The following is a 56,356-nucleotide window of genomic DNA, read 5'->3' as shown; positions in this document are numbered from 1 at the left end:
TCAACGGTTTGTCACGGCTCATTTGCAGGCAATGAGTGTCGACCGAGTAAGCCTTTTGATAGTTGTCAGAGAACCACGCCAGCATCGCCACATGCTTTTGTTGTTCTGGCGCCATCATGTAAGGCGTGCCGTGCAGGAACAGGTTGTACTCGCCCAGGGATTCCCCGTGATCCGACAGGTACAGCATGGCGGTATCGACTTTGTCCTGATTAGTGCGCAAGACATCGATCAGGCTCGACAACACATGGTCGGTGTAGACCAACGTGTTGTCGTAGCCATTGACGATACTTTCGCGACTGCAATTGTTCAGGGCGTTACTTTCACAGACCGGCGTGAAGTGTTCGTATTCTTTTGGATAACGCTTGAAGTACTCCGGGCCGTGACTGCCCATCTGGTGCAGAACCAGCACGGTGTCTTTGTCCAGGTGATCGATAAAGCTCTGCAAACCTTGCAAGAGGATTTCGTCGCGGCATTCGCTGTTGGCGCACAGTGCCGGGTCTTTCAAGTTGCTGACATCCTGCACGGTGACGCGATCGCAAGTGCCTTTGCAGCCGGACTGGTTGTCGCGCCAGATCACTTCAATACCCGCACGTTTGAGTACATCCAGCAGACCTTCTTCGTTCTTCGCCTTGCTGGCGTCGTAATCCTTGCGACCCATGTTGGAGAACATGCACGGCACTGACACAGCGGTTTCAGTGCCGCAGGAGTGCACATCGGTAAAGGCGATCAGCCCGGCTTCCTTGTCGAGTTGCGGCGTGGTATCGCGGTCGTAACCGAGGATCCCGAAGTTCTCGGCACGGGCACTTTCGCCCACCACCAATACCGTCAGGGATTTACGCGGCTGAAGTTTCACATCGGCATTGCGCTGTGCGTCTTCACCGATCTTGATGAAGGGTTGCTGGGCCGAGACCACCTGCTCACGCAGGTAACCGACCGAGGCGCCGATGTAATTGCTCGGCACCAACATCAAACGGATTTCATGGTGATTGCGAAACAATGAAGACAGGCCCTGATAGTTGGCCAACGCCACACCACCAATCACCGCTGCCGACGCCACACTCACGATAACTTTACTGAACAACTCGCGATGCCAGCGGCGATAATTGACTGGCACTTTCCAGAGTAACAACGACGGCACAACACCCAGAACCAAAATATAAGCAAACAACTTTAACGACAGCAGATCGCGGACTTCCGTCGCATTGGTTTCGGCAAAGTTACGGAACATGCCCGCATCAATCATCACGCCATATTGGCTCATAAAATAAGCCACGCCAGCGCTGATCATGAAGATCAGCATCAAGACCGGTTTAAGCAGCGGACGGAACGCCAAAAATGTCAGCACCATGTTGAAGGCTGCAAAGATCATCGCCCCGAAAGCCACGCGCATGGCGATGCCGTTGCCATCGGCCGCGGTGATGTCGAACAGGTGCTGCCAGAGCACGACATTGAAGCCGGTCAAAAGAAAGGCACTGGCAATCAACGTCACCCATTCCGGGCGCACGGCTTTTAACTTCAACATAGAGAAGGGCAATTCCTGAGAGAACAACCTTGGGCAATTATGAAAATGTCGTTTGTGAAAAATTCATTAACTAAGGCATGACAAACTTTAGGCAGGCAACCATCAATTTTTTGTGAAAAAGACGCCAACGATTAGTTGGTTTGCGGGAATGCCGTGAAACTTGCGAAGTATTTGAGAACGGTTCAGCTTTTATTCAGACTTTGACCTCTGACTACAACCTGTGAGAGTGAGCTTGCTCGCGAAGCCGTCAGGTCAGTCAATATTTGCGCTGGCTGATACGCCGCATTCGCGAGCAAGCTCGCTCCCACAGAGATTGAGTGATATCGAGTTTTTAAATACTGCTCGGGATTTTCTGGTTTGCCCGCCCCAAGTAGATCCGCGCCTAATCTCCAGCCCCTCGCCCAAAGGTCTGAAGATGAGAAACTCCCGTGCCACCGCCCGCCCTGCCGTCTGGCTGATGCTTGCCATCGTTCTGGTCGCACTCAACCTGCGCCCTTCGATGGCGGCAGTCGGGCCGCTGCTGTCGGCGATTCGCGACGATATCCCCTTGAGTTTCAGTCTCGCGTCACTGCTGACGATGCTGCCGGTGATGGCCATGGGACTGGCGATGTTTTTCGGCATCGGCATCAGTCGGCGACTGGGTGAACAGCGCACGGTCATGCTATCGCTGCTGGTGATTGGATTGGCGACGTTATCGCGGCTGTTCATCGACGCTGCCGCCGAGTTGATTGTCAGCGCAGTGCTGGCCGGGATCGGCATAGCGCTGATTCAGGCGTTGATGCCTGCGCTGATCAAATCACGCTTCCCCAACCACACGGCGCTCTGCATGGGGCTGTATGTCACGTCGATCATGGGCGGCGCAGCGCTTGCCGCCTCGTTCGCACCGATGGTGATGGTGCGCACCGGGAGTTGGCGCAGCGGTCTGGCCATCTGGGCGGTGCTCGCGTTGCCTGCGCTGGTGTTCTGGTGGTCGCAGCGCCGCAGTCTGTCAGCGACTGCTGCAACAGCGCGAAGGAAAGATTCGTTCTTCAACAATTCCCGCGCCTGGTTACTCGCGATCTTCTTCGGTCTGGGCACGGCGTCCTACACCTGTGTGCTCGCTTGGCTCGCGCCGTACTACGTGGAAAAAGGCTGGAGCGAACAAGATGCCGGGCTGGTGTTAGGTTTTCTGACAGCCATGGAAGTGATTTCCGGCCTGGTGGTGCCCGCCATCGCCAATCGCAGCCGCGACCGGCGCTCCGTACTGACGGTGCTAATTGGCCTGATCATCGCTGGTTTCTGCGGGCTGATTCTGAGCCCGCAGCACCTCAGCCTGCTCTGGCCGTGCTTGTTGGGTCTGGGCATCGGCGGGCTGTTTCCGATGAGCCTGATCGTTTCGCTGGACCACCTCGACAACCCGCAGCACGCTGGCGGCCTGACCGCGTTCGTACAAGGTATCGGCTATCTGATCGCCGGCCTGTCGCCGCTTCTGGCCGGGTTGATCCGAGACCGCCTGGGCAGCTTCGAATGGGCGTGGTGGTCATTGACGGCGGTGATGGTGATCATGGTGCTGATGGTCTGGCGCTTCGATCCCGGGCATTACGCACGACACTTCGGCTCACCTGACTAGAGGCCTCTGGCCATGTTTTAGCGCTTTATCAGGCGACGTCGTGTTGCTAAAACTTTCTGTCCCACAACTGTCCGTGAAATGCCCTACAGGGCTTTCTCCTGGCACCATCGTTCCGTTAGGATCGTTCGCACACGTTTGCGCGGATTCAGCGCAAGGAGCACAGCGAGACAGAACGGATGCTGAACAGTAACTTGCTTCGAAAGCTCGATATGCAGGACCTCATGGTGTTTATCGCCGTGTATGAACAAAGCAGCGTCACCGATGTTTCAGAAACGCTGTTTGTCAGCCAGTCGACCGTCAGTTACTGCCTGAAAAAACTGCGCACCAGTTTTGAAGACGAGTTGTTCATCAATACGCGCACCGGCATGCGTCCCACCTACAAGGCCAGCAGCATGTATGGCCATGTGCAGAAAATCCTCGAGAGCATCAACTTGTGCCACGCCGGCGCGCCGGCCTTCGATCCGACGCAACAAGCTGTCACGTTCAATATCTGTGCGCCGGAATACTTCGAGCAATTGATCTTGCCGCGTCTGTTGAAGCGTTTCGACTTCGACGATTTGCCGGTGATGGTCAACATGCACAAGTTTGAAACCGACGTACCGGCCGATGAGTTGCGCGATGGCAGCCTTGATCTGGTGATCAGCTTCGGGCCCAACTTCCATCGTAGCCACACCGATCTCAAGTCACGCATGCTGCTTGAGGACGATCTGGTCTGTGTGTTCGACAAGCGCGCCACGCCGCTGGAGCCGCGTCTGAGCCTGCAGGCGTTCACCGAACGCCGACATGTGTTCCCGACACCATGGACATCCAGCACCAATATGGTCGATGGCTGGCTGGCACGACAGGCGCGGAAGCGCCAGATCGTCGCGCGCTCGAACAGCTACAGCGCGGCGTTGAAAATGATCACCGGCACCGACTTCATCCTCACCCTGCCCCGGCGCATCCAGCGCTTACTGACCAACGAAGCGGTGTTTAATCACTGTGAGGCGCCGAACGGCTTGCCGGGGTTCACCCTCGACATGCAATGGAGCCAGAACGCCGATCAGGACAGCGCCAACGTCTGGCTGCGCGAGCAAGTGATCAAGGTCTGCAGCGAACTGCAAGACGCCTGAGTCCTACACGCTGATAGCGGCCTTGCTGTAGGACTCGCGATCAATGTCGACCAGTTCGACACACAACTGCACTTCGACGCCGGCCGGCCATTCGCAGACATCCTGCAACACCGCCAGCAAGCTTTGCGACAGCTGCTTCTTGATCTCCGGCGAACGCCCGCTGAGCAGCGCCAGCTTCACGTAAATGAAGGCGCGCTCGCTCATGGCGGTGCCGACCTTGAAGGTCTCGACCTTGACCGCGCGGCTTTTGATATCGAACTCCGCTGCAAACTGACCGGATCCCACCAACGTATTGTTGAGCCGGATCAACGCGACATCGGCGTTCAACTGCGGCAGGTTGGCGGTGTATTCCATGTGCAGGTGTGGCATCGGGAGGCTCCAGTCAGTCAGTGGGAAGTTCGTACATATACCACAAGCAGCTCAGCGCATTTTTCCCTGTAGGAGCTGTCGAGTGAAACGAGGCTGCGATCTTTTGATCCTGAGATTCAAAGATCAAAAGATCGCAGCGTGCCGCAGCTCCTACAGATGCGGTGTTGATCAGGACGGGATCACCGGCCGCTCACTCATGAAAGCTTCCAGCCTTGAACGCAACCAACGCTCGGCCGGATCGCTATCGACATGGCTGAGCCAGACCATCGACAGGTCCAGCGTCGGCGTCTTGAACGGAAACGGTTCCTTGAACAGCAACCCGGAAGTCGCCATGGCCGCCGCAGTGTAGTCCGGCAGGCTGGCGATCAGGTCGGTGCCGGCCAGCAATGCGGGCAAGGCACTGTATTGCGGCACCGACAGCACCACTTGGCGGGTGCGCCCCAACTCCGCCAGCCACTCGTCCGCGAAACCGCTGACATTCGCCGTATGCGAAACCAGTACGTGTGGCCGTGCGCAATATTCATCGAGGGTCAGCGGCGTATCGGACGCATCCGCGCGCAGGATGCTCGGCTGAATGTGCCGCAGCAGTTTACGTTTGGCATTGGCCGGCAGGCCACGGGTCTGACTGATGCCGACAGTAATATCACCAGCGGCGAGCAGATCGGGAATCCGCCAGTAATCGACATGCTGCACCACAAACACTACGTTCGGCGCTTCCTGGCGCAAGGCGCGTAACAGCGGCGGCAGCAAGCCGAACTCGACGTCATCGGACAGACCGATGCGAAAGGTCATGGTGCTGACGGCGGGATCGAAATCGCGGGTCAAGCTCAGCGCCACGGACAAGGAGTCCAGGGCCGGCTTGAGATGGCGGAAGATATCTTCAGCACGGGCGGTCGGCTCCATGCGATGGCCGACGCGGATGAACAGCGGATCGTTGAGCATGGTGCGCAAGCGGTTGAGCGCCGAGCTGATGGTCGGCTGGCCGAGAAACAGCTTCTCCGCCGCCCGGGTCACGTTGCGTTCGAGCATCAACGTCTCGAACACCACCATCAGGTTGATGTCAGCCTTGCGTAGTTCATTGCGATTCATCCATTGCTCCCCGATCCCCTGACTGCCCGCAGTGTAGAAAGCCCTTGGGGGCGGCGTCCATCGCCATGACGCATCAATTCACCGACAGACGCTTGAGCCCCACACCCATGACCCGCGCATCATCGTTGACGCCCAATTGCTCGGGGCTGATCGCGTCGGGCAATTGCAGTTCGAGGGTCAGCCGATCATCGTCGACCAAGTGCCGGCGGATCGACGCGCTGATCGGGATTTCCAGTTGATTGCCGTGCAATTGCGTCAGACGAGTGACCAGTACCTGCTCACCGTTCAGGCTGACCACGACGCGTTGCGCGGGATGTTGGGGCGGCACAAACGCCATGACCTCGAGCACGATCGAACGCGCCTGAGGCGTCACACGCAAGTCAATCTGCGCCCGCCGCCCCTGCGACCACGTCCCCCAGTTTTCCGGGATGGACCAGCCACTGACCAGTTGCCGCTGCGTGTAATTGAACGTCAGCGTCTGCCCGGGACGCATCAGCACAAGCGGTGACATCTGTCTCCCTTCATCGTGCATGGGCAAGCATTGTGCACAACGCTTCCAGCCCGGCGCCAACACCACAAGGCCATCGACCCGGGTCAGCAGATCGGTTTCACTGTTGACGTTTCTGGCGGCCTCCGCCAATACACTATCGTCGATTACGTACAGTGAATCGGCGTAGTACTGCCCTGACCCGAGCATGTCCTGCGCGTTCTGCCGGGCCCGGTTTGTCGCTTTGGTGCTCATGCGCCCCAGATAAACAGCGTCGGTTTTCAAACCATGGGTCGCAGCAAAATCGGCAATCACTTGCCAACGCGGGGATTGATTCTCGGGCATCAGGCTACGGATGTTGGGATAATGTGCCGCCGCACTCGCCCAGAACGGGTCAACCATCGGACTTGCCCAGACTGATGAAGGTGTGAGCATTTTGCTTTGACGCAAGCCCATCCAGCCATTGCGCGTGTCGACGATCTGAACCGCTAGCGCCACCAGCAGGAACGTGACGACAAGCCGTGGCCGAAAACCGCGCACCAACAAAAAAATCACCAGCAGAATCAGCGCATACAGCACCGGCCAGAACATCCGGCCCGATGCGCGAAAAATACTCGCCAGATTGAGCGCAAAGTCCGGCAACGGATAACTGAAGGTCTGCGCCCCGACACCGATCTGGTTCGACAGTGCAAACAGCCATAACCCGGCCAATGCCAGCATCAACCAGGCTCGCCCACGCAACTCATCCTTCAATGGCTGCCGATCCCTCAACCAAGCGAATATTGCCAGCGGCACCAGCAACAGCACACCCAATCCCGGGTAGTTGAACCCCTCATAATCACCGCCAGCTTTTGGCAGGTCGGGCAAAATCAACGACCATCCCGCGGGATCAAGGGGTGACAACAGGTTCATCCGGTACACACCAAAGCCGCCCGACTTCACTCCATCCGTAATGGCGAAGTAACCAACCTGCCAGCAACACATGCTGACCAATGCAAAAAGCATCACCCCCTCAATCAGCGCCTGACGCCAAGTCAGTTTCTGGCTGGATGTTTTACCCAGCAGATCCGCCACCCAGATCAACGCAACCATTGCCAGCAGGTAAGCGTGCACCGTGGCCGTCAACGCCAACAACGCCCCCCACGCCAGCTTGCGTCGATACAAATTCGGCAGCACAGCCAGATACAACGCCGCCAGAATCAGAAAATGTCCGGCAAGGGAAAGGTGCGCGCCCATGCGCAGAAACATCGGTGGAGAAAACACCAGCAACCCGCAACCCAATAAGCGGATCAGCGGATTGCGGGTCATCAATCCGATCAGTTTCCAGGCGAACCAGGCTTGCAGAATGAAACACGCCAGCAACCAGAAACCAAAGTACTGAAAAGTCTGGGGCAGCCATGCATTGAACGGTTTGAACACCAGCGCCAGCAGCGGATTGGAGTCGGAAAAAATGATTGAGCTGCCTAGCTCCAGACCGTAAGACGGATTGAGACCGAGCGGAAATGTCCAAGGTGAATGTCGGAAAAACTCCCAACCCAGGTAATGCGTGGCCGGATCGCCCTGCTCCAGCCAAGCGATATTCTGCGGATCCAGCGCTTGTGGGCCAATCACGTAGAAGAACGCCAGCACACCCAGGAGCAGAGGCAGCAGAGACATCGCTGGAAGGTGCCGTGAATCCTTCATCGATACGTCCAGAAATTATGCAAAACAAAGGTGAAGGCCGGGATAGTCAGTGCCACCGCAACAATCCCCAACAGATAATTCAACCCGGCCAGCTGCGCCACCCAGGCGACAAACATTGCCAATAGAAAGCCGCACGCCGACACCAGCAGAAAACGCATCAAGGTTCTGCCACGCAACCGTGCCGAGAAACTCCAGGTGGTATTGATCAGATAGGACACCACTGTCGCCACGGCGAACGCCACGCCGTTGGCAACAGGCGGCTGCGGGCTGACGAAGTTGATGAACAGCACCGCGACCAGCGCATGCAAAGCCGTGACAAACAACCCCGTCACGGCAAAGCGCAAACCGCGCTGGATCAGCGCTGATTTTTCTGTTGAGGTCACGGTTTTTGCGCCAGCACGAACACACTCAAACCAGCCAGTCGGTTCATGCCCATCAACGGCAGTTCCAGGCTGCACAGGGTTTTCAGTGTGCGGTTCACCAGTGGGTGATGACGTTTGAGTTGCGAGCGCGGTGTATGCGCTTGCGAGCCCTGTGGCAACAACCGTAACGCCGCTGCGATCGGGAACACCGCACCAAAATAATAAGCGCCGCGTTGCACCGTCAGACCGGCATCGCGGGCCAGTGTTTCGAATTGCGTCAGGGTGTAGCGGCGCTTGTGCTCAAGGAAGTCATCGTGACCGCTCCAGAGAAACTGAAACGCCGGCACCGTCATCAGAAAGCGGCTGCTGGACGGCACCTTGTCGACGTACATCCTGAGCAGACCGAGGTCGTCATCAACATGCTCCAGCACATCCATCAGCAGCACCAGATCGGCGTCGAGAGCCTCTATGTCGCGGCGGTAATGCACCGGTTTGCCAGCGGTCATCGCGCTGGAGTCGGCTGGGTAACTGATATCGACGCACCATGCTTCCTGCGCGGCTGTATACGTCAGCAGGTGGTGCGAGAAAAATCCGGAACCGGCGCCCACGTCGAGAATTCGCCTGATCGGTGCATCTCCTAGCAAACGCTTGGTGGCCGCCGCTTTTGAGCAGTAATACCAATGATCGTTGATGCTGTCGCCGAGGATGTCGGTTTCCTTGAGATCCATGTTCAGTCCTTCGGGTCGTAAACGCGACGCACCAGAAAAACCGGTCGGCGTTTCGCTTCAATATAGGTACGGCCCAGGTATTCACCGAGTACTCCGATGCCGATCAATTGCAAACCTCCGAGAAACGTCACGGCGACCATCAATGAGGCATAGCCGGGTAGATCGATTCCAGAGATCAACGTGCGTACGACAATGAAAATCGCAAAGGCAAAAGACACCAGCGAGACCAACGCGCCCACATACGTCCACACACGCAGCGGTTCCGTGCTGAAACTGGTGATGCCTTCCAAAGCGAAGTTCCACAGCCGCCAGCCGTTGAATTTGCTCTGCCCGGCCACACGCTCGGGGCGCTCGTAATCGACGTAAGTGGTGCGGAAGCCGACCCAGGCAAACAGGCCTTTCATGAAACGCCGAGACTCGGGCAAGGTCAGCAACGCATCGACCACGCAGCGATCCATCAGGCGGAAGTCGCCGACATTTTCCGGCAGAGGCTGTTCGGCAATTCTGTTGTGCAGGCGATAGAACCAATGGGCCGACTTCTGTTTGGCCCAGGTGTCGCTGCGGCGGCTGACGCGGTGGCCGAGCACGACTTCATAGCCTTCGCGCCAACGCTCGATCATCTGCAGGATGACTTCCGGCGGATCCTGCAGATCCGCATCGATCGGCACGACGATCTGCCCGGTCGCCATCTGCAAACCGGCGGACAGCGCCGCTTCCTTACCGAAATTACGGCTCAGATCGACGATGCGCATACGCGCATCCTGCTGCTGATGCTCAAGCAGAAGCTCCAACGTTGCATCGGTGCTGCCGTCGTTGACGAATACCAGCTCAAGATCGATCAGCGTTTGCTTCTGAAAGACTTCATTGATGCGCAGCAGAAACGTTTTGAGGCTGTCTTCTTCGTTAAAAACGGGAACCACCAGCGATAACGTCACCTGCCCGGCCTGTTGCGATCCGTGCTCAGTCAAAGGAGTGCTCTTTTTATAGTGTTTGTTCGGTCATCGAACTATTTCCGATGCCATGAGCCGTCCCGTATTAAGCAGTAGCGTCGCCCGTGTTGCAAGCGTCAGCCGGCGTCATATTGGCCAATCCAGACGCCTATTGCTGCGCTCTAGCTCGCGGTTCTCGGAAACAATTGCCAACGATTGGATACAAATGACCGATAGCCAAAAAAGCCTCCTGCGCTAGGCTTGCTTCGAGGCGCCACACAGGCTGTCGCACATAAAAATCGCATGGAGCGAACTGAATGTATTTCGAGATTTACAGGCAATCCAGAGGCACCCCGAGCACAGGCAAAGGGCAATGGCGCTGGAGGCTGAGGGCAGGCAATCACGAGACCATCGCCAGTGGCGAGTCGTACGTGAACAAGGCGGATTGCTTGCATGTGATCGAGTTGATCAAGGCTGTGCAGGGGGAGACGCCGGTTAAGGAGATTTGACCGATAGAGTGAATGTCTCGACGAACGGGGTGATGTAACTCTGAGTAAATGCAAAAGCCCCACAAGTTTGTGCCTGTGGGGCTTTTCTATACTCGGTGTGAACGGACATCAACTACGGTATCCAAGGAGTTATCGCACTGAATACCAAAAAATGACGACGACGCTCACACGTTTCCGCCTGAAAGCAAAAAAGCCCCGTAGCTTCTCAGCTACGGGGCTTTTTCTATGTAATGGCGGAGAGATAGGGATTCGAACCCTAGGTACCGGTGAAGGTACAACGGATTTCGAATCCGTCCCATTCGGCCACTCTGGCATCTCTCCAACGGCGCGCATCATAACAACACTTTTACCGAAAGCAAACCCTCTTTCGAAAATTTGTTCGTGCTATCAGATGCTTGCGTCGATTAAAGCGGTACGCCCAGACGATTGGCGACTTCTTCGTAGGCTTCGATGACGTCACCGAGGCCTTGGCGGAAGCGGTCTTTGTCCATCTTCTTCTTGGTGTCCTTGTCCCACAGACGGCAGCCGTCCGGGCTGAACTCGTCGCCCAGGACGATGGAACCGTCGCTGAACACGCCGAATTCAAGTTTGAAGTCGACCAGCAGCAGGCCAGCGTCGTCGAACAGTTTGGTCAGGACTTCGTTGACCTTGAGAGACAGTTCTTTCATGCGAACCAGTTGCTCGGCGGTGCCCCAACCGAATGCCACGACATGGGATTCGTTGATGAACGGGTCGCCTTTGGCGTCGTCCTTGAGGAACAGTTCGAAGGTGTAAGGGTTGAGCTTCAAGCCTTCTTCGACACCCAGACGCTTGACCAAGCTACCAGCAGCGTAGTTACGCACGACGCACTCGACCGGGATCATGTCGAGTTTCTTGACCAGCACTTCGTTGTCGGCCAGCAGTTTGTCGAATTGGGTCGGAATGCCGGCCGCTTCGAGTTTCTGCATGATGAAGGCGTTGAACTTGTTGTTGACCATGCCTTTGCGGTCAAGCTGCTCGATGCGCTTGCCGTCGAACGCCGAAGTGTCGTTGCGAAACAGCAGGATCAAGCGGTCAGCGTCGTCGGTCTTGTAAACCGATTTGGCTTTGCCGCGGTAGAGTTCTTCACGTTTTTCCATGATGGGCTCCGCTTGCTAAGTAGGTGGGCTAGGCGATGTGGCGCCAGTCGAGCCCTGAATCTTGATCGGCCAGTTGCAGCCAGTCCGGGTCGCACCCGAGGGTGTCGACAAAACATTGCCGGGCCAGCTGCGGCATGTTGTTCTTGCTGCTCAGATGAGCCAGAACCAGGTGTTGCAAACCTTGCCAGCCCAACTCGGACACCAGGAATGCCGCCTGATGGTTGTTCAAATGTCCCAGCTCGCCGCCCACCCGCTGCTTCAGAAAGTACGGGTAATGACCACGCGCCAGCATGTCACGACAATGATTGGACTCGATCATCAACGCATCGAGATCCCGATAACCGTCCAGCACCCGCTCGCAGTAGGAACCCAGGTCGGTCAGCAGGCCGAAACGCCGCTGTTCGTGATCACTGAAGACATACTGGGTCGGTTCCTGCGCATCGTGGGCCACGGCAATGACCCCGATGTTCAGTGCGCCGATCTGCAGTTGCTCGCCGCCGGCCAGAAAGCCTGCGGGTTCAATCGGTTTGCGCATCCCGCGCAGTGTGCCGCGACTGAGGTAGACCGGTAGATTGTAGCGCCGAGACAGCAAACCCACGCCATGCACGTGGTCGGCATGTTCGTGGGTTACGAGTATCGCGCTCAATTGCGCCGGGTTCACACCCAGGCGCAACAGGCGTTTTTCGGTTTCCCGCAGGGAAAAACCACAATCCACCAGCACATACGTATCAGCACTGGCGATCAGCGTGCCGTTCCCTTGGCTACCGCTGCCGAGAACGGCAAAACGCATGGTTGATCAGCCCAGGTTGTCCTGAATCACGCTCAACACTTTGCGTGCCACTTCAGCCGGCGCGACGGTGTTGATGTTTTTCTCGACGGTCACCTGAATGTTCTCGCCAACCTTGCTCAGGCGAACCTGATAACGCTCGGCACGGGCTTCAACTTCTTCCTTGCTCGGCGCACTGCCGAACAGGCTGCTGAAGAAACCAGGCTTGTCGTCTTTCTTCTCGGCTTTTTCGGCCAGGTTGATGTAGTACAGGCCCAAGCTGCGGTTGATGTCTTCAACACGCCATTCGCCTTGTTCCAGTGCACGGCCAACGCTCGACCAAGCGCGGTCAAGATCGGTACCGACGTTCAACACCGGGTTGCCGCTGCCGTCTTCGCTGAGGCTGACACGGCTCGGCGTATCGAAATCACGCGAGGCCAGCATCGACACCGAACCGCCCTTCTCGGAGATCCGGCTCATGCTCGCGAGCATGTCGTCGACCAGTGCTGCGTCCAGGCCAGTGTTGACCGAACGGTTGGTGAATTCGACGTCGGCAGTGCTGCCGGCAGGACGTTCGGCGCTGACCACGTAGATTTCGCTGGTGTTGCGCTGCACGCCCGGCTCGATCCGCACACGCACGCGGGCTTCGCTGTCGCTGGCGATACCGGCTGCGCTCAGGCGCTTGGCCATGGACGCGGACAGTTCGTCGGAATGCTGCCAGGTGGTGGTGAATTCGCCGGTTTGCGGGCGCTGTTCATCCAGACGGAAACCGTTGTCCTGGAAGAACTGCACGGCCACTGGCCAGACTTCGGCCGGTGGATGCTGGGCAACTACCCAACGCGAATCACCGCTCTTCTGCAGCGAGTAATCGCTGGCATCGGCAACCGCCGACAACGGTTGAGGACGCGGAACAATGTATTCGCCCGTAGCGGTGTCATCAGCAACGTTACGCGGGATCGGCAACAGCGGATCCAGACGCTTGGACGTGCTGACCTCCGGTGGCAGTTGCATCGGTGCAGTCTGTTGCGCTTGCAGGTAATCACTACCACGGTCGCGGAAATAACCTTCCGGCCCCCAGACCCATCCGCAGCCACTGGTGCTGGAGATAATCAAGGCAAGTGCGGAAAGTCCGGCCATTCGCTTCATGCGTTGTACTTCCTCAATTAAACCAGGACGCTGCATTGGCGCAGGGCCGAACGCAGCGTTTCATGACAAGGTGTGCTCAGCCAGGTCAGTGGCAGGCGGATGCCTTCGTGCATCAGGCCCATTTCAACCAAAGCCCACTTCACTGGAATCGGGTTGGCTTCGATGAACAGGTCTTTGTGCAGCGGCATCAGTTTTTCGTTGATGGCCCGTGCGGTGTCAGCGTCGCCCTTGAGCGCGGCCTCGCACAGATCGGCCATTTCGCGCGGCGCGACGTTGGCGGTCACGGAGATGTTGCCTTTGCCACCCAGCAGGATCAGCTCGACAGCGGTCGGATCATCGCCGGACAGCACGACGAAGTCCTTGCTGACGCCGTCGATGATCGCTTTGGCGCGTTTCAGATCGCCGGTGGCTTCCTTGATCCCGATGATGTTCGGCACGGTGGACAGGCGAATCACGGTTTCGGCCTGCATGTCGCACGACGTGCGGCCCGGAACGTTGTACAGAATCTGCGGAATGTCGACCGCTTCAGCGATGTGCTTGAAGTGCTGGTACAGACCTTCCTGAGTCGGCTTGTTGTAGTACGGAACCACCAGCAGGCAGGCATCGGCGCCGGCTTCTTTGGCATTGCGGGTCAGCTCGACGGCTTCTCGGGTCGAGTTGGCGCCAGTGCCGGCGATGACCGGAATGCGCCCGGCAACCTGTTTGACCACGGCTTTGATGACGGCGATGTGTTCTTCTACATCAAGGGTTGCCGACTCGCCGGTAGTACCGACCGCGACAATGGCATGGGTGCCGTTCTTGAGATGGAAGTCCACGATTTTGCTGAGGCTGTCCCAGTCAAGACGCCCTTGTGCATCCATGGGAGTGACCAGTGCCACCATACTGCCCGCAATCATGAAACCGCTCCTGCCGGAAAAAGAGAGCGGTAATGGTACTGGCGCCAAGATGCTTGCACAAGCGAAGTACTGCGCCGCCGCCATTCCCCTTGGCCGCGCTTTTCGCTACCCTTCAGACTTTGATCGGTACCGATCAGCTTGTACGCCGGGTTCCAGCCTCCCTTTTCGGCCTCCCAGACCCCGTTCCTGCGTCGCATCGACGCGCTCCCGCTATAGTGGAGCGAGCCGCGAGCGCTTGCCGGGTCTCTTTGTACGGACAGCCAGAACAGGCACTCCCGGCGGCCAACGTCCGTAACCTACCGACCGCTCATCGCTTTAGGAATGCTGCATGTCCACCCCCACAGTTCGCGAACAATTCCTTGTCATCAGTGCCCTCGGCGCCAACCCCATGGAGCTGACTAACGTCCTGTGCCGCGCCAGCCATGAAAACCGCTGCGCCGTAGTCACTTCCCGCCTGACCCGCCACGGCGAGTGCAGCGCGCTGATCCTCGAGGTCTCCGGCAGTTGGGACGCCCTCGCCCGCCTGGAAGGCAGCCTGCCAAGCCTCTCCAAGAAGCACGCGTTCACTGTCAACGTAGTGCGCAGCGCGCCGCTGGAGAATCGTCCACAGGCCCTGCCTTATGTGGCTTATGTCAGCTCGGCGTATCGCCCGGACATCATCAATGAGCTGTGCCAGTTCTTCATGGACCACAACGTCGAGCTGGAAAACCTGACCTGCGACACCTATCAGGCACCACAGACCGGCGGCACCATGCTCAACGCCACGTTCACCGTGACCCTGCCGGCCGGCACCCAGATCAGTTGGCTGCGCGACCAGTTCCTCGACTTCTCCGACGCGATGAACCTGGACGCACTGATCGAGCCTTGGCGCCCACAGAACCCAATGTAAGGAAGCTTTCATGGCCGTTGTCATCGACCAACCAGTTGCCGATTTCTCAGCCCCTGCCACCAGCGGACAGACCGTCAGCCTGTCTGCCCTGAAGGGCAAACAAGTGGTGATCTACTTCTATCCGAAGGACAGCACCCCGGGCTGCACGACTCAGGGTCAGGGCTTCCGTGATCAACATGAAGCGTTCAAGGCTGCCAACACGGAAGTCTTCGGCATTTCACGCGACAGCCTGAAGTCCCATGAGAACTTCAAGGGCAAGCAAGCCTTTCCGTTCGAGTTGATCAGCGACAAGGACGAAGCCGTCTGCCAGCTGTTCGACGTGATCAAGTTGAAGAAGCTGTACGGCAAGGAATACCTGGGCGTTGATCGCAGCACTTTCCTGATCGATAAGAACGGTGTGCTGCGTCAGGAATGGCGTGGTGTGAAGGTGCCAGGGCATGTGGATGCGGTTTTGGCTGCGGCTCAGGATCTGAATAAAGCTTGATGTTTCTCTGGTGTCTTCTCTGACGCCATCGCTGGCAAGCCAGCTCCCACAAGGTTTGTGTGCACCGAAAACCCTGTGGGAGCTGGCTTGCCAGCGATGAGGCCCTCTGCCTCACCGAGAGCATCCGGATATAATCGCTATAGCAAAGGCGCCACCGCCGGCTCTTGGCGCGGCCAAGCATCCAGCACAGCCTTGAACAGCGTCGCCAGCGGGATCGCGAAGAACACCCCCCAAAATCCCCACAACCCGCCGAACAACAGCACCGCACAGATGATTGCCACCGGGTGCAGGTTGACTGCCTCCGAGAACAGCAGCGGCACCAGCACGTTGCCATCCAGTGTCTGGATGATCCCGTAGACCGCCATCAGATAGATGAACTGATCACTCCAGCCCCACTGGAACAGTGCAATCAGCAGCACCGGTACGGTCACCACCACAGCCCCGACATACGGCACCACCACCGACACGCCGACCAACAATGCGAGCAACGCCGCGTAGTTGAGCCCGAGCGCAACAAACGCGATGTAGGTCACGCCACCACAAATCACGATTTCGATGACTTTGCCACGAATGTAATTGGCGATCTGCCGGTTCATTTCCTGCGCGACACGGGTGATTAGCGCACGTTCACGCGGCAGGTAACCCCGCACCCACCGGCCGATCATCGCCCGATCCTTGAGGAAGAAGAACACCAGAATCGGCACCAACACCAGATAGATCATGATGTTGACCAGCAGCGGCAGACTCGACAGCGAAAACGTCAGTGCCCACTGGCCGAACTTGCCAATCTCGCCGCGCGCCGCCTCGATGGCTTGCAGCACTTGCTCGTCAGAGACCAGATGCGGATAACGCTCCGGCAGCAATAACAGCAGCGATTGCCACTTGGCGAGCATGCCCGGCAGTTCGTTGAACAGCGTGATCAACTGGTGCCAGAGCAACGGCAGCACCACAACGATAAACAGCAGCAACACGCCCATGAACAGCGCAAACACCAACCCAACCGCCGCTCCACCCGGCACCCGCAGGCGTTCGAGGGTGACGACTAATCCTTGCATCAGGTAGGCCAGCACCATCCCTGCCAGCACCGGCGCAAGCATGCCGCCGAGCGTTAAAACGGCGGTAAAGGCAAGAATTAGCAGCACTGCCAGCACCACCGCTTCTTCATCGGAGAAGTAGCGCTGAATCCAGTCGCGTAACACTTTGAACATCAATAATCCTTAGGTTTTGTACGCTGCAGTTCTCAGGCTTTTTTCAACCAGTAACGGTAAACGCCCGCCTCGTCTTCTTCGAGCAGCAGCGTATGACCGGCCAATTTGGCAAAGGTGCGGAAGTCGCGTTGAGAGCCGGCATCCGTGGCGATCACCTTGAGTACCGCGCCGCTTTGGAGTTTGTTCAGCTCCATTTTTGCCTTGAGCAATGGCAACGGACAATTCAGGCCACTGGCGTCCAGTTCAACGTCATGGGCTACAGCGTCAGTCATTGCGTCACTCCGGTTCGGGTCATCGAGCTGCCTAGAATATCTGGTCGCAAGCCCGGTGTCCGGCTACAGTAAGGTCTTTGTCTTCTAAGGCTTTGTGCATGACTTTTCTGCGCCCTACCCTGCTGACGCTCGCTTGCCTGCTCGCCTCACCGGGCTTTGCCGACGATCTGCCGTCACTTGGCGACGCCAGTTCTGCCATTGTCTCGCCGCAACAGGAATATCAGCTCGGTCGTGCCTGGTTGGCCATGTTGCGCAGCCAGGTCTCACAACTCAATGATCCGCAGCTCAAGGACTACGTCGAGTCCAGCGTTTATAAGCTGGTCGAAACCAGCCAGGTCACTGACCGGCGCCTTGAGTTCATCCTGATCAACAGCCCGCAGCTCAACGCCTTCGCGGCACCGGGCGGGGTGGTTGGGGTCAACGGCGGTCTGTTCCTCAACGCACAAACTGAGGGCGAATACGCTTCGGTACTGGCACACGAATTGGCTCACTTGTCGCAACGCCACTTTGCTCGTGGCGTAGAGGCTTCGCAGCGCATGCAGGTGCCGATGATGGCCGCGTTGCTGGCCGGGATCGTCATTGCTGCGGCCGGTGGCGGTGATGCCGGGATCGCGACCATTGCCGGGACTCAGGCTGCGGCCATTCAGTCACAACGAACCTTCTCCCGCCAAAACGAACAGGAAGCCGACCGCATCGGCATCCTCAATCTGGAAAAGGCCGGATACGATCCGCGCTCGATGCCGACGATGTTCGAACGCCTGATGCGTCAGTATCGTTTCGACGCCAAGCCGCCGGAATTTCTGTTGACTCACCCGGTGACCGAATCGCGTATTGCCGACACCCGCAACCGCGCCGAACAAGCCAAACCGGGCGGTATCGAAGACTCCAAGCGCTATCAACTGATTCGCGCACGTGTGCAACTGATCTACGAAGAAACCCCAGGCCTGGGCGCCAAGCGCTTCCGTGCACAACTGGATGAAAACCCGAAGAATGACGTGGCGCGTTACGGGCTGGCGATTGCGCAAATCAAGGGCGGACAGTTGAACGAGGCGCGCGAGAACCTCAAGCAATTGCTGGCGACCTCACCGAACGAAATCATCTATAACCTCGCCCAGGTCGATCTCGACATCACCAATAATCGCCTGCCTGATGCGCAGTCGCGGGTAGACCGGATGCTCGCACAGTATCCCGGCAACTATCCGCTGAATCAGGTGCGCGTCGATCTGTTGCTCAAACAGAATCGCGCCGCCGATGCCGAGAAGGCGCTGGAAGGTTTGCTCAAATCACGCCCGGATGATCCGGACGTCTGGTATCAGGTCGCCGAGACGCGTGGCTTGTCGGGGAACATTATCGGTCTGCATCAGGCGCGTGCCGAATACTTCGCGCTGGTTGGCGATTATCGTCAGGCGATTCAGCAGCTCGATTTTGCCAAGCGCAAGGCTGGCAGCAACTTCCCGCTGTCCTCGCGGATCGATGCCCGTCAGCGTGAACTGATGGAGCAGGAACGCATGATCAAGGACATGATGGGCTAAGTTTTTATTGGCGCTGGAAAAGCTTCAGGCATAAAAAACCGCCTCATTCGAGGCGGTTTCTTTTTACCCTACCGCTGGATTATTCAGCCAGTTTGAAGGTGATGAAGCTGGCACGGCCTTGACGCAGAACGCGCATCGACACCGAACGGTTCTTCGGCAGCGCCTTGGCGATTTCACCGAACTCCTTGGTGGAACCGATGGCCTGGTTGTTCAGGTGTGTGATCACATCACCTGGCTGCAGACCGATCAGTGCTGCCGGACCGTCCTGCACTTCCTTGATCACCACACCACCTTTGAGGTCGTAGGTTTTCTTCTGCTCGGCGGTCAGCTCGCTCACCGAAACACCGAGGCGATTACTGGTGCTCTCCGCGCCGGACTTCGGCAGTGCATCCAACTCTTTGTCTTCGTCCGGGATCGCGCCAACCGTCAGTTCGACGTTCTTGCGCTTGCCTTCACGAATCACTTCCAGATTGGCTTTGGCGCCAGCCTTGAGTGCACCGACCAGATGCGGCAGGTCAGCAGACATAACGATCGGCTGGCCATTCATGCTCAGGATCACGTCGCCGACTTGTAGACCGCCCTTGGCAGCAGGACCGTCATCCTGAATCTGCGCCACCAGCGCACCGGCTGGTTTGTCCAGACCAAACGACTCGGCCAGATCCTTGTTCACTTCCTGGATCACCACGCCCAGCCAGCCACGGCTGACTTTGCCGCCGCTCTTCAGTTGATTGGATACGTCCATCGCCACGTCGATCGGAATCGCGAACGACACGCCCATGAAGCCACCGGAACGGGTGTATATCTGCGAGTTGATGCCGACCACTTCACCGTTCAGGTTGAACAGCGGACCACCGGAGTTGCCCGGATTGATCGGCACGTCGGTCTGGATGAACGGCACGTAGTTTTCGTTCGGCAGGCTACGACCGACGGCACTGACGATGCCTTGAGTCACCGTGTGATCAAAGCCAAATGGCGAACCGATCGCGACGACCCACTGGCCGGCTTTCAGGTCCTGGGATTTGCCGAGCTTGAGCACCGGCAGATCCTTGCCTTCGATTTTCAACAGCGCAACGTCGGAACGCGGATCAGTGCCGATCAGCTTGGCTTTCATTTCACTGCGATCTGCCAGGCGAACGAGGATTTCGTCGGCATCGGCAATCACATGGTTATTGGTGAGGATGTAACCGTCCGGGGAAATGATGAAGCCCGAACCCAGCGATTGCGCTTCACGCTGACGATCGCCGCGTGGGGAGCGCTGTTGAGGCGGCATGCCGCGCTCGAAGAACTCGCGCAGCATCGGCGGCAAACCTTCGAGATCAGGCATCTGCTGATTCACTTTGCGATCCGGCAGCTTCTGCGTGGTACTGATGTTCACGACCGCAGGTGAGGCTTGCTCGACCAGTTGGGTGAAATCAGGCAGATCGGCTGCTTGCGCAGCAGGAATCGCCTGACCGAGCAGCAGCACAGTGGCGAAGATGGAGAGATAAGACTTCAAGCTAGGTATCGACATACAGCTCCCGTTACGACGAGCAGGGTTAAGCGATATGGAGCAAGGAACACCGGAAACCACCGACCGGCATTTTTGTTCCGGGAACAACAAACAAGGCCAGAGCCGTGAGGCTCTGACCTATAAAAAATTTTCGGGGGATTTGCAAATGAAAATGCTCAGCAAACATTTCATCTACGTCTCTAATAAGAGGTGGAAATGACTGAAATCAGCTCACTGCTTGCTGGTTGCAGCGCCATCGTTGTTGCGCATGGACAAGGCAATTCGCTCGGCGGTACCGATCGGAATTTCGCCGACTACGGTCACCATCATTTCACCTTGCGGCGTGGTCAGACGACGTGAAACAGCGACGGTCGGACCCAGCTGCGTCCGTGTATCGGTAACGGTTGCCCCGTTCAGCGGCTCCAGGAAAACCGAGAAACGTGCCAAACCATCGTCGTACATCAGGCTGTTGACCTGAGTCTTGGTTTCCGGGTCTTTGTGCGAAGTGCTGCTGGTCAGTTCGAAACCCGGCGGCAGCCAGTCCGAATGCCAGACCTGAGCCGTCTTCACCGCAGAAGCCTTGTCACTATCAAGCGTGATGGGCTTGCAGTCGGCATCGGCCAGCAGATCCTTGTCAGAAGGAACTTCATCGGTATCGAGACTGGTGAACTGGAAACGTTCGAGCAACTGCCCTTTGTCATTCAACAGCAACGACTTCAAGGGCAGACCGGTCTGTTTGTCCAAATGCAGTTCGAAACCATACCGGTGCTGATCACGCGGCGTCAGCGATACGATCACCGCATCACGCCCGGCCACACGCGAATTGCCAATGACGGCAAGGTCATACCAATTTTTCAGCTTTTTGGGATCGAGAGGACGAGCGGCAGAGTTGGGAGAATCCCCTAGCCCGGCAATCAGAGTGCCACTGACGCATTGAGTATGCCCATCAATGCGCACGACTTCCTGTGCCGAACCGTCGAGCTGGAGTAAACGCTCGCGGACCTCGCCATTCTGGACACGATGCCAGATGTTGTGGGTAGAAAAACTACCGTTACGCTCGTAAACGAAGGTGCCGTGAAAGCTTTGCTGCTGCTCGGCCTGGCCCAGACGGATCAACCAGTCTTGGGCCTCGTCGGCGTGGGCTGGAACAATGAACCAGCCACTGAGCAGAAGCGAAAGTAGAGGTATGGCGCGCATGATCCTCCTTAGCGGTTTTCCAGGCTTGCTGCACGTGCGTATGGCAGCGCGCTTTCAGTACCTTTCAGTGCAGCCTGTTGAGCATGTTGGCGCAAGTAACCTGGCAGACGCTGATCGTGCCAGCCTGGTTGACCTTGCAGTACGCCGTTGGCCATAGGGCCAGTGGCTTCCGAACTCTCACTATAGCCTGCCAGAACAGCCGGACCTTTGACCTGTGGTGTGGCCAAAGTAGGCTGGTTGGTTTGCTGAGCCAGTTCAACACCAGCGATCTCGTCCTGGTTGTACAGGCGGACACCGGCCAGAACGGCAACAGTCACCGACGCTGCTACAGCCAGACGGCCAAGGTTACGCCATGGGCTGCGCGATACTTTGGCTGGCGCTGTTTCGTCTTCCAGTGCAGCAGATACTGCCGCAGCGATATCCAGACGTGGCAGCAGCAGATCCTTGTGCATGGCTGCCCGAGCGATCTGGTAACGAGCCCAGGTCTCACGGGTATCAACATCATCCAGTGCGCTGAGCACTCGACGCAATTCCAGTTCGTCCGCTTCGTTATCCATCACTGCGGACAGCGATTCCTGCAGGGCTTCACGACTCATGGCGTTCCTCTCTTGGCTGTCGCCGCTGTCTCAGTTTTCCTGCAACAACGGCTGCAGGGCTTTATCGATGGCCTCCCGAGCGCGGAAAATCCGGGAGCGCACGGTACCCACCGGACACTGCATGACGCTCGCAATGTCCTCGTAACTCAGACCATCGAATTCACGTAAAGTTAACGCCGTACGCAAATCCTCTGGCAGTTGCTGGATGGTTCGATGGACGGTGCCTTCGATCTCATCCCGCAGCAGTGCACGTTCTGGTGATTCGAGATCCTTGAGGCCGTGATCGCCGTCGTAGAACTCTGCATCTTCTGAACTTACATCACTGTCCGGCGGCCGACGGCCGCGGGAAACCAGGTAGTTCTTTGCCGTGTTAATGGCAATACGGTACAGCCACGTATAAAACGCACTATCGCCGCGAAAGTTTCCAAGTGCTCGATACGCCTTGATAAAGGCTTCCTGAGCCACGTCCTGGGCTTCATGGGTGTCGTGCACGAAACGCACGATCAACCCGAGAATCTTGTGCTGATACTTCAGCACCAACAGATCGAAAGCTCGCTTGTCGCCGCGTTGAACGCGCTCGACCAGCTGCTGATCCTCTTCCTGGGTTAGCATGAACACTCCTCGATAAGCCCGGAGGAGACTTGCATAACTAAACGACCAGACTTGCAAACATAGACTCGGGCTTTTCGCAAAAGTTCTCCCCCTCCAAGCAAGTTTCCTGCGGGCTCTGATTTGGCACGCACGAAAAACGCAGCGCGGGATAAACCGGCTGCGCGAATAATCTTGTTATCGGTTTCGCCGGCAGGAACCCAACCACAGATTCCGCACTGAAGCCGATACTGTCCCTTGTTTCTGGCACGACCTATTGATCTTGGGCCTTTGGCAAAAGTTCCAATTATTTATAGCCGCACCTCACCGACATTGGGCGACACCGTGTAGAAAAACGCTGTTTCAGCCGCGATACAGTGCTCTTCTCCCTGAACGGGCGAAAAAACCTTCCGACGAATCACCCGGTTTTTTCCGACACAGTAGTTTCACAATGCCATATGTGGTCGGCTATTGTGCCGCCCTACCCCTCTATATACTAGTGGGCTGTGTGGCTGTCTTGACTCGCCGATCCAGCTGTCTTGCGCCACCCCCGACCCGGGTCGCTTTGAGCGGAATCCTGTAATGAGCCAACAATTCCAACATGATGTTCTGGTCATAGGCAGCGGTGCTGCCGGTTTGAGTCTCGCGCTGACCCTGCCAGGTCATTTGCGCATTGCCGTATTGAGCAAGGGCGATCTCGCCAACGGTTCGACCTTTTGGGCCCAGGGCGGCGTCGCTGCCGTACTGGATGACACTGACACTGTCGAATCTCACGTCGATGACACCCTGAACGCCGGCGGTGGCCTGTGCCATGAAGACGCCGTGCGCTTCACCGTCGAGCACAGCCGTGAAGCCATCCAGTGGCTGATCGACCAAGGCGTGCCGTTCACCCGTGACGAACAGTCCGGCACTGAAGATGGCGGTTTCGAATTCCATCTGACCCGCGAAGGTGGCCACAGCCATCGGCGCATCATCCACGCTGCCGATGCCACCGGCGCGGCCATTTTCAAGACCTTGCTGGCCCAGGCCAAAGAGCGTTCGAACATCGAACTGCTGGAACAGCGGGTCGCCGTTGATCTGATTACCGAAAGACGCCTGGGGCTTGAGGGCGACCGCTGCCTCGGCGCTTACGTGCTCAATCGCAAAACCGGCGAAGTCGACACCTACGGCGCGCGCTTCGTGATTCTGGCCTCGGGCGGTGCAGCCAAGGTCTACCTCTATACCAGCAACCCCGACGGCGCTTGCGGCGACGGCATCGCCATGGCCTGGCGTTCCGGCTGCCGGGTGGCGAACCTGGAATTCAACCAGTTCCACCCCACTTGCCTCTATCACCCGCAAGCAAAAAGCTTCCTTATTACTGAAGCCCTGCGCGGCGAAGGCGCTCATTTGAAGCTGCCCAATGGCGAGCGCTTCATGTATCGCTTCGACAAGCGCGCCGAACTGGCACCGCGCGACATCGTCGCCCGCGCCATCGACCATGAAATGAAGCGTCTGGGCATCGACTGCGTTTACCTCGACATCAGCCACATGCCCGAGGAATTCATCAAGTCTCACTTCCCGACAGTGTATGAGCGCTGCCTCGGCTTCGGCATCGATATCACCAACCAACCGATTCCGGTCGTACCAGCGGCGCATTACACCTGCGGCGGCGTCATGGTCGATCAGCACGGTCGCACTGACGTGCCGGGCCTGTACGCGATTGGCGAAACCAGTTTCACCGGCCTGCACGGCGCCAACCGCATGGCCAGTAATTCTTTGCTGGAATGCTTCGTTTACGCCCGTTCAGCCGCCGCCGACATTCTCGCCCAACTCGACGTTATTACCGCGCCCAACGCCCTGCCCGTCTGGGATGCCAGCCAGGTCACCGACTCCGATGAAGACGTGATCATTGCGCACAACTGGGATGAGCTGCGCCGATTCATGTGGGACTACGTGGGCATCGTGCGCACCAACAAACGCTTGCAGCGGGCTCAACACCGCGTGCGCTTGTTGCTGGACGAGATCGATGAGTTCTACAGCAACTATAAAGTCAGCCGCGACCTGATCGAATTGCGCAACCTCGCTCAGGTCGCTGAATTGATGATCAACTCAGCGATGGAGCGCAAGGAAAGTCGCGGCCTGCATTTCACCCTCGACTATCCGGACATGTTGCCCGAGGCGCTCGACACTATTCTGGTGCCGCCCACCTACGTCGGCTGAACTTGAGCCGCACTCGCAGGCGTCGATGCACATCGGCGACCTGCGAATCTCGCGGCACGCAGATCGACCTGACTCGCCATTCCCCGCGCAAACGAAAGCGCAACACCACGATCAACGGCAGCGCCAGGCTGTCCGGCCTCAACTGCACGGATTGCCAGCCATTGGCCTGATTCCACAACTGCCAGCCATCGGCATCGCGGCGCAATCCACAAAAAGCCTTGGGGTGATTCAGCAGAATCTGCCGAGGCATCACCCAAAGCCCATGAAGCAGACAGGCAAAAGCCCCGAGCAGGCTGGCCCAGAGTGGAATCGAAAGCAGAAAAAGCGCACCCAATGCGAACGCCTGGGCCAACAGATACGCCGCCAGCAACTGCCGTGAGGCATGCCAGCGGCATTCGAACGTATTACTTGGGCTGGACACGGTCCAGAATCATGCGAACCATGCGCTGCAGTTCCGGATCTTCAGACTCGCTGCGCTCCATGAACCAACCGAACATGTCCTGATCCTCGCACGTCAGCAGACGCACATACAGATCGCGATCCACCTGGTTCAACGTCGCGTAAACCTCCTGTACGAACGGCACCAGCAACACGTCAAGCTCAAGCATGCCGCGACGGCTGTGCCAAAAGAGGCGATTCAGTTCAACTTGTTCGACCATGGGGCCCTCCTCAAATTTGGCGGCAAGTATACAGTGCCGACGCGGGCCGCACAGTCGGCTTTGGTCGGGCACCTCCGATCCTTTATCAACTACCCATTTCAACCCTGCCCCCTTATGATGTGCCCCAGTCTATTTACCCTGCGATGACCCATGGCCGATTCTGCTTTTTTCTGCACCCTGTCTCATGAAGGCGTTCTCGCGGTTCGCGGCGCGGATGCCGGAAAATTCCTGCAAGGCCAGTTGACCTGCAACCTCAATTACCTCAGCGACAGCCGCGCCAGCCTTGGCGCCCGCTGCACGCAGAAGGGCCGGATGCAGTCGAGTTTCCGCATTCTGCTCGAAGGTGACGGCGTCGTTCTGGCGATGGCCAGCGAGTTGCTGGAACCGCAATTGGCGGACCTGAAAAAATACGCAGTGTTCTCCAAATCGAAACTGACCGACGAAAGCGCTGCCTGGGTGCGCTTTGGTCTGGTGCAAGGCGATGCCGCCCTGAGCTGCCTCGGTCTGGATTTGCCGGTCGATACCGACAGCGTCGTGCGCCATGAAGGTCTGATCGCCATTCGTGTCTCGCCGGATCGCGCCGAACTCTGGGTGCCTACCGATCAGGCAGACGCCATCAAATCCACACTCGCCGTAACACTGCCGGAAGGCGAACTGAACCAATGGCTGCTGGGCCAGATCCGCGCCGGTATCGGTCAGGTCATGCCGAGCACCCGCGAGCTGTTCATTCCGCAGATGCTCAACCTGCAAGCCGTCGGCGGCGTGAGTTTCAAGAAAGGCTGCTACACCGGCCAGGAAATCGTCGCGCGCATGCAGTACCTCGGCAAACTCAAGCGCCGCCTGTATCGCCTGAGCCTCGACTCGACTGATTTGCCGGAGCCGGGCACGCAATTGTTTGCACCCAGCCACAACAGTTCGATCGGCGAAGTGGTGCTGGCCGCCAAGGCCGGGCAAAACATTGAACTCCTGGCGGTGCTGCAGGCCGAAGCTGCCGAAGCGGGCGATCTGCACCTGGGCACCCTTGAAGGGCCTGCGTTGCAACTGCTCGATTTGCCCTACGAACTGGATCGCGACCGCGAAATCCAGCGTTGATCGCAGCCTTGTTGCAACACCCTAGAGAGTCCAAATGAGCGAACTGGCGGAAAAAGTCCAACAGGATTTGGTTGAGGCCATCGATAACGATGACCTGGTTCTGCCAACGTTGCCGGAAGTGGCCCTGCAAATTCGCAAGGCCGCTGAAGACCCGGAAATCAGCGTCAGCGACCTGAGTAAAGTCATCGGCCGCGACACCGCGCTGTCGGCGCGCCTGATCAAAGTGGTCAATAGCCCTCTGCTGCGCGCCGCCCAGGAAGTGACTGACCTGCACACCGCTATCACCCGGCTGGGCATCAACTACAGCAGCAACCTGGCGATCGGGCTGGTGATGGAGCAGATTTTCCACGCCCGCTCCGACGTGGTCGAGCAGAAGATGCGCGAAGTCTGGCGCAGCAGCCTGGAAATCGCCGGGGTCAGCTACGCGCTGTGCCGCCGTTACACGCAACTCAAACCCGATCAAGCGGCGCTCGGCGGTCTGGTGCATCAAATCGGTGTGCTGCCGATTCTGACGTACGCCGAAGATCACTACGAACTGCTCTCCGATCCAGTCAGCCTCAACCACGTGATCGAGCACATTCATCCGTTGCTCGGTGACAAGCTGCTGCGAGTCTGGGAGTTTCCAGAGCGTCTGGTGGAATTGCCGGGGCGGTATCAGGACTTCAAGCGCGACTCGACGAGCATCGATTACGTCGATCTGGTGCAAGTGGCGAGCCTGTATTGCCACAAAGGCACGGATCATCCTTTTGCGCGGATCGATCCGCTGAGTGTGCCGGCGTTCAGAAAGCTTGGGATCGACCCGGAGAACAAGGCGTTGTGTGCGGATCTGGAAGAATCCCGGACGATGTTTTACTGATCCGAGACCGAGTCGCGCCCTTCGCGAGCGAGCTCGCTCCCACAGGAGAATGCATTTCAATGTGGGAGCGAGCTTGCTCGCGAAGAGGCCATCACTGACGCCACAATCATCCAGCAATAAAACTCACCCGCACCTTCAACCCCGCCTGTTCACCATCGTGCAAAGTGATCTGCGCCAGATGCGCCCGGCAGATCTCGCCGACAATCGCCAAGCCCAGTCCAGACCCCGCCACCTGCTGATTGCGTCGGTAGAACCGTTCGAACACCCGGTCGCGCTCCTCCAGCGGAATCCCCGGCCCGTCATCTTCAACTTCAAGCACCGCCGGCGCCGTCACGCGCAAAATTACATTGCCGCCCGGCGGCGTGTGCGCCAGCGCGTTGTCCACCAGGTTGCTGAGCAATTCGTTGAGCAACGTCGGCTCGCCGCGCAGCCACACTGGCTCGTCTGCCTCTAGCGCCAACGCGACACCGCGCTTGTGCGCCAGTGGCGCCATGGCCATGCCCAGTTCCCGCGCCAACTGACTCAGATCCAGTAATTGCGCGCCGCCCTCGGCAATCGCCCGCGCGCCGTTTTCGACGCGCGCCAGCGACAGCAACTGATTGGCCAGATGGGTCAGACGATCGGTGCTCTGCGCCGAGGACTCCAGGGTCGAGCGCCAGATTTCCGGATCCTGGGAGCGCAAGCCCAACTCAAGCCGCGCCTTGAGCGCCGCCAACGGTGTACGCAACTCATGGGCCGCGTCGGCAATGAACTGCGCCTGCCGTTCAAACTGGCCCCGCAAGCGTTCGGTGAAATGATTGAGCCCGCGCACCAGCGGCCACAGTTCATGCTGCACTTCGACCAATGGCAGCGGACGCAAGTCGTCGGGCTGACGCTCTTCCACCGCTGTGCGCAAGCGCTCCAACGGTCGCAACGCGGCGCTAACCGCAAACCACACCAGCAACAATGCACCAATCGCCAACATGCCCAGACGCAGCAAGGTATCGGCCGCCAGACTGCGGGCCATGCTCACCCGCGCCTCGTCGGTTTCGGCGACGCGGATTTCCGCCATGCCGTTCATATTCGGCTCTGACACGGCTTTGAGCAGGCTGACAACTCGCACGTTCTGACCTTTGTAGGTCGCGTTATAGAAACGCGCCAACGCCGGATAACTGTCGGTGCGCGGCGTGCCGGGCGGCGGGCCGGGGAGGTTTTCGTAGCCGGAAATCAACTTCTGATGGATGTCGTTGACCTGGTAGTAAATCCGCCCGGCGCTGTCGTAGGCGAAGGTATCCAGAGCGACGTAAGGCACGTCGGCGCTGAGGCTGCCATCACGTTGTGACAGGCCCGCTGCGATGGTCCGCGCCGAAGCCAGCAACGTGCGGTCGTACGCCGTGTCGGCAGCTTCGCGGCCATTCCAATAAGCACTCAAACCACTGGCGAGCATCAACACCACCAGTAGCAATGCAAGGTTCCACAGCAAGCGCCAGCGCAGGCTGCTGGGCTTATGCATCGCGGCTTTCCAGCAAATAGCCGAGGCCACGGAAGGTCACGATTGCCACCGGTTGACCGTCGAGTTTCTTGCGCAAACGGTGTACGTAGATTTCGATGGCGTCGGGGCTGGCTTCTTCGTCGAGACCGAACACTTGCGCCGCCAGTTGCTCCTTGCTCATGACCCGGCCGGGACGCGCGATCAGCGCTTCCAGCACGGCTTGTTCGCGTGAGGTCAGCGTCAGTAATTCTTCGCCGAGGGTGAAGCGTCGGGTGTCGAGGTCGTAGGCCAGTACGCCACAGCGCTGCTGGCGTTCGCCGCCGAGCACACTGCGTCGCAGCAAGGCTTTGACCCGCGCTTCCAGCTCAGTCAATTCAAACGGTTTGGCGAGGTAATCGTCGGCGCCGAGATTGAGGCCGTGAACGCGATCTTTCACATCACTGCGCGCGGTCAGCATCAGCACCGGCAGATTTTTCCCACGTGCGCGCAACCGCGCCAGCACCTCGAAACCGTCCATGCGCGGCAGGCCGACGTCGAGGATCGCCACGGCGTATTCCTCGCTACTCAAGGCCAGGTCGGCGGCCACGCCATCGTGCAAGACATCCACGGTCAGACCGGTGCTCTTGAGCGCCTGAGCGACGCTTTCGGCCAGTTGCAGATGGTCTTCGACGAGCAGAACACGCATGGATTTTTACCTCGTTCAGGGATGGCCGACGCCACGCTTTGCCGCGGAGTTTACAGCCGCAACCGCCGCTGTGAAGCCCGAAAACCGTGAAAGTCAGCTGAAAGGTTAGTGAAAGGTTAGCCGGTTAGAGTCGGCCCACGGACAGTCCCGACTGCCGTCGCTGCTGCCACACAGCGCTACGAAAAACGCCATGAAGCGTTTTCGACCAATAAGAACAATAAACGGAGTACACCCGCATGCCGTCCATGCAGCCTCAGGCGTCCACGCCTGTTCGCCCTTCCCGTTTCAGCCACACCGCCCTCGCCAGTGCCGCCGCCCTTGCCGGTTTTTCGCCGCTGAGTTTTGCCGACTTCATTGAAGACAGCAGCGCCACCTTCGAAACCCGCAACATGTATTTCAACCGCGACTTTCGCGATGGCACCAGCGCGCAACAATCCAAGCGTGACGAATGGGCACAAGGCTTCATGCTCAATCTGCAATCGGGCTACACCGATGGCACCGTGGGGTTCGGTGTCGATGCTTTAGGCATGCTTGGCGTCAAACTCGATTCGAGCCCGGACCGCACCGGCACCGGCCTGCTGCCGACCCATGACGACGGGCGCGCAGCGGATGAGTACTCCAAGTTTGGCCTGACCGGCAAAGTGAAAATCTCCGCCACCGAACTGAAAATCGGCAGTCTGATCCCTGAATTGCCGATCCTCAAACCGAACGACGGGCGCATCCTGCCGCAGACGTTTGAAGGCGGCTTGCTGACCTCCAGGGAAATCAAGAACCTGACGTTCACCGGTGGTCGACTGGAGAAAGCCAAGGATCGCGACAGCACGGATTTCGAGGACATCGCCCTCAACAACAAGAACAGCCGCTTTGCTGGCACCGCTGCCGGCAAGCACTTCGATTTTGGCGGCGTGGACTACAAGTTCACCGACAAGATCACCGGCAGTTACCACTTCGCGCAACTCGACGAAGTCTACAACCAGCACTTCTTCGGTCTGGTGGCCTCGCGCCCGATGGGTCCCGGCACTTTCGCCACCGACCTGCGCTTTGCCGTCAGCGATGATCAGGGCGCGGCCCGTGGCGGTGAGATCGACAACCGCTCGCTCAACGGTCTGGTCAGCTACGCGCTGAGCGGCCACAAGTTCAGCGCCGGTTACCAGCACATGTCCGGCGACAGCGCCTTCCCGTATGTCGATGGCAGCGACCCGTATCTGGTCAACTTCGTGCAGATCAACGACTTCGCCGGCGCCGAAGAACGCTCCTGGCAGGCGCGCTACGACTTTGACTTCGCCAAGCTCGGCATTCCTGGCCTGAGCTTCATGAGCCGCTACTTGAGTGGTGACAACATCAAGCTCAAGAACGGCGAAGAAGGCAAAGAGTGGGAGCGCAACACCGAGATCAAATATGTAGTACAAAGCGGCGCCTTGAAGGATGTCGCCGTGCGTTTGCGTAATGCCACTTACCGCTCCAACTACTCGGCTCGCGATGCAGACGAAGTGCGTTTGCTGGTGAGCTACAGCGTCGCTCTCTGGTAGAGCCTGTTGGTAAACAACACGTCGAATAACAACAATGCCCGTGGAGACTGAAATGAACTTATCACTGCGTAAAATGGCACTCGCCGCCAGTTGTGTCCTGTTTGCCGGCCAACTCATGGCCGAACCGAAACGTCCGGAATGTATCGCTCCAGCATCGCCGGGCGGTGGTTTCGACCTGACCTGCAAACTGGTGCAGAGCGCACTGGTCAACGAAAAACTGCTGACCAAACCGATGCGCGTCACTTACATGCCCGGCGGTGTCGGCGCAGTGGCGTACAACGCCGTGGTCGCTCAGCGTCCTGCCGATGCGGGCACGCTGGTGGCGTGGTCGAGCGGTTCGCTGTTGAACCTGGCGCAGGGCAAGTTCGGTCGTTTCGATGAAACCAACGTGCGTTGGTTGGCTGCGGTCGGCACCAGCTACGGCGCCATCGCAGTGAAAAGCGATTCGCCCTACAAGACCCTCGACGATCTCGTTCAGGCGCTGAAGAAAGATCCGAGCTCCGTGGTGATCGGTTCCGGCGGCACCGTCGGCAGCCAGGACTGGATGCAAACCGCCCTGATCGCCAAAGCTGCCGGGATCAACCCGCGTGACCTGCGCTACGTCGCTCTCGAAGGTGGCGGCGAAATCGCGACCGCCCTGCTTGGTGGCCACATCCAGGTGGGCAGTACTGACATCTCCGACTCCATGCCGCACATCCAGAGCGGTGACATGCGCCTGCTCGCGGTGTTCGCCGACAAGCGTCTCGACGAGCCGGAAATGAAAGACATTCCGACCGCTCGCGAACAAGGCTACGACATCGTCTGGCCGGTGGTACGCGGCTTCTACCTCGGGCCAAAAGTCAGCGACGAAGATTACGCCTGGTGGAAAGACTCGTTCGACAAACTGCTGGCCTCCGACGAGTTCGCCAAGCTGCGCGATCAGCGTGAACTGTTCCCGTTCGCCATGACCGGCCCGGAACTGGACACCTACGTGAAGAAGCAGGTCGCGGACTACAAAGTGCTGGCCAAAGAGTTCGGCCTGATTCAGTAACCGTCCCTGCATCCCACGGCCATGTCCCTCATCCGGGGCATGGCCCAGGAGTTTGTCATGTCCACACTTTTACAACGCATTTTTGCCTCGGTGTTGCTGCTGGTCTGCGTCGGCCTGGCACTGATGGCGTGGCCGTACCAAGCGGCCTTTTCCTACGAACCGGTCGGCCCGCGTGCCTTTCCCCTGTTGATGCTTGCCCTGATGGGCGCGGCACTGCTGTACATGGTGTTCCGCCCGGCGGCGATCAAACACAGTGACGACGAGCCGCCACTGGACCGCGAAACCCTGACCAAGATCGGCATCTGCGTGGTGCTGTTGCTGGTGTTCGCCGGCACCTTCGAACCCCTTGGTTTCATCGTCGCCAGCATTCTCACCGGCGTACCGATGGCTCGCCTCTATGGTGGCCGCTGGTTGCCGAGCGTGGTGATCATCAGCCTGATGGCCATCGGTCTTTACCTGTTGTTCGACCGTGTGATGGACGTTCCGCTGCCTCTCGGCCTGCTCAGCGTTCTGGAGAACTGATATGGATACTCTTGGCTATTTGGGTCAGGGTTTCGGCGTCGCGCTGAGCCCGTACAACCTGGTGACCGCGCTGTGCGGCACGCTGATCGGCACCGTCGTCGGCCTGCTCCCGGGCCTGGGCCCGATCAACGGCGTGGCGTTGCTGATCCCGATCGCATTCGCCCTCGGCCTGCCGCCGGAGTCGGCGTTGATTCTGCTCGCAGCGGTGTATCTGGGCTGCGAATACGGCGGCCGGATCAGCTCGATCCTGCTGAACATTCCCGGCGAAGCATCGACCGTGATGACCACCCTCGACGGCTACCCGATGGCCCGTAAAGGTCTGGCTGGTGTGGCGCTGTCGCTGTCGGCGTGGAGTTCGTTTATCGGTGCGTTTATCGCCACCTGCGGCATGGTGCTGTTCGCCCCGCTGCTGGCGAAATGGGCGATTGCCTTCGGCCCGGCGGAATACTTCGTGTTGATGGTGTTTGCGATTGTCTGTCTCGGCGGCATGGCCGGTGATCGTCCGTTGAAAACCTTCATCGCGGCGTTGATCGGTCTGTTCCTCTCGACCGTCGGCATCGACGCCAACAGCGGTGTTTATCGCTTCACCGGCGACAACATTCACCTGACTGACGGGATTCAATTCGTCGTGCTGGTGCTGGGCCTGTTCTCCATCAGCGAAATCCTCCTGCTGCTGGAAAAAACCCACCACGGCCAGGAAGCGGTGAAAGCCACCGGTCGCATGATGTTCAACTTCAAGGAAGCCGCGTCGGTGTTCGTCGTCAACATCCGTTGCGGCGTGCTGGGCTTCATCATGGGCGTGTTGCCGGGTGCCGGCGCGACCCTCGCCAGCGCCGTGGCCTACATGACCGAGAAACGCATCGCCGGTGCCAGCGGCAAATTCGGTGAAGGTGACCCCCGTGGCCTCGCCGCGCCGGAAACCGCCATCGGTGGCGCAGCCTGTGGCGCACTGGTGCCGATGCTGACCCTGGGCGTACCGGGTTCGGGTACCACGGCGGTGATGATCGGCGCACTGTCGCTGTACAACATCACGCCGGGCCCGCTGCTGTTCCAGCAACAACCGGACATTGTCTGGGGCCTGATCGCGTCGTTGTTCATTGCCAACGTGATGTTGGTGATTCTCAACATCCCGATGATCCGCGTGTTTACCCGCATCCTTGCCGTGCCGAACTGGGCACTGGTGCCAGTCATCGCGATCATTACCGGTATCGGCGTTTACGCGGTGCACGCCACCACGTTCGACCTGTTCCTGATGATCGGCATCGGCATTTTCGGTTACATCCTGCGCAAGCTGGACTTCCCGCTGTCGCCGCTGCTGCTGGGCTTCATCCTCGGCGGTCTGATGGAGCAGAACCTGCGTCGCGCCCTGTCGATCTCCAACGGTGCACTGGAAATTCTCTGGTCGAGCCCGATCACTTTCGGTGTCTGGGTGCTGACCGCGATCATGCTGTTGATGCCGATCATCCGCATCTGGCGTAAACGTTCGGCTGCGCAACGCGCCATCGCCGATGTTTGATCGCGCCTCACTGCAATCCTGGTGGGGAACCCCGCTGGTCGGTCTGCTTGGCGGTTACCTCGCCGGCCAGATCGGCTGGCCACTGCCGTGGATGGTCGGCTCATTGCTGGCGATCATCCTCGTGCGCTGCCTGACTCCATGGCAACTCACCGAAATCCCTGGCGGCCGCAAGTGCGGCCAGTGGATCGTCGGCATCGGCATCGGCCTGCATTTCACTCCGGTGGTGATGGAGCAGGTGCTCAGTCATTTCGGTTTGATCTTCTTCGGTGCGCTGGTCACCAGTCTGTCGGCGGTGGTCGGCGTGTGGTTGATGCGCCGTACCGGCGAGGATCGCGCCACCGCATTTTTCTCGAGCATGCCCGGCGGCTCCGGCGAGATGGTCAACCTCGGCGCGCGCAATGGCGCGATGCTCAGCCACGTTGCGGCGGGGCAGAGTTTGCGCGTGCTGGTGGTGGTGCTGTGTGTGCCGGCGGCGTTTAAGTATTTGCTCGGTGATGGCAACCCGATTGCTCATGCGGGCAGCGTCGATTGGCGCTGGCTGGCGATACTGTTTCCGGCGGGCGGTTTGCTTGCGTGGCTCTGGCAACGGCTGCGCCAACCGAATCCGTGGCTGTTCGGCCCGTTGTTGGTAAGTGCGGCGGTCAGCATCGGCTGGGATCTGCACATCGGTTTGCCCAATGGCGGCAGCCAGATTGGCCAGTGGTTGATTGGTAGCGGTTTGGGCTGTCACTTCAACCGACAGTTCTTCCGCCGCGCGCCTTCCTTTATGGGACGGACGTTGATCGGCACGGCGTTGACCATGTTGATCGCGACCCTGGCGGCGATGGGCTTGAGCGCGCTGACCCACCTGGATCTGCGTTCACTGACGCTGGGCATGATGCCTGGCGGGATTGCCGAGATGAGCCTGACGGCGGAGACGCTGCAGTTGTCGGTGCCACTGGTGACGGCGATGCAGGTGATGCGGTTGTTATTTGTGCTGTTTTTGGCTGAGCCGTTGTTCAAGTATTGGAATCGTAGTCCCGAGTAAGCCTGCAAGACCGAGCGGCCTCCTTCGCGAGCAAGCTCGCTCCCACATTGGTCATGTGAACGCCGCAAAACCAATGTGGGAGCGAGCTTGCTCGCGAAGGGGCCGGCTCGGTCAGCGCATCAAATCGGCGGCAAACGCCACTCGATCGGCGTCTCGCCATTCTGCTCAAGAAACTTGTTCGTCCGGCCAAAGTGCCCGCAACCCAAGAACCCGCGATAAGCCGACAACGGCGACGGATGCACCGACGTCAGTACCAGATGTTTGGTCGCGTCGATCAGCTTCTGTTTGCTCTGCGCATGCGCGCCCCAGAGCATGAACACCAAGTGCGGCTGCCGTTCGCTGACCAGCTCAATGATCCGATCAGTAAAGAACTGCCAGCCCTTGTCCTTGTGCGCATTGGCGTTGGCGCGCTCGACGGTCATCGTGGTGTTGATCATCAACACGCCCTGATCAGCCCAGCTCTGCAGGTAACCGTGATCAGGAATATCGATGTTCAGGTCGCGCTTCAACTCTTTATAGATGTTGACCAGCGATGGCGGCGCCGGCACGCCCGGTTGCACGGAGAAGCACAAGCCATGGGCCTGACCCGGGCCGTGATAGGGGTCCTGACCGAGGATCACCACCTTCACTTTATCCAGCGGCGTCGAGTTCAACGCATTGAAAATCATCGGTCCCGGCGGATAGATTTCCTTGCCGGCCGCCCGCTCCTGCTGCAGAAACTGGCGCAACTCTGCCATGTAGGGCTGGTCGAACTCAGCACGCAGTGCCTCCTTCCAGCTCGGTTCGAGTTTGATACGGTCGTCAGCAGTCATGGTCATACCCGGCAAAAACAATGGGGCGAACCCTAGGAAAGCCGGCCACGCTTGTCAATTGATCTGACGCAGATCCGGCACTTTCCCCCACAACGATCATACTGATCGTTCAAATTCCCGATCGAGGTCACGATGAATCTGCACTTCGAAGAACTCACCGGCACCGACGGCGCCCGCATCGGTATCGCCAGCCTGGATGCTGAAAAATCGCTGAACGCGCTGTCTTTGCCGATGATCAACGCCCTCAGCGACAAACTCGACAGCTGGGCCAAGGATCCACAAATCGTCTGCGTGCTGCTGCGCGGCAACGGCGCCAAGGCCTTCTGCGCCGGCGGCGAAGTGCGCAGCCTGGTTGAAGCCTGCCGCGCCCACCCCGGCGAAGTACCGCCGCTGGCCGCGCAATTTTTCAGCGCGGAATATCGTCTGGACTACAGCCTGCACACCTATCCAAAACCGCTGATCTGCTGGGGCCACGGTTACGTGCTCGGCGGCGGCATGGGCCTGCTGCAAGGCGCGAGCACTCGGATCGTCACGCCGAGCAGCCGCTTGGCCATGCCGGAAATCACCATCGGCCTGTACCCGGACGTCGGCGCCAGTTGGTTTCTCGCCCGGCTGCCGGGCAAGCTTGGCTTGTTTCTGGGCCTGACCGGCGCGCACATGAATGGCCGTGATGCAATCGACCTTGATCTGGCCGACCGCTTCCTGCTCGACGAACAGCAGCCGCAACTGATCGAAGGCCTGCTGCAGCTCAATTGGCAGGAACAGACCGACGTGCAACTCAACAGCCTGCTCAAGGCGTTGCAGCAGGAAGCCGTCGCACAAATGCCCGAAGCACAGTGGCTGCCGCGCCGTCAGCAGATCGACGAACTGCTCGACGTCAGCGACGTCACCTGCGCCTGGAAAGCCATCAGTTTGCAGCGCGACAGCAGCGACCCGCTGATCGCCCGCGCAGCGAAAACCATGAGCGAAGGCTCGCCATTGACCGCGCATCTGGTCTGGCAACAAATCATCCGCGCCCGACACATGTCCTTGGCCGAAGTCTTTCAAATGGAATACACCCTGAGCCTCAATTGCTGCCGACACCCGGAGTTCAGCGAAGGGGTTCGCGCGCGGTTGATCGACAAGGATCAGAAGCCGCACTGGCACTGGCCGGACATCAATAACGTGCCGGAGGCGGTGGTCGAGGCGCATTTCCACAAGGTCTGGGAGGGGCGGCATCCGTTGGCGGATTTGACGCAGTATTGAGTTCCCGTCGATGCCCGCGATGGCCGATTTCCGAGGGCTATCGCGGGCAGGCGTCTCGATTGTGTCTAGACGTTCAAATCGTAAAATTTCACTATTTCCGCCAGTGCTTGCAACGCCTCTTCGTCATTCCTTGCCAAGATATCCTCAACATCACGAAGCGGAGGAAGAGGATGCAGAAGACCCAAGAGTTCGCTCGCTGAATAGTCACGTACAGACTTTCCGGCTTCGTGGACTCTTATAAAACTGATAGCAGCATCGCCGCCTGAGAAATGATTGGAAACCCGGATCTTCGGCGCCATGCCGTAACCCACAACGACGACAAGGTCGTCGTTTTCGCGGTGAAATTTAAGGTTATCAATAGACAATCCAGAGGTGGAGAAGTCGACTCCATCAGTACCCCCTCCGGCATTCACCACCACATCTCTGCCGAGACCGTCATACCTGTAAATGTCATTACCAGCACCACCGGACAACGTGTCGTTTCCTGCGCCACCGACCAGAACGTCATCACCAACATTGCCTGTCAGCAAATCATCACCCTGCATGCCTAGAATCTCTCCAGACCCACTCAGTGTGTCATTGCCATGCCCTCCAACCAGCGGGAGAGTTTGTCCCTCACGAATGGATTTGAAGTGAGTCGAGTTATTAACAATTACGCCTTGATGGTAAGTATCTGGGGCCGCTCCTAACTGACCCAATTCCATAAGCTGCTTCAAACTTATGTCCGATCCATCGGCAAACTTTACAGTCTCAATACCCGAACCCACCGGATCACCGGCATGAGGCATCACAATCCGAACCTGTTGTGACCCACCCCATTTGATATCGAGTGTTGAGTACAGCATTTTTGCCCGAGGGGGCCGGCGATAGGCATTGCGAGGCGGGTTCGGTGCCAACTCAACATTGACTGCTTCAATCAACGCCGCTCCCCAACTGAGCTGCAGTTGATCACGCTTGGCTTCCTCCGGAAGGACGATGGTGTCCTGATCGAGCACTCCGTATTCGTCACTCCATCCGGTAACGCCCACTTCAGGTCGGAGAAAAACAGGATTCAACACGTCCGCAATAATGGTCGTTGCACCAGCATGCGATTGCACGATGTACGTATCGGCACCGTCCTCACCGTAAAGCCAATCTTCCCCTGCACCTGCAATCAAGTAATCCGCGCCTTCAGAGCCAAGCAAAGTGTCGTTACCTGGCCCGGCAGATAACAGGGCGCCCGGTGTTCTGCCCGCCACTGCGCCATAATCGAGCGGCGAACCGGCGTAGGCGACGACCACATCATCCCCTGCACCTCCGAGGAAAAGGTTGCCGACTTCGACATTTACTCGCCCACCATCATCGTTACCCTGCACGCTTTTATATTTGATGGTTTCAGTGGTGACATTCCAGCGAAACTCTTTGCGAACAGTCTCGCCAACGCCAAAGCTTCCCGCCGGATAGATGAACCATCCCTTAATAGCGCCTGAGTCTTTTCTGTCCTCGACTATTACGTCTCCTGTTTTGAAAGAAAACCCACTGCCCGATCCAGAACGATAGTAGTGCTGTTTTTGGACCGATGATGGAATTGCTCCCTCGGCCTTAACATTTTTGTATTTGACTTGGGAGGTGGATTCAGACTGCCGTTCACTGACCACAGCAGCGCCGGCGGCACTCCCCATCCATTGCGGTGTTGGAGACAGTGATGCATCTTCGACACCTTCGATAACCAGTTCCGTATGAGTGGTATAGCCAGCATCATCGGTAACTATGTGACTACGAACCCAGACACCCTTTTCATTCAAAATAAAACCCTGTGCGCGCCTGCTCGCCGAACGCTTTTCTTTTATTTGCGCAAGAAACTTACTTGTCCAATCACTGCGATTGTCGGAGGCGGAACCATCGTTTTCGTCAGGAACATTGCCGGTTGAAGGAGCCTGAAAGTCAGCCGTGCTACTTATTTTATTTATGTCTTTATTTTCTTCGATCAGCACTAAATTCGTTACCGGCGAATCGACCACTTCTATCGGAGGCTGTATTTTCTTGATGATGTCTTGATAGCTGAGAGTTACCCCATCGCTAAAGCTGAAAGTCGAATCTTGCCAATTTTCATGGCTTCGGAGCAGAACCGCATCACCCAAGCCGTTTGACAGCCGCAACGCCGGCCCCACGCTAGTTTCAATGATGTCTGCTTTCAGATTTGATGCAGAGAATCCTGCCCCGAACCTGATGACATTCTTGCCCCCCTGATCGCTAATGACATCAAGTCCGTCACCGAGGCCAAAGCAGTAAATATCATCGCCGTCTTGGCTTTCGAGCAGGTCATTACCGCTACCGCCATCAAAGACGTTATTACCTGAATCGCCGCGGAGATAATCCATTCCCTCCCCGCCAATCAACGTGTCGTCGCCACCTCCTCCTTGCAATGTGTCGTTGCCTGAGCCGCCATCCATATAGTCTGGGCCGTGATCCGCTTCGGCGTTTTTTTCGTAGTCCCCGACCAACACGTCATCATCCGCGCCCCCGTAAAGCGTGTCGGCGCCCGAACCGCCCCAAAGCGTATCGTTGCCTCCATCGCCCTGAAGATAGTCATTATTGACCCCGCCTGATTGCAATTCGGCGGCGTCACCATCCAGCGCATCTGCCCCCGACCCACCGATGAGTGTGTCCGAGCCGCCCGCCCCTCTGAGTGTGTCATCCCCCTCACCGCCATCAAGAAAGTCATCACCGTGATAACGAACGGGATGGCTGGGATAATCACCGGTCAGGTCATCGTTACCGGCGCCCCCGAACAGCGAATCATCAGCGCCGCCACCCCAGAGCGTGTCATCTCCCGCGCCACCGTCCAGCAAATCACGCCCGAAAAAATGGGCGGCTTCACCGGAACCGCCGTCCAGCAGGTCATCGTCACCTTTCAGGTCATCGTTGCCGGGACCGCCATACAACGCATCGCTACCACCGTTGCCGGCAAGACGATCATCGCCTTTGCCGCCATCCAGTACATCGTCGCCATGGTGTTTGCTCTGGAGTCCAAAACTTTTGCTGTCGAGATTGTCGCCAGACAATGTGTCGTTGCCATCCCCGCCTGATAGCGTGTCATTCCCTCCGTCTCCCCACAAAAGATCATCTTCAGTTCCACCGTCCAGTAGATCCTCGCCCCAGCCTCCATTGAGGACGTCCCGGCCACCTTGACCATAAAGAACATCGTTATCACCCTCCGATGAAGCATTTGGAGAGGCTTTGGAAAAGACGGTACTGTGAAGACTGACGCCGTCTACAAGACTTTCAACCTGCTTGAAACTCCAATCCTGCTCGATCATCCCAGTTGAGTTATCACCATATAAAACATCATCTCCTGCTCCGCCAAGCAACGTGTCCCGATTGTTTCCACCGAGCAACACGTCTCGGGAAGAAGTGCCTATCAATAGATCGTCGCCCAGACCTCCGTCCAGCCAGTCACCACGGCTTGTCTTGCCTTTGGTGGTACCGTCGGCGATGGCCTTTTCAAGCGTTATTTGTTTATCCCCGAACAGGCGATCGTTTCCGGCTTTGCCAAATAGCCGATCAGAACCGCCAAGGCCGAGAATGACGTCGTCTTTTGCAGAACCGTGGAGCACGTCGGCCTTGTTTCTCTGTTTTACTTTGGGCAATACCAAGACGTTACCAAACTCATCGTACGAAACTTGTTCACCGGGGGTAGCGGGATCGGTGTCTTTGGCTTTCCAGTCGCCTTGCACGATCAGATCAGGAGGTGAAGCGGTTTGCCCTTGATACTCAGGCAGACGAATACCCAGCATCCCTGGCTTGAAATCCTTGATCACAATGAGGTCGCCAGGTCCGTACTTGATGTTCAACGTAGCTTTATCGAGTTCTTCGATGAGCGTTAACGCCATTGCTCGATCTTCAGTGAACCAGTTATTGCTCAGTGGCGTACTCCGCTTGAGCGCAGGGATTGGCAGGCCATTTATCAAGATATGCCCATTGATCCCGGTATCGACAATCTCGTCGATTCCATCACCACTGGAGAATTCGTAGCGATCATTGCCTGCGCCACCGCTAAGCGAATCGTTGCCCTTCCCCCCGACTAAAACATCATCACCCGCCATCCCGTAAAGCGCATCGTTGCCGCCGCCTCCGGTTAACGAGTCATTGCCGTGACCACCTTCAATGCTGTCATTACCCGCTAACCCGCTAATCGAGTCATTGCCCTTCCCACCGTGAAGGTGATCGGCGTTCCCCCCGCCACCGAAAGATCGCCCTCCATCATCACCAAATACGACCAACGGGTTTGATACCCCCGTCGCCATTGGCGCCTGTATGCCCGTGGCCAAGTCCGAATATGAGGATTTCTGTAAGGTATTTTCTCCGTAGGAGCCATTGGTTCTGGAAATCAGTCGGGCCAACATTTGCGCACGGTCGGCAATCCAATGCTCTGTAATGACACCTTCGCCAGTTTGTGGATCGTGAAGCTCCAATCCCCGCCCCGAGTAACCGTCCGCTCGTTCAATTACTACTTCACTGAGCTGTTTCAGCGAGTTTCGCAACGCTTCGCCAACCGGCGTCGCTTGAGTAGCCAGCGATACCCACGCTGAAGCGCTGCCGTATTCCCCAATTGTCTTGGTAACGATGCTTTGTGATTGAGTCGGTGAAAGCGCTGAAAAAAATGCGTAGGCATTAGCGGCAAAGGTTTCGTCGGAGGTGGGCGTCGCGGCAGAATTGCCGTCGTACGTGCGCCTGAACATGTCGAAGAAATCATTCACCCCATACCGCAGAATCAAGTTGACGGTGGGTGACACGGGTGTGCCCTTCACAACATATTGAATCAGCGGGTTGATGTTACTGCTGGCCAGGCCGATGTTGATTTGCTCGGGCACGACTGAAAAAACAGTGCTGACTATGTTGGCACCAAAGTTTTTTATCACTGCTTGCAGACCGATACGATAGGAATCTATCGCGAATAGAATATTTTTATAATCATCGAGCCTGTTTACTTTGGCGAGTTCATGACTCCCTTTGATATCTGAACCTGGATCACCCGCGAATATCAGTCTCCAGGTTTCATACGGAGGTTTTCCGCCGAGCAGACTAAAACCTATGGTTCCGGACCAGCCGGCATTCTGACTCGAGGCAGTATCTTCTACACCCACCTCTTTGCGAAACAATACTTCGCCAATGGCACTTGCATCAATCGCTGCGATTTGGTCAATGGAAGGAACGGTCCATGGCGGCAGATAAAACTTAACCGAGCCGTTCATCAGGGAGTTCATAAAATTGACTGCGACCTGATTGGACGACTCTTGCATCTTACTTTCGCTGAATACCTTATTTAATCTGAGCTCTCCTTGCCGTAAAGTGTAGGCGCGAATCAATGCAGAATAAGCGCCCCGCCCACCATTAGCGTCAATCGCGACGTCCAGCCAAAGCTTTGCACTTCTGAGTATATTTGCCACTTCTTTTTCAAAGTTAGCCCCTTCTCTTAATTTACCTCCAATTAGATTGGATAATTCTTGATATAAATACGCGCAATTTTTCCCCTCCACATCCACGGCTTCGTATCCTATACCCTCCGCCGCCAACCGCATGCCGGCGCAGGCGGTTGCAGCCGTTATAATTTTTGTCTTTTCTAAATCACTAAAAACATAACTCATCATCACTTCCCTGTAACAATTGAAGAAGAAAGGTACTCACTGACAAACCTAAGCGCTTCAGGAGCGCCGCGTAACGAACTGGTTCCAAAACTTACACGACCGTCCCCTCCGGCAAAATCGAAGCTATGAAGCTCGACCGAACATCGGGTATTCAGCTTTCCAAAGTCCACACTTTCCAATTCCGCCCTGCTAAACGTCAGCAGTTCAGTTTGACTTAGCCCACTTGCGATGACTTCATCACCAGCAGAATTCAGACCGTCACATTTTATTAATCTTGGCGTTCCATCACGACGTCGCCAATCAGGCATTACAAAAATCTTAATAGTCCCTGCGTTTTTGAAGTGAGGAGGCGGCGCATTGAGCCAAAGCTCCAAGCCCGGATAATTCTTCAGCTTTACAATCAAATCATCCGGCCAATCCTTATGCCGATAACCCATCGTGTGCGGCTCATTGTGCTCCGTCCTAGTATAAAGTCTGGCCGCAACTTTATAGAATCCCCAATCAGGTGACGGTTCTTTACCAACTTGGTCAAAAGCGGTGATCAGTTCAGTTCCCGTCCACCAGAATGCCCCTTCAAGAAGGTCCGCAATACAGGAGCCATCGCCTTTCAGCCTGGAGCCGAAATGAAAGCCGGGGATTCGAGTTCTATCAAGATAGCTGCCTCCTAAAATGGGCACCTGCTCCATGCCGGCAAGTTTTTTACTGCATTCTCCTTCTTTTTTGTGGCGGATCGCCCGGGCCTCCGCTGCGTCGTCCCACTGGTTATGGAAATCTACTACCCAATAACAAGCGGCCAAAAAAAGGCTGTATTTCACAGCTTTTTTTGTCCGTCTGATTACTTCCCTTCGAGAGACCTTAAACATTTCAATGTTCCTTATTGAAATTGTAAAAACAAGTCACTTGCGCCGTTATCTGCTTATTAGCCCGTCAAATATTTCGAAATACCCCTTTAGTCCATTGACCACGTCAAATTTACTCGCAGTCAACTTTGCTGACTCACCCAGTGATTGAAACTCCCTGTCATCTTGTAAAACGTTAGTCACTCTCTTGGCTATCGCCTTATAGTCGAAAAAATCCACGAGCACTCCGTTAACGCCATCAAGAATTACCTCTCGCAGTGGTGCCGTATCAGACGCAATTACGATGCAACCAGAAGCCATGGCTTCTAAAAGCGACCACGACAAAACAAATGGATAAGTTAAATAGACATGAGCTTTTGAAAGCTCCAGCACTGCTCTATATTTTTGATACGGAAGTCTTCCGCTGAAATGCACATTGCAACTGTCTAAATCAACCTCCGCCGCCATCCTGCTTCGCCAATTCGGGTACCCGATTGGCATTCGCCCGTAACTGACTTCGTCTCCACCCACTATGACTATTTGAGCCTCCGGGCACTCAGCCTGTATATGGGGAATGGCCCTCATAAAACTATGGAATCCGCGATAAGGCTCTAAATTTCTGGCCACGTACGTGACGATGGGCTGCCCCGCTTTTAGAACATGGCCACTGGGCAACGTTAACGAATCAACCCTCTGCGAAGAGTATTTCCGAATGACGCCTTCGTGGATCACTTGAATTTTCGAATGGTAGGCCGCTGGGAAAAGACTGCGTTGCCACTGCTTCGGGGCAATTGCAATATCGCACTGTTCAAGATTCAAGAGATGCATCGAGTTCAAAACTCGCAGCCTTGAACACTCCTCATCGACACTTGGAAATTCAGGATCAAACCCTGAATCCGCCCCATGTGCTCGATAATAAAACTCGCAGAAATGAATAAGCGGCACATCGGGATACACATCTTTGATAAATAGCGATTCACCCCATCCTGGATGAGCGAGAATCACATCAGGTCGATAATCCTCAAGCTTGAGCGTTTTCAGAATTTGGTAAACTTTCCGCCCGTCAGTCACGGCGTCGTCATACGTCCGCAAATAGGCTTGAATATCGGTCTGCCTTGTTCTTGACGTGCGATAGCGAAACAGTTTTACGCCTTCGAGTCCCGGAGCCGTGTCTCGCCCAATAGCAACCACCTCGCAGCGTCGACGAACAGCTTCTAGCGCCACATGACGAAACTGCCCCGGAAAATTTTGATGAATCACAAGAAGCTTCACTTGAGCAAATTCCGTTTTATACGTCTCCATTGAACTGACGCTTTTCAACATCAATTGACATATACAAACGCTAACAAATGCGAAGAAATAAAACTGTAGGAGGCTTCCTAGAAGCGCCTAGGAGATGGCGAAACACAGGTTTTTTCCGCGGGCACAAAAAAAGCGGCGCTCAATGCGCCGCTTTTCATTTGCGGTTGATTACCAGCGGTTGCCACGGCCGTTATGGTCGCCTCGCCCGCTGTGCCGGTCGTAATTGCCGCGACCGCGATGATCGTTGTCCCATCCGCCGCGACGGTGGCCGTCCCAGTTGCCGCGATCATTGCCGTGCCAGCGGCGGGTTTCGTAATGGCGTGGGGCCGGTTGGTAGTAACGCGGCGCCGATTGGTAATAGCGCGGTTGCTGGTAGTACCGCGGTTGCGGTTGATAGTAACGCGGCTGCGCGTAATAGGTGCTGCCGCCTCGGTAGTAAGTGCCGCCAGTGTTGTAGTAAGCCGGTGCGGGTGATGTGTAGACCTGGGAGCTGTAGTACGAGTCCGCGTACGAGTACGGGGCGCAACCGGCAACGGAAAACATCAACGCAGCAAGCAGAAGAATTCGTCTATACATGGCGGCCTCCTGGACCGCGGGTTGGCCACACCAGCGACGCTGGCAGGCGACAGTCAATTAATCGGTGACTGTCGAAAAATCAGACAGCGTTTTCGGCATCTGGTGCGTTCCCGCAACAAGTTGAAACAAGTGATTGGTGAAACCTTGTTCATCCGCAAACGCCGTCATTCAGCCCCTGATTAATGGTGCCCACCATGATATCCGCCGCCGTGATAACCCCGTCCGTAACCGCCGCGATAACCATAGCCACCGTAGTAATAGCGCGCGCCGCCGTAGTAGCGCGGGCCGTAATAACTGCCGTAGGAATAAGGTGAGTAGTAGCCGGGATAGTAGTAAGTGGCGGGGTAAGCGTCGTAAGGACCGGCGTAGTAGTAACAACCGGACAGACCGAAAACAAGAACTGCACCGAACAAAATCTTCTGGATACGCATGATGGCCTCCTGAAAGACCCACGGCCGCAACGGAACAGAGCAGCCGACATACGTTTGACTGGTGCGGATCGATCAAGTGCCGAGTCCCGCCCGGCTTCAGATCAGCGGCGTCCGCCCCATCGAAAAACCCTGTGGGAGCGAGCTTGCTCGCGATGACGGTGTATCAGCCACATCTTCACTGAATGTCATACTGCAATCGCGAGCACGCTCACTCCTACAAGGCTGGCTTCAGGAACAACCATTCGCGCCGAACATGGAGCAGTTATTTCGCCGCAGTGCCATTAGAATGCATGCCATCGGGCCACTGCCAATGGAACTGCCATGCCGCATCGATCTGCGCTGTACTCCCAACGCTCGCTGGTACTCACGCTGATCGCCCTGCTCGGCGCCGGTTTCCTCGCCACGTCCCTGCTGAGCTACTACGCCTCCCGAGCCTCGATCCGCGACAACATCGTCAACACCGAACTGCCGCTGACGTCCGACACGGTCTACTCGGAAATCCAGAAAGACCTCGTCAGACCGATCCTGATTTCCTCGATGATGTCCCGCGACACTTTCATGCGCGATTGGGTGGTCAACGGCGAACAAAACCCCGAGCAAATGACCCGTTACCTCAACGAAGTCATGACCCATTACGGCGCCTACACTGCTTTTTTCGTTTCCAACAGCACCCTCACCTACTACCACGCCAAAGGCGTGCTCAAGCAGATCAAAGTGGAAGAACCGCGCGACGCTTGGTACTTCCGCGTGCGCGACATGAAAGACCCGTACGAGATCAACGTCGACCCGGACCTGGCCAACAAGGACAACCTGACGTTCTTCATCAACTACAAGGTTTACGATTACCACGACCGCTTCATCGGCGCGGCGGGCGTCGGTCTGACCGTGGATGCGGTGATCAAGCTGATCGACAAGTATCAACAGCGCTATCAACGCAGCGTGTACTTCGTTGATACCTTTGGCCGACTGGTTTTGACCGGTGCCGAAGGCGGCCCCGAAGGCGCGCACATCGGTCAGAGCCTCAGCGAAATCGAAAGCATGAAGAGCCTGGTCAGCCAGTTGCCGAAACCGCACAGCGGCAGTTACGAGTATTCCGCTCACGGACAGGGGCATTTTCTCAACGTACGGTTTATTCCCGAGCTGAACTGGTATCTGTTCGTCGATAAGCGCGAAGACGGTGCGCTGAGCGAAATCCGTCAGTCGCTGTATCTCAACTTGTTGATCTGTTTGCTGGTGACGTTGATTGTGTTGGCCTTGCTCAACCGGGTGATCAAACGCTATCAAACCAAGATTCACGCTCAGGCCACCCTCGACAGCCTGACCGAATTGCCGAACCGTCGCGGTTTCGACCTGCTCGCCGCGCAAGCCCTGCACGAAGCACAACGCGAGACCAAACCGCTGACGGCGTTGCTGCTCGACCTCGATCACTTCAAGGCATTGAACGACACTTATGGGCACATGGCCGGTGATCAGGTGTTGATCGGCTTTGCCCGCGATCTGCAAAGCTGCTTGCGCCATGCAGACATCGTCTGCCGTTGGGGCGGTGAGGAATTTATCGTTTTGTTGAAAGACACTGATGGCGACACCGGTCAGAAAATTGCCGAAAAGATCCGCCAACACGTCGAACAACACGAATATGCCTACGACGGCCACCGCCTCAATCTGACCGTGAGCATCGGCGCCACCACCCTGCAACGCGATGACACCTTGCACAGCCTGCTGTCGCGGGCCGATCATGCGATGTACCGAGCCAAACAAACCGGCCGCAATCGCACCTGCGTGGAAATGCCTCACTCGACTTATGCCTGATTCCGACGTTAAACCCGACCATTGCCCGGCCTGCGGCGCCCGCAACGACTGCAGTCTCGCCGACCCGCGCACCGCCGACCGCGAGTGCTGGTGCTATGGCGTAAGCATTGACCCGGCGGTGCTCGAAGCCCTGCCGTCAGAACTGCGCAACCAGTCCTGCCTGTGCCCGCGTTGCGCGCAGGTCGAGGCGCAACTGCAAGCGGCCAAGCGCTCGATCCCGTAAGATGCGCCGCCCTCCAATCATCGAATTCTGAACATGCGCGTCGACCGTTTTCTCAGCAACCTGCCCCGCTACAACCGTCAGCAGGTTCGCCTGTTGCTGGTGGAAAAGCGCGTGCGGATTGACGGAAAAATCGTCAACGATCCGCACAGTGAAGTGCTGGAATTCAGCCGCGTCGAAGTCGACAACGAAGTGCTGCAAATCGGTAAAACGGCACGCTATTTCATGCTGCACAAGCCGCCGGGCTGCGTCAGCGCCACCCGCGATCCGCAACACCCAACCGTGCTCGACCTGATCGATGAACCCGACAAGGACGACCTGCACATTGCCGGACGTCTGGACTTCAACACCACTGGCCTGATGCTGATCACCAACGACGGCGCGTGGTCGCGCCGCCTGACGCAGCCGCAGACCAAGCTGCCGAAGGTCTACTACGTCGAGACCGAGCAGGAGATTGGCGCGGAATATGCGACCACTTTTGCCGAGGGCATCTACTTCGCCTTCGAAGACCTGACCACGCAGCCGGCGCAACTTGAGCTGCTCGGGCCACACTCGGCGCGGTTGAGTATCGTTGAAGGTCGCTACCACCAGGTGAAGCGCATGTTTGGTTTTTTCAACAACAAAGTCATGCGCCTGCACCGCGAATCCATGGGTCTGTTGCAGCTTGATGACGCGCTAAAACCGGGCGAGTACCGCGCTTTGCGCACCGAAGAGATTCATTTGTTCTAAGCCCGCGACCGCTCAGCAGAAGTTGTCGAACAATTTACCAACGGCACTTGCGCGATGCCGACTCCCCTGCTTGAATCAGGACGTCGGCCAAATTGTGACCGACGAGTCACAACATACTTCTAAGAAACTTTTTGTCGGTCGTCAGCCCTCAGGGTTGCGCCTCAGCCGACAGACTGCCCGCCAATAACAATACCCGTCGACCTGCCTTACCGGATCGACATGGGCCAAGCAAATTCCAGGCGTATGCCTACCTGTCACAAAGCTCGTGCAATGTCTATTTGCGCGCATACCCGCTTGCTTGCCAGGAGTCTTATGACATGAGGCCAGAAATCGCTGTGCTGGATATACAGGGTCAGTATCGGGTTTACACGGAGTTCTATCGCGCAGACGCCGCAGAAAAGACCATCATCCTGGTCAACGGCTCGATGGCCACGACTGCGTCGTTTGCACAGACTGTGAAAAACCTGCACCCGCAATTCAACGTGGTCTGCTACGACCAGCCCTACGCGGGCCGATCGAAAGCGCACAACCGCCACGAGAAACATCTGACCAAGGACGTCGAAGGGCAGATTCTGCTCGAACTGATCGACCACTTCGCCGCCGAACACGTGCTGTCGTTTTCCTGGGGCGGCGCCGCGACCCTGGTCGCCCTCGCCCACCAGCCACGGCGCATCGAACGGGCCGTGATCAGCTCGTTCTCGCCGGTGATCAACGCGCACATGCTCGACTACCTTGAACGGGGCGTCGATTACCTCGGCCAGCGCGACGGCGACCGTGTCGGCCATCTGGTCAACAACACCATCGGCAAACACCTGCCGTCATTGTTCAAACGCTTCAACTATCGCCACGTCAGCAGCCTGGCCGAGCACGAATACGGGCAGATGCACTTCCACATCAGCGACGTGCTGCACAGCGATCGACAGTGCTATTTGAATGCGGCGAAAAAGATCAACGTACCGGTGCTGTTCTTAAACGGCGAATGGGACGAATACACCGCTGCCGAAGACGCACGCCTGTTCGGCAATCACGTAGCGCAGAGCACGTTCACCACGCTGCAAGCCACCGGGCATTTTCTCGACATGGAACACAAGGCGGCCTGCCGCGATAGCCAGAACGCCCTGCTCGGCTTTCTGAAACCGGCGCAACAGACCAGCCGAACGCGTTACTCGTTTGTTCAGGATCAGCATGCATTCGCCATTTGAAAAAGTGTCATCGCGCGCGAGCCTGTAGGCCTGAGGTATTGGTTTTCCCACCCACAGTGCTCGTCCGCGATTGACCGATTTCAGTGATTTAAAGCGCTAATGAGTAAGAAAAACTTCAAATCCGTGGCCGAGTCTGGTACAAAGTCAGCCGCTCTGAGCGGGTATAGTTTAATGGTAGAACAGTAGCTTCCCAAGCTTCCGACGAGGGTTCGATTCCCTCTACCCGCTCCACTCAAATTTTGTCTCACGTTGTGTTTTTGACGGGGGATGCAGGAACAGAAAAAACCGGCCTATAGGGCCGGTTTTTTTGTGGCTGGGATTTGAGGTTGGATATTTGGTCAGCGCGGAACCATTCAGAAGCACTCCGCTAGTTGAAGATGCGCCCTCCCCCTGTACGCTTTTGTTCTCTCTAACGACAATCCTTGAGAAGCGTGCGAGGCTCGAAGCGATGACTTCAGGGGATTTCTCCTGTTGTGATCAGATTCAAGAATTGCTCTGAGTCAATGATGAAAGCTCCAGCCTCAAGTGCCTTGGAAACTTTGGTTGGCCCCGCATTTTCGCCATAACAAAGAAACGTCAGCGTCTTGCCTGCCGTGCTCATGACCTTCAACCCAGATTCCATCGCCTTCTGCTCAAGCTCAGCCCGTTGCGCAGCTGCGAACCCAGTGAAAAGAATTTGATTGATTCTCCCCGGTAATATTTTTGGATGAGGCGTTCGCGAAGCGGCTTCTGAAGCAACGAGCGCCGGTGACTGGGGATTGTGTTGTAGCCTCGGAGAAGGAGGAGCGGCCTCGTTTAAGAGCAGCTCAGCCCCAAGCACTACTTCGATGATGCGATCCTTGCGATAGGTCTTAGGAAAGGTATCGCTGGCCGATCGTCCTTGAATGTAAATCGAATTCTCTGACCACTGAATCAACTCCCGCTGACTTAAATCGCCCTTTGCATCTCTATAGCTGAATTTTAGAGTCGACATCCGTTTCACTCCCTTCTGACGATCACATGGCCTAATTCCGTGCATCACTACGCTGGCTTTATCGAGAGGTGCTTTCCTTTCGACAGGGTCGTTGAATGTCTATGACCCTCGCCCATTAAAGTTCAACGTTAGCAGCCCCAGCAGTGACGGCAGAAAAAGATGTGTTCCATTATTTTGCAGCGGAAAATCGCCACATGAGCACAAGCAAGATCCGGTAACACACCCACCTCACCATCGCGCCTGCCTTACCTAGACTGCGCTAAGCGAACCAACCCAACAACGAATGACGACCGCCCGGTGGTTATAGTGTTGATCATAAAAAATCGATAGGTATAGTACCCACCAAGCACACCACAAGGAGGTGTTGTGAATAGCCGTTTTTTAATCGGCCAACTCGTCGCAGACGGTTGGTATCTGGTACGGATCAAAGGAAGTCACCATCACTTCAAGCATCCGAGCAAACCAGGACTGGTGACCGTGCCACATCCGAGGAAGGATCTGCTGAAGAAAACGGCCATCAGTATTTTGCAGCAGGCGCTGCTTTGACTCTCTGAGTCAGTTGCGCCATAGAGGACAACGAATATGCTCTACCCGATTGCGATTTCAATTGGTGATGACCAACACGCCTGGGGTGTAGAAGTCCCGGACATTCCTGGATGCTTTTCCGCCGGAGAGGATCTGGACGATGCCGTCGCCATGGCTCGTGAAGCCATCGAGGGTCATTTCGAGATTCTTGCGGACGACGGCGCTCCCATTCCAGCGGCCAGCAAACTGAGCTTGCACGTGGCTAACCCGAAATACGTCGGTTGTGCATGGGCCGTGGTGGATATCGATGTGCTCAGGTATTTGGGCAAAGCGCAAAAGCTCAATATCACTCTGCCGGGGCACTTGCTCAACCGCATTGATGAATATGTATTGCATCACCCGGAAGAGAAAAGCCGTTCCGGTTTTTTGGCTTCGGCAGCTTTGAAGGTGTTGCAACAGGGTTAAATCCTGGCGCTTCGAAACCGGCCTCATGGGCCGGTTTTTTTATGCCTGTCAGATATCGACACGGGTGCGGCTACTCAGCAGGGACAACCTTATCCAACGCCTGATTCACCGCCAATTCGCCCAGCATAACCACCTGCGCGATGCCCAACAGCGTTTTACGGTGAGTGCCTTCGAGCAGTGAGGCGAAGTCGCCGAGCATGACGCTGGCCGAGCCCAGTGATTCGCTGGCGTTGACCAGCAGGGATTCGGTGTCGGTTTTCGGGTCGACCAGGAACATGCTGCTGGTTTCGTAGGGGATGGCAGTGACTGGTGGAGCGAGATAGTGGTCGAGGGCGCGTTCGGCGGCTTCGTGGAATTTCTTTGATTTGGGTGATTCGTAGGGGGATGCCGGATCGGTTTCCGGCGGATTTGGCGTAACTTTGTACATGGGCTTGGTACCTATCAATAGGGGCCGCAACCGATCTCGCTACTAAACGGATGGGAGGCAGCTGTGCGCAAGTTAGTAGACCGGACCCCAAACCCTAAATCCGGCGCACCCGAGGGCGCCATGCGCACAGCCACCATCGAGTACAAGCATTCGCCTGTTTGAATGGTACTTGTGCAGCCATTTAGGGGGGATTCCGGGCTACTAAACCCGATCACTGGAAATCAGTGACGCGAACCAAGTTACCGACCGCCTCCCAAGCACACAAGCCGGCGGATTCTGGCGTACCGGTAGGCAACGGCGCAAGGTTTTGTAGGCATCAGGACGTAACACCGAACGCCTTTAAACGCGTTACTCGCCAGACGTTAATGCAACTACGAAACATAGAGATTTTTCCGACATTACAGATCCACAACACTCCACCGGTTTTCACCTCCCGCCCAACCGACTAGCATTTCTCCATCAACCACCACCCTCCCCCTGCGCGGCCATCGACGAATACGCGCCACCACTTTCGAGGGATTCCAATCGCGGCCACTTTGCCGCTGACGATAGAACTCAAAAGAGCCATTCACCATGACGCAAAACATTTACGACGATCCCGAATTCTTCCAGGGCTACAGCCAGATGAACCGCTCCATCGGCGGCCTCGACGCGGCGCCGGAGTGGCCGGCGCTCAAGGCGTTGTTACCGTCCATGCACGGCTTGAACGTGGTGGATCTGGGTTGCGGTTATGGCTGGTTCAGCCGCTGGGCCATCGAGCAGGGCGCGGCGAGCGTACTGGGGCTGGATGTCTCGGTGAAGATGCTGGAGCGGGCGCGTGAGACCACGACGACAGCGGACATCCGCTATGAACGCGCCGACCTGGAACAGCTCGACTTACCCGCGTGCAGTTTCGATTTGGCCTACAGCGCTCTGGCGCTCCACTACATCAACGATCTGCCAGGTCTGTTTGCCCACCTGTACGCGGCGCTGAAACCGGGCTCGCACTTCGTGTTTTCAATTGAGCATCCGATCTTTATGGCACCGCGTCATCCGGGCTGGTTGGTGGACAGCGAGGGCAATAAACGCTGGCCGCTGGACAGTTATCAGGTGGAGGGCGAGCGGGTGACCAACTGGCTGGCCGACGGTGTGATCAAGCAGCACCGGACGATTGGCACCCTGCTCAATTCGCTGATTGATGCCGGGTTCACGATTCGCCATGTCAATGAATGGGGCCCAAGCGATGCTGACGTCGCGGCGCAACCGGCGCTGGCGGAAGAGCGGGAGCGGCCGATGATGCTGTTGGTGGCGGTGCAGCGATAGATTGAACAGGGCCGAGGTGATCGGCCCTTTTTCATTCAGCGAGTCGCGACGATGAACAGCCGTGGAAACGGCAACAACACCGAGCCATCTGCCAGCGTCGGATAAGCCTTCTCAACTTCTGCCAGGTAATGCTCCAGGAACTGCGTTTTCTCCGTCTCGCTCAACGGGCTCAAGAACGGAATCAAACCACTGCCTTTAAACCACTCCACCACCCCTGCCGCTCCGCCAGACAATTGATGGTGATAGGTCGTACGCCACACGTCGACCCGCGAACAGTGTGGCCGCAGCATCGAGAAATAATCGCTGGCACTCGCCATGTCGGTGCGCTGCCCCGCCGCGCCTGAAAGCTTGCTCGCCCACGGACCACTCGCAGCGACTTCACGCATCAAGCGATGGGAAGGTTCATTGAGGTTATCCGGCATCTGAATCGCCAGGCTGCCACCCGCCGACAACTTGCTGGCCAGCGCCGGCAGTAACGACGCGTGATCCGGCACCCACTGCAACACCGCGTTGGCGAAGACCACATCAAATGGCCCGGCGTCGGCCCATTGATCAATCTCGGCGACCTCGAATTGCAACTGCGGCAAGCGCTTGCGCGCCGCGTCGATCATGTCCGCCGAACTGTCGAGCCCACTGACGCGCGCCCCCGGAAAACGCTGCACCAGCAACTCCGTCGAATTGCCCGGGCCACACCCGATATCGATCACCGATCGCGCTTCAGCCGTAGGAATCGCCGCCAGCAAATCACGAGCCGGGCGAGTGCGTTCATCTTCGAAAGCGACGTATTGTTTGGCGGACCAACTCATTGCGTTCTCCTGTTCGGGACATTCCAGCGGTTCGTCACGATACAGGCAGCGCCGCGACCAGTTCCAGAGCGAGACGTTGCAAAGAGTGTCTTCATGCTCATCAAAAAAACCGGCCCTCTAGGCCGGTTCTTTTATCAGTCGTAATAGCCGACCGTTTTTTTCAGGTGATCCGAATACTCGTAAATGTCATCGACTGAGCTGATCGCATGACGGGTCTCATTTTTCTCTTCGTCAAAGATACCTATGTATTTCTGAGTCCGATTGAAATGCAGGCGGCAGATCGGTTTGCGATTGTTGTCATCCAGCAAAATCCCGAAGTAACTCTGCGTATCACGCTGAACGATTCGCTTAGCATCGACTACCGACCGAACCAGGGCACGAACGATGTGGTAACCCTCAAGCTCTTCCAGTGTTGTCAGGACTTTGTCGTCCGATTCATCTCGCGGATCCACTGGATCAGTGCCGGTAGACGCGGTCGGCAACGATGCCAGCGCTGGTTGAATTGCACCGCTCATTGCCGATTTGAGTCGGTCATTGATCTGGTCATTCAAAAACTGCACAACGGCTTTTCTGGTCAGCTCATGAAACTGCTCGCGTACTTTTTGTGTGATCACGCCGTCGTAAACACGAGAAGCAAAAACCTTCACAAAATCATCATCGGGTTTAGTGACCTGGGCAGCGATCACCTTCTTGATTTGGCTGACATATTTCAGTTCGCCCGCCGCGCTGATGATCGAGTCTACGTCGAAAGCCGACTTTGTCAGTTTGATCAGTTCGGGCACCGAATATTCATCGATGTCTAACAGATCAAGTTCCAGGAAAGGTTTTTCATCCATCTTGTTCGGTGCATCCAGATCAGTGAAAAACTTGTAGACCTGACCGTTGGTGAGAATGGAGATGCGCGCACTGGTCACGTGAAAGTAACGAAACAGCTGGGAAGCATGATTGATGTGCAGGGGCTCACCGATCTTTTTACACTCAATCAAAATCTGTACTTCGCCGTCTTTCATGATGGCGTAATCGATTTTTTCGCCCTTCTTCGTTCCGATGTCACAGACAAATTCGGGAGTTACCTCGGTGGGGTCAAACACGTCGTAGCCCAGAACCGTGCTGATAAATGGCATGACGAACGCATTTTTTGTTGCTTCTTCAGTCTGGATTGCGGCGCTCTGCAACCGAACTTTGGCGGCTAAGCTGGCTAACTTTTCGAAAAATTCCATGAGTGGCCTCTTGCGTGATGTCTATCCGTGTAATGGGCTGCTGGCAATTTGATCGCCACTTGATACTAGCCACAAACCCGCACAATGAAAGTTCCGCCATCAAGAGCACTTTGCGCAGCCGCGTTTTTAACAATAGGGCTCGCATGTAAGTAGAATTTTCACAACGCCGCCAATGTCTGAATTTCATGCATCCCCCCAATAAGGAATACGGCTATGAAATTCGCAAAAATCTCCCAGAAGCTGGCGATGGTGGCCGGTAGCCCGAAGACCTTCATGGGGGCGCTTATCCTGATCGGGTTGTGGGGCTTGAGCGGACCGATCTTCAATTACAACGACACCTGGCAACTGATCATCAACACTTCGACCACAATCATCACCTTCCTGATGGTGTTCCTGATCCAGAACACCCAGAACCGCGACACCGACATCCTCCACTTGAAGATTGATGAATTGCTGTTGGTGACCAAAGAGGCGCAGAACGCGATGCTCGGGCTGGAGGCGCTTGACCTGAAGCAACTTGAAGCGCTGCGCAGGCACTATCGCTCGTTGGGTGAAGGTGAGGTGTTCAATCTTGAGGGGCTGGGGGAGAAGAGCAAGCCAAAGCAGGATTTGAATGAGTGTTGAGGATTGAAATCAAAAGATCGCAGCCTTCGGCAGCGCCTACAACGTTTGGTGTAGGA

The 56,356-nt window shown here is 57.0% G+C and carries 54 protein-coding genes and 2 tRNA genes (1 of these 56 cut by a window edge); 24 read left to right on the top strand and 32 right to left on the bottom strand.

Features of this window, described 5'->3' with window-relative positions; genetic code table 11:
- Positions 1–1,522, bottom strand: the 5' portion of a protein-coding gene (locus EJA71_RS02545) for a phosphoethanolamine transferase (protein WP_158954026.1). It extends 128 nt beyond the left edge of the window; the window shows 1,522 of its 1,650 coding nt (coding positions 1–1,522); its start codon is at positions 1,520–1,522; the stop codon falls past the left edge of the window.
- Positions 1,523–1,937: 415 nt separating this feature from the next.
- On the opposite strand from EJA71_RS02545, the gene EJA71_RS02540 reads away from it, so the two are divergent.
- Positions 1,938–3,131, top strand: a complete 1,194-nt coding sequence (locus EJA71_RS02540; RefSeq protein ID WP_158954024.1) for a cyanate transporter — start codon at positions 1,938–1,940, stop codon at positions 3,129–3,131.
- 176 nt (positions 3,132–3,307) lie between these two features.
- Positions 3,308–4,243, top strand: a complete 936-nt coding sequence (locus EJA71_RS02535) for a LysR family transcriptional regulator (RefSeq protein WP_158954022.1) — start codon at positions 3,308–3,310, stop codon at positions 4,241–4,243.
- Positions 4,244–4,246: 3 nt separating this feature from the next.
- On the opposite strand, the gene EJA71_RS02530 is transcribed toward EJA71_RS02535, so the two are convergent.
- From EJA71_RS02530 to EJA71_RS02505, 6 genes are all read right to left on the bottom strand, one after another.
- The gene (locus tag EJA71_RS02530) at positions 4,247–4,612 is read right to left on the bottom strand and encodes a 5-carboxymethyl-2-hydroxymuconate Delta-isomerase (RefSeq protein WP_158954020.1); all 366 of its coding nucleotides are present in this window, start codon (positions 4,610–4,612) and stop codon (positions 4,247–4,249) included.
- Positions 4,613–4,780: 168 nt separating this feature from the next.
- Positions 4,781–5,701: a LysR substrate-binding domain-containing protein gene (locus EJA71_RS02525; RefSeq protein ID WP_158954018.1), complete on the bottom strand. Its 921-nt coding sequence runs from the start codon at positions 5,699–5,701 to the stop codon at positions 4,781–4,783.
- Positions 5,702–5,774: 73 nt separating this feature from the next.
- Complete coding sequence (locus EJA71_RS02520) at positions 5,775–7,871, bottom strand: DUF6311 domain-containing protein (RefSeq protein WP_158954016.1); 2,097 nt, start codon at positions 7,869–7,871, stop codon at positions 5,775–5,777.
- Positions 7,868–8,254 (bottom strand): GtrA family protein, encoded by a 387-nt coding sequence (locus tag EJA71_RS02515; protein ID WP_158954014.1) that lies wholly within the window; start codon positions 8,252–8,254, stop codon positions 7,868–7,870. The genes EJA71_RS02520 and EJA71_RS02515 overlap by 4 nt, the downstream gene beginning before the upstream one ends.
- The gene (locus tag EJA71_RS02510) at positions 8,251–8,961 is read right to left on the bottom strand and encodes a bifunctional 2-polyprenyl-6-hydroxyphenol methylase/3-demethylubiquinol 3-O-methyltransferase UbiG (protein WP_158954012.1); all 711 of its coding nucleotides are present in this window, start codon (positions 8,959–8,961) and stop codon (positions 8,251–8,253) included. The genes EJA71_RS02515 and EJA71_RS02510 overlap by 4 nt, the downstream gene beginning before the upstream one ends.
- A gap of 2 nt (positions 8,962–8,963) precedes the next feature.
- Positions 8,964–9,929, bottom strand: coding sequence for a glycosyltransferase family 2 protein (locus EJA71_RS02505; protein ID WP_158954011.1), 966 nt, complete (start codon positions 9,927–9,929; stop codon positions 8,964–8,966).
- 278 nt (positions 9,930–10,207) lie between these two features.
- Here EJA71_RS02505 and EJA71_RS02500 point away from each other — a divergent pair, with 278 nt between their 5' ends.
- Positions 10,208–10,399: a DUF1508 domain-containing protein gene (locus EJA71_RS02500; RefSeq protein WP_064119674.1), complete on the top strand. Its 192-nt coding sequence runs from the start codon at positions 10,208–10,210 to the stop codon at positions 10,397–10,399.
- A gap of 231 nt (positions 10,400–10,630) precedes the next feature.
- Here EJA71_RS02500 and EJA71_RS02495 read toward each other — a convergent pair.
- The 5 genes from EJA71_RS02495 to dapA form a co-directional block, all read right to left on the bottom strand.
- Positions 10,631–10,720, bottom strand: a tRNA-Ser gene (locus EJA71_RS02495).
- 83 nt (positions 10,721–10,803) lie between these two features.
- The gene (purC, locus tag EJA71_RS02490) at positions 10,804–11,517 is read right to left on the bottom strand and encodes a phosphoribosylaminoimidazolesuccinocarboxamide synthase (protein ID WP_008077821.1); all 714 of its coding nucleotides are present in this window, start codon (positions 11,515–11,517) and stop codon (positions 10,804–10,806) included.
- 28 nt (positions 11,518–11,545) lie between these two features.
- On the bottom strand, positions 11,546–12,307 hold the full coding sequence (locus EJA71_RS02485) for an MBL fold metallo-hydrolase (protein ID WP_129390454.1): 762 nt from the start codon (positions 12,305–12,307) through the stop codon (positions 11,546–11,548).
- Positions 12,308–12,313: 6 nt separating this feature from the next.
- On the bottom strand, positions 12,314–13,429 hold the full coding sequence (gene bamC, locus EJA71_RS02480; RefSeq protein WP_158954009.1) for an outer membrane protein assembly factor BamC: 1,116 nt from the start codon (positions 13,427–13,429) through the stop codon (positions 12,314–12,316).
- 17 nt (positions 13,430–13,446) lie between these two features.
- Positions 13,447–14,325: a 4-hydroxy-tetrahydrodipicolinate synthase gene (dapA, locus tag EJA71_RS02475; protein WP_158954007.1), complete on the bottom strand. Its 879-nt coding sequence runs from the start codon at positions 14,323–14,325 to the stop codon at positions 13,447–13,449.
- Between the two features lie 328 nt (positions 14,326–14,653).
- Between dapA and EJA71_RS02470 the strand changes: the two genes are divergently transcribed.
- Positions 14,654–15,214: a glycine cleavage system protein R gene (locus tag EJA71_RS02470; protein WP_008077813.1), complete on the top strand. Its 561-nt coding sequence runs from the start codon at positions 14,654–14,656 to the stop codon at positions 15,212–15,214.
- 10 nt (positions 15,215–15,224) lie between these two features.
- Positions 15,225–15,698: a peroxiredoxin gene (locus tag EJA71_RS02465; RefSeq protein ID WP_158954005.1), complete on the top strand. Its 474-nt coding sequence runs from the start codon at positions 15,225–15,227 to the stop codon at positions 15,696–15,698.
- A 137-nt stretch (positions 15,699–15,835) separates the two neighbouring features.
- Here the strand turns inward: EJA71_RS02465 and EJA71_RS02460 are convergent, their stop codons facing one another.
- Both EJA71_RS02460 and EJA71_RS02455 read right to left on the bottom strand, forming a co-directional pair.
- Entirely contained in the window at positions 15,836–16,906 is a 1,071-nt protein-coding gene (locus EJA71_RS02460; RefSeq protein ID WP_158954003.1) for an AI-2E family transporter, read from the bottom strand.
- A 32-nt stretch (positions 16,907–16,938) separates the two neighbouring features.
- Entirely contained in the window at positions 16,939–17,178 is a 240-nt protein-coding gene (locus tag EJA71_RS02455) for a sulfurtransferase TusA family protein (protein WP_158954001.1), read from the bottom strand.
- Between the two features lie 98 nt (positions 17,179–17,276).
- On the opposite strand from EJA71_RS02455, the gene EJA71_RS02450 reads away from it, so the two are divergent.
- Positions 17,277–18,710, top strand: a complete 1,434-nt coding sequence (locus EJA71_RS02450) for a M48 family metalloprotease (RefSeq protein WP_158953999.1) — start codon at positions 17,277–17,279, stop codon at positions 18,708–18,710.
- 79 nt (positions 18,711–18,789) lie between these two features.
- Here the strand turns inward: EJA71_RS02450 and EJA71_RS02445 are convergent, their stop codons facing one another.
- The 4 genes from EJA71_RS02445 to rpoE all read right to left on the bottom strand — a co-directional run bounded on the left by EJA71_RS02445 (position 18,790) and on the right by rpoE (position 22,604).
- Positions 18,790–20,220, bottom strand: coding sequence for a DegQ family serine endoprotease (locus tag EJA71_RS02445; RefSeq protein WP_158953997.1), 1,431 nt, complete (start codon positions 20,218–20,220; stop codon positions 18,790–18,792).
- Positions 20,221–20,430: 210 nt separating this feature from the next.
- Positions 20,431–21,396: a MucB/RseB C-terminal domain-containing protein gene (locus EJA71_RS02440; RefSeq protein ID WP_158953995.1), complete on the bottom strand. Its 966-nt coding sequence runs from the start codon at positions 21,394–21,396 to the stop codon at positions 20,431–20,433.
- A gap of 8 nt (positions 21,397–21,404) precedes the next feature.
- Positions 21,405–21,992, bottom strand: coding sequence for a sigma-E factor negative regulatory protein (locus EJA71_RS02435; RefSeq protein WP_122591684.1), 588 nt, complete (start codon positions 21,990–21,992; stop codon positions 21,405–21,407).
- Between the two features lie 30 nt (positions 21,993–22,022).
- Positions 22,023–22,604, bottom strand: a complete 582-nt coding sequence (rpoE, locus tag EJA71_RS02430) for an RNA polymerase sigma factor RpoE (protein WP_003172477.1) — start codon at positions 22,602–22,604, stop codon at positions 22,023–22,025.
- Between the two features lie 558 nt (positions 22,605–23,162).
- Here rpoE and nadB point away from each other — a divergent pair.
- Positions 23,163–24,779, top strand: coding sequence for an L-aspartate oxidase (gene nadB / locus EJA71_RS02425; protein WP_158953992.1), 1,617 nt, complete (start codon positions 23,163–23,165; stop codon positions 24,777–24,779).
- On the opposite strand, the gene EJA71_RS02420 is transcribed toward nadB, so the two are convergent.
- Both EJA71_RS02420 and EJA71_RS02415 read right to left on the bottom strand, forming a co-directional pair.
- On the bottom strand, positions 24,748–25,200 hold the full coding sequence (locus EJA71_RS02420; protein WP_158953990.1) for a protein YgfX: 453 nt from the start codon (positions 25,198–25,200) through the stop codon (positions 24,748–24,750). The genes nadB and EJA71_RS02420 overlap by 32 nt on opposite strands.
- The gene (locus tag EJA71_RS02415) at positions 25,184–25,438 is read right to left on the bottom strand and encodes a succinate dehydrogenase assembly factor 2 (RefSeq protein ID WP_007911418.1); all 255 of its coding nucleotides are present in this window, start codon (positions 25,436–25,438) and stop codon (positions 25,184–25,186) included. The genes EJA71_RS02420 and EJA71_RS02415 overlap by 17 nt, the downstream gene beginning before the upstream one ends.
- A 150-nt stretch (positions 25,439–25,588) precedes the next feature.
- Here EJA71_RS02415 and EJA71_RS02410 point away from each other — a divergent pair, with 150 nt between their 5' ends.
- Entirely contained in the window at positions 25,589–26,530 is a 942-nt protein-coding gene (locus EJA71_RS02410) for a folate-binding protein YgfZ (RefSeq protein WP_158953988.1), read from the top strand.
- Positions 26,531–26,564: 34 nt separating this feature from the next.
- Positions 26,565–27,386: an HDOD domain-containing protein gene (locus EJA71_RS02405; protein WP_158953986.1), complete on the top strand. Its 822-nt coding sequence runs from the start codon at positions 26,565–26,567 to the stop codon at positions 27,384–27,386.
- Between the two features lie 106 nt (positions 27,387–27,492).
- Here EJA71_RS02405 and EJA71_RS02400 read toward each other — a convergent pair whose 3' ends face one another.
- Positions 27,493–28,878, bottom strand: coding sequence for a sensor histidine kinase (locus EJA71_RS02400; RefSeq protein ID WP_158953983.1), 1,386 nt, complete (start codon positions 28,876–28,878; stop codon positions 27,493–27,495).
- A complete protein-coding gene (locus tag EJA71_RS02395) occupies positions 28,871–29,542 on the bottom strand; it encodes a response regulator (protein WP_007898613.1) in 672 nt (223 codons plus the stop codon). The genes EJA71_RS02400 and EJA71_RS02395 overlap by 8 nt, the downstream gene beginning before the upstream one ends.
- A 236-nt stretch (positions 29,543–29,778) precedes the next feature.
- On the opposite strand from EJA71_RS02395, the gene EJA71_RS02390 reads away from it, so the two are divergent.
- From EJA71_RS02390 to EJA71_RS02370, 5 genes are read left to right on the top strand one after another with little or no spacing between them, the layout of a single operon-like run.
- Positions 29,779–31,071, top strand: coding sequence for an OprD family porin (locus EJA71_RS02390; protein ID WP_158953981.1), 1,293 nt, complete (start codon positions 29,779–29,781; stop codon positions 31,069–31,071).
- 52 nt (positions 31,072–31,123) lie between these two features.
- Entirely contained in the window at positions 31,124–32,101 is a 978-nt protein-coding gene (locus tag EJA71_RS02385; RefSeq protein WP_158953979.1) for a tripartite tricarboxylate transporter substrate binding protein, read from the top strand.
- Positions 32,102–32,158: 57 nt separating this feature from the next.
- A complete protein-coding gene (locus EJA71_RS02380) occupies positions 32,159–32,623 on the top strand; it encodes a tripartite tricarboxylate transporter TctB family protein (RefSeq protein ID WP_158953977.1) in 465 nt (154 codons plus the stop codon).
- 1 nt (position 32,624) lies between these two features.
- Positions 32,625–34,139: a tripartite tricarboxylate transporter permease gene (locus EJA71_RS02375; RefSeq protein WP_158953975.1), complete on the top strand. Its 1,515-nt coding sequence runs from the start codon at positions 32,625–32,627 to the stop codon at positions 34,137–34,139.
- Positions 34,132–35,166: an AbrB family transcriptional regulator gene (locus EJA71_RS02370; RefSeq protein WP_158953973.1), complete on the top strand. Its 1,035-nt coding sequence runs from the start codon at positions 34,132–34,134 to the stop codon at positions 35,164–35,166. The genes EJA71_RS02375 and EJA71_RS02370 overlap by 8 nt, the downstream gene beginning before the upstream one ends.
- A 119-nt stretch (positions 35,167–35,285) precedes the next feature.
- On the opposite strand, the gene ung is transcribed toward EJA71_RS02370, so the two are convergent.
- Positions 35,286–35,978 (bottom strand): uracil-DNA glycosylase, encoded by a 693-nt coding sequence (ung, locus tag EJA71_RS02365; RefSeq protein WP_158953971.1) that lies wholly within the window; start codon positions 35,976–35,978, stop codon positions 35,286–35,288.
- A gap of 132 nt (positions 35,979–36,110) precedes the next feature.
- Here ung and EJA71_RS02360 point away from each other — a divergent pair, with 132 nt between their 5' ends.
- Entirely contained in the window at positions 36,111–37,223 is a 1,113-nt protein-coding gene (locus EJA71_RS02360; RefSeq protein WP_158953969.1) for an enoyl-CoA hydratase/isomerase family protein, read from the top strand.
- 65 nt (positions 37,224–37,288) lie between these two features.
- Here EJA71_RS02360 and EJA71_RS27655 read toward each other — a convergent pair whose 3' ends face one another.
- From EJA71_RS27655 to EJA71_RS02335, 5 genes are all read right to left on the bottom strand, one after another.
- A complete protein-coding gene (locus tag EJA71_RS27655; RefSeq protein ID WP_158953968.1) occupies positions 37,289–42,850 on the bottom strand; it encodes a calcium-binding protein in 5,562 nt (1,853 codons plus the stop codon).
- Between the two features lie 2 nt (positions 42,851–42,852).
- The gene (locus EJA71_RS02350; protein ID WP_158953966.1) at positions 42,853–43,713 is read right to left on the bottom strand and encodes a hypothetical protein; all 861 of its coding nucleotides are present in this window, start codon (positions 43,711–43,713) and stop codon (positions 42,853–42,855) included.
- A gap of 45 nt (positions 43,714–43,758) precedes the next feature.
- Entirely contained in the window at positions 43,759–44,991 is a 1,233-nt protein-coding gene (locus EJA71_RS02345; protein WP_256671467.1) for a glycosyltransferase family 4 protein, read from the bottom strand.
- A gap of 168 nt (positions 44,992–45,159) precedes the next feature.
- Positions 45,160–45,567, bottom strand: a complete 408-nt coding sequence (locus tag EJA71_RS02340; protein ID WP_158953964.1) for a hypothetical protein — start codon at positions 45,565–45,567, stop codon at positions 45,160–45,162.
- A 179-nt stretch (positions 45,568–45,746) separates the two neighbouring features.
- Complete coding sequence (locus EJA71_RS02335; RefSeq protein WP_158953962.1) at positions 45,747–45,998, bottom strand: hypothetical protein; 252 nt, start codon at positions 45,996–45,998, stop codon at positions 45,747–45,749.
- A gap of 321 nt (positions 45,999–46,319) precedes the next feature.
- Here EJA71_RS02335 and EJA71_RS02330 point away from each other — a divergent pair, with 321 nt between their 5' ends.
- From EJA71_RS02330 to EJA71_RS02310, 5 genes are all read left to right on the top strand, one after another.
- Entirely contained in the window at positions 46,320–47,807 is a 1,488-nt protein-coding gene (locus EJA71_RS02330) for a sensor domain-containing diguanylate cyclase (RefSeq protein ID WP_158953960.1), read from the top strand.
- Positions 47,800–48,030 carry a cysteine-rich CWC family protein gene (locus tag EJA71_RS02325; protein WP_158953958.1) on the top strand — a complete coding sequence of 77 codons (231 nt, stop codon included), beginning with the start codon at positions 47,800–47,802 and terminating at the stop codon, positions 48,028–48,030. Before EJA71_RS02330 ends, EJA71_RS02325 begins: the two co-directional genes overlap by 8 nt.
- A gap of 33 nt (positions 48,031–48,063) precedes the next feature.
- Entirely contained in the window at positions 48,064–48,756 is a 693-nt protein-coding gene (locus EJA71_RS02320; RefSeq protein ID WP_158953956.1) for a pseudouridine synthase, read from the top strand.
- 317 nt (positions 48,757–49,073) lie between these two features.
- Positions 49,074–49,958 carry an alpha/beta fold hydrolase gene (locus EJA71_RS02315; protein ID WP_158953954.1) on the top strand — a complete coding sequence of 295 codons (885 nt, stop codon included), beginning with the start codon at positions 49,074–49,076 and terminating at the stop codon, positions 49,956–49,958.
- A 157-nt stretch (positions 49,959–50,115) separates the two neighbouring features.
- Positions 50,116–50,189, top strand: a tRNA-Gly gene (locus tag EJA71_RS02310).
- Between the two features lie 223 nt (positions 50,190–50,412).
- On the opposite strand, the gene EJA71_RS02305 is transcribed toward EJA71_RS02310, so the two are convergent.
- Positions 50,413–50,931, bottom strand: a complete 519-nt coding sequence (locus EJA71_RS02305; RefSeq protein WP_158953952.1) for a BRCT domain-containing protein — start codon at positions 50,929–50,931, stop codon at positions 50,413–50,415.
- Positions 50,932–51,297: 366 nt separating this feature from the next.
- On the opposite strand from EJA71_RS02305, the gene EJA71_RS02300 reads away from it, so the two are divergent.
- Positions 51,298–51,477, top strand: coding sequence for a type II toxin-antitoxin system HicA family toxin (locus tag EJA71_RS02300; protein WP_158953950.1), 180 nt, complete (start codon positions 51,298–51,300; stop codon positions 51,475–51,477).
- A gap of 36 nt (positions 51,478–51,513) precedes the next feature.
- On the top strand, positions 51,514–51,921 hold the full coding sequence (locus EJA71_RS02295) for a type II toxin-antitoxin system HicB family antitoxin (protein WP_158953948.1): 408 nt from the start codon (positions 51,514–51,516) through the stop codon (positions 51,919–51,921).
- A 70-nt stretch (positions 51,922–51,991) separates the two neighbouring features.
- Here the strand turns inward: EJA71_RS02295 and EJA71_RS02290 are convergent, their stop codons facing one another.
- Positions 51,992–52,348, bottom strand: coding sequence for a DUF6124 family protein (locus EJA71_RS02290; protein WP_158953946.1), 357 nt, complete (start codon positions 52,346–52,348; stop codon positions 51,992–51,994).
- A 573-nt stretch (positions 52,349–52,921) separates the two neighbouring features.
- Between EJA71_RS02290 and EJA71_RS02285 the strand changes: the two genes are divergently transcribed.
- Entirely contained in the window at positions 52,922–53,650 is a 729-nt protein-coding gene (locus tag EJA71_RS02285; RefSeq protein ID WP_158953944.1) for a bifunctional 2-polyprenyl-6-hydroxyphenol methylase/3-demethylubiquinol 3-O-methyltransferase UbiG, read from the top strand.
- A 35-nt stretch (positions 53,651–53,685) separates the two neighbouring features.
- Here the strand turns inward: EJA71_RS02285 and tam are convergent, their stop codons facing one another.
- Both tam and EJA71_RS02275 read right to left on the bottom strand, forming a co-directional pair.
- Positions 53,686–54,456 (bottom strand): trans-aconitate 2-methyltransferase, encoded by a 771-nt coding sequence (gene tam, locus EJA71_RS02280; protein ID WP_158953942.1) that lies wholly within the window; start codon positions 54,454–54,456, stop codon positions 53,686–53,688.
- 134 nt (positions 54,457–54,590) lie between these two features.
- Positions 54,591–55,676, bottom strand: a complete 1,086-nt coding sequence (locus tag EJA71_RS02275; RefSeq protein ID WP_158953940.1) for a type I restriction endonuclease — start codon at positions 55,674–55,676, stop codon at positions 54,591–54,593.
- Between the two features lie 213 nt (positions 55,677–55,889).
- Here EJA71_RS02275 and EJA71_RS02270 point away from each other — a divergent pair, with 213 nt between their 5' ends.
- The gene (locus tag EJA71_RS02270) at positions 55,890–56,300 is read left to right on the top strand and encodes a low affinity iron permease family protein (RefSeq protein ID WP_158953938.1); all 411 of its coding nucleotides are present in this window, start codon (positions 55,890–55,892) and stop codon (positions 56,298–56,300) included.
- Positions 56,301–56,356 lie beyond the last annotated feature (56 nt).

Source organism: Pseudomonas sp. PB106, assembly GCF_009764645.1.
Taxonomy (GTDB): Bacteria; Pseudomonadota; Gammaproteobacteria; order Pseudomonadales; family Pseudomonadaceae; genus Aquipseudomonas.
Note: the sequence above shows the minus strand (reverse complement) of the source record. Positions and strands in the feature narration are given on the sequence as shown.

Bases quoted from the DNA above. Each gene is read 5' to 3' on its own strand.
- EJA71_RS02540 (WP_158954024.1), top strand. From the start codon at position 1,938: ATGAGAAACTCCCGTGCCACCGCCCGCCCTGCCGTCTGGCTGATGCTT.
- EJA71_RS02535 (WP_158954022.1), top strand. From the start codon at position 3,308: ATGCTGAACAGTAACTTGCTTCGAAAGCTCGATATGCAGGACCTCATG.
- EJA71_RS02530 (WP_158954020.1), bottom strand. From the start codon at position 4,612: ATGCCACACCTGCACATGGAATACACCGCCAACCTGCCGCAGTTGAAC.
- EJA71_RS02525 (WP_158954018.1), bottom strand. From the start codon at position 5,701: ATGAATCGCAATGAACTACGCAAGGCTGACATCAACCTGATGGTGGTG.
- EJA71_RS02520 (WP_158954016.1), bottom strand. From the start codon at position 7,871: ATGAAGGATTCACGGCACCTTCCAGCGATGTCTCTGCTGCCTCTGCTC.
- EJA71_RS02510 (WP_158954012.1), bottom strand. From the start codon at position 8,961: ATGGATCTCAAGGAAACCGACATCCTCGGCGACAGCATCAACGATCAT.
- EJA71_RS02500 (WP_064119674.1), top strand. From the start codon at position 10,208: ATGTATTTCGAGATTTACAGGCAATCCAGAGGCACCCCGAGCACAGGC.
- purC (WP_008077821.1), bottom strand. From the start codon at position 11,517: ATGGAAAAACGTGAAGAACTCTACCGCGGCAAAGCCAAATCGGTTTAC.
- EJA71_RS02485 (WP_129390454.1), bottom strand. From the start codon at position 12,307: ATGCGTTTTGCCGTTCTCGGCAGCGGTAGCCAAGGGAACGGCACGCTG.
- bamC (WP_158954009.1), bottom strand. From the start codon at position 13,429: ATGAAGCGAATGGCCGGACTTTCCGCACTTGCCTTGATTATCTCCAGC.
- dapA (WP_158954007.1), bottom strand. From the start codon at position 14,325: ATGATTGCGGGCAGTATGGTGGCACTGGTCACTCCCATGGATGCACAA.
- EJA71_RS02470 (WP_008077813.1), top strand. From the start codon at position 14,654: ATGTCCACCCCCACAGTTCGCGAACAATTCCTTGTCATCAGTGCCCTC.
- EJA71_RS02465 (WP_158954005.1), top strand. From the start codon at position 15,225: ATGGCCGTTGTCATCGACCAACCAGTTGCCGATTTCTCAGCCCCTGCC.
- EJA71_RS02460 (WP_158954003.1), bottom strand. From the start codon at position 16,906: ATGTTCAAAGTGTTACGCGACTGGATTCAGCGCTACTTCTCCGATGAA.
- EJA71_RS02455 (WP_158954001.1), bottom strand. From the start codon at position 17,178: ATGACTGACGCTGTAGCCCATGACGTTGAACTGGACGCCAGTGGCCTG.
- EJA71_RS02450 (WP_158953999.1), top strand. From the start codon at position 17,277: ATGACTTTTCTGCGCCCTACCCTGCTGACGCTCGCTTGCCTGCTCGCC.
- EJA71_RS02445 (WP_158953997.1), bottom strand. From the start codon at position 20,220: ATGTCGATACCTAGCTTGAAGTCTTATCTCTCCATCTTCGCCACTGTG.
- EJA71_RS02440 (WP_158953995.1), bottom strand. From the start codon at position 21,396: ATGCGCGCCATACCTCTACTTTCGCTTCTGCTCAGTGGCTGGTTCATT.
- EJA71_RS02435 (WP_122591684.1), bottom strand. From the start codon at position 21,992: ATGAGTCGTGAAGCCCTGCAGGAATCGCTGTCCGCAGTGATGGATAAC.
- rpoE (WP_003172477.1), bottom strand. From the start codon at position 22,604: ATGCTAACCCAGGAAGAGGATCAGCAGCTGGTCGAGCGCGTTCAACGC.
- nadB (WP_158953992.1), top strand. From the start codon at position 23,163: ATGAGCCAACAATTCCAACATGATGTTCTGGTCATAGGCAGCGGTGCT.
- EJA71_RS02415 (WP_007911418.1), bottom strand. From the start codon at position 25,438: ATGGTCGAACAAGTTGAACTGAATCGCCTCTTTTGGCACAGCCGTCGC.
- EJA71_RS02410 (WP_158953988.1), top strand. From the start codon at position 25,589: ATGGCCGATTCTGCTTTTTTCTGCACCCTGTCTCATGAAGGCGTTCTC.
- EJA71_RS02405 (WP_158953986.1), top strand. From the start codon at position 26,565: ATGAGCGAACTGGCGGAAAAAGTCCAACAGGATTTGGTTGAGGCCATC.
- EJA71_RS02400 (WP_158953983.1), bottom strand. From the start codon at position 28,878: ATGCATAAGCCCAGCAGCCTGCGCTGGCGCTTGCTGTGGAACCTTGCA.
- EJA71_RS02395 (WP_007898613.1), bottom strand. From the start codon at position 29,542: ATGCGTGTTCTGCTCGTCGAAGACCATCTGCAACTGGCCGAAAGCGTC.
- EJA71_RS02390 (WP_158953981.1), top strand. From the start codon at position 29,779: ATGCCGTCCATGCAGCCTCAGGCGTCCACGCCTGTTCGCCCTTCCCGT.
- EJA71_RS02385 (WP_158953979.1), top strand. From the start codon at position 31,124: ATGAACTTATCACTGCGTAAAATGGCACTCGCCGCCAGTTGTGTCCTG.
- EJA71_RS02380 (WP_158953977.1), top strand. From the start codon at position 32,159: ATGTCCACACTTTTACAACGCATTTTTGCCTCGGTGTTGCTGCTGGTC.
- EJA71_RS02375 (WP_158953975.1), top strand. From the start codon at position 32,625: ATGGATACTCTTGGCTATTTGGGTCAGGGTTTCGGCGTCGCGCTGAGC.
- EJA71_RS02370 (WP_158953973.1), top strand. From the start codon at position 34,132: ATGTTTGATCGCGCCTCACTGCAATCCTGGTGGGGAACCCCGCTGGTC.
- ung (WP_158953971.1), bottom strand. From the start codon at position 35,978: ATGACTGCTGACGACCGTATCAAACTCGAACCGAGCTGGAAGGAGGCA.
- EJA71_RS02360 (WP_158953969.1), top strand. From the start codon at position 36,111: ATGAATCTGCACTTCGAAGAACTCACCGGCACCGACGGCGCCCGCATC.
- EJA71_RS27655 (WP_158953968.1), bottom strand. From the start codon at position 42,850: ATGAGTTATGTTTTTAGTGATTTAGAAAAGACAAAAATTATAACGGCT.
- EJA71_RS02350 (WP_158953966.1), bottom strand. From the start codon at position 43,713: ATGTTTAAGGTCTCTCGAAGGGAAGTAATCAGACGGACAAAAAAAGCT.
- EJA71_RS02345 (WP_256671467.1), bottom strand. From the start codon at position 44,991: ATGGAGACGTATAAAACGGAATTTGCTCAAGTGAAGCTTCTTGTGATT.
- EJA71_RS02340 (WP_158953964.1), bottom strand. From the start codon at position 45,567: ATGTATAGACGAATTCTTCTGCTTGCTGCGTTGATGTTTTCCGTTGCC.
- EJA71_RS02335 (WP_158953962.1), bottom strand. From the start codon at position 45,998: ATGCGTATCCAGAAGATTTTGTTCGGTGCAGTTCTTGTTTTCGGTCTG.
- EJA71_RS02330 (WP_158953960.1), top strand. From the start codon at position 46,320: ATGCCGCATCGATCTGCGCTGTACTCCCAACGCTCGCTGGTACTCACG.
- EJA71_RS02325 (WP_158953958.1), top strand. From the start codon at position 47,800: ATGCCTGATTCCGACGTTAAACCCGACCATTGCCCGGCCTGCGGCGCC.
- EJA71_RS02320 (WP_158953956.1), top strand. From the start codon at position 48,064: ATGCGCGTCGACCGTTTTCTCAGCAACCTGCCCCGCTACAACCGTCAG.
- EJA71_RS02315 (WP_158953954.1), top strand. From the start codon at position 49,074: ATGAGGCCAGAAATCGCTGTGCTGGATATACAGGGTCAGTATCGGGTT.
- EJA71_RS02305 (WP_158953952.1), bottom strand. From the start codon at position 50,931: ATGTCGACTCTAAAATTCAGCTATAGAGATGCAAAGGGCGATTTAAGT.
- EJA71_RS02295 (WP_158953948.1), top strand. From the start codon at position 51,514: ATGCTCTACCCGATTGCGATTTCAATTGGTGATGACCAACACGCCTGG.
- EJA71_RS02290 (WP_158953946.1), bottom strand. From the start codon at position 52,348: ATGTACAAAGTTACGCCAAATCCGCCGGAAACCGATCCGGCATCCCCC.
- EJA71_RS02285 (WP_158953944.1), top strand. From the start codon at position 52,922: ATGACGCAAAACATTTACGACGATCCCGAATTCTTCCAGGGCTACAGC.
- tam (WP_158953942.1), bottom strand. From the start codon at position 54,456: ATGAGTTGGTCCGCCAAACAATACGTCGCTTTCGAAGATGAACGCACT.
- EJA71_RS02275 (WP_158953940.1), bottom strand. From the start codon at position 55,676: ATGGAATTTTTCGAAAAGTTAGCCAGCTTAGCCGCCAAAGTTCGGTTG.
- EJA71_RS02270 (WP_158953938.1), top strand. From the start codon at position 55,890: ATGAAATTCGCAAAAATCTCCCAGAAGCTGGCGATGGTGGCCGGTAGC.